At 40.8% G+C, this 57671-nt stretch carries 53 protein-coding genes and 1 pseudogene (2 of these 54 running past the window's edge); 17 read left to right on the plus strand and 37 right to left on the minus strand.

Annotated elements, in window-relative coordinates:
• From JNO66_RS17180 to JNO66_RS17245, 14 genes are all read right to left on the minus strand, one after another.
• A protein-coding gene (locus JNO66_RS17180; RefSeq protein ID WP_203090372.1) for a PTS fructose transporter subunit IIABC crosses the window boundary here: on the minus strand, positions 1–433 show its 5' portion. It extends 1490 nt beyond the left edge of the window; the window shows 433 of its 1923 coding nt (coding positions 1–433); its start codon is at positions 431–433; its stop codon lies beyond the left edge, outside the window.
• 42 nt (positions 434–475) lie between these two features.
• Positions 476–1387: a 1-phosphofructokinase gene (gene pfkB / locus JNO66_RS17185; RefSeq protein WP_203090374.1), complete on the minus strand. Its 912-nt coding sequence runs from the start codon at positions 1385–1387 to the stop codon at positions 476–478.
• Positions 1384–2139, minus strand: coding sequence for a DeoR/GlpR family DNA-binding transcription regulator (locus tag JNO66_RS17190; protein ID WP_203090375.1), 756 nt, complete (start codon positions 2137–2139; stop codon positions 1384–1386). Before JNO66_RS17190 ends, pfkB begins: the two co-directional genes overlap by 4 nt.
• 150 nt (positions 2140–2289) lie before the next feature.
• Positions 2290–4182, minus strand: a complete 1893-nt coding sequence (locus JNO66_RS17195) for an ABC-F family ATP-binding cassette domain-containing protein (RefSeq protein ID WP_203090376.1) — start codon at positions 4180–4182, stop codon at positions 2290–2292.
• Positions 4183–4200: 18 nt separating this feature from the next.
• A complete protein-coding gene (locus JNO66_RS17200; protein WP_203090377.1) occupies positions 4201–5292 on the minus strand; it encodes a nitric oxide synthase oxygenase in 1092 nt (363 codons plus the stop codon).
• Positions 5293–5377: 85 nt separating this feature from the next.
• Entirely contained in the window at positions 5378–5854 is a 477-nt protein-coding gene (locus tag JNO66_RS17205; RefSeq protein ID WP_203090378.1) for a glutathione peroxidase, read from the minus strand.
• A 71-nt stretch (positions 5855–5925) separates the two neighbouring features.
• Entirely contained in the window at positions 5926–6642 is a 717-nt protein-coding gene (treR, locus tag JNO66_RS17210) for a trehalose operon repressor (protein ID WP_203090379.1), read from the minus strand.
• Positions 6643–6667: 25 nt separating this feature from the next.
• Positions 6668–8350, minus strand: coding sequence for an alpha,alpha-phosphotrehalase (gene treC, locus JNO66_RS17215; RefSeq protein ID WP_203090380.1), 1683 nt, complete (start codon positions 8348–8350; stop codon positions 6668–6670).
• Positions 8351–8419: 69 nt separating this feature from the next.
• Positions 8420–9841 (minus strand): PTS system trehalose-specific EIIBC component, encoded by a 1422-nt coding sequence (gene treP / locus JNO66_RS17220; RefSeq protein WP_203090383.1) that lies wholly within the window; start codon positions 9839–9841, stop codon positions 8420–8422.
• Between the two features lie 236 nt (positions 9842–10077).
• A complete protein-coding gene (locus JNO66_RS17225; protein WP_203090385.1) occupies positions 10078–11187 on the minus strand; it encodes an ABC transporter permease in 1110 nt (369 codons plus the stop codon).
• A complete protein-coding gene (locus JNO66_RS17230) occupies positions 11184–12404 on the minus strand; it encodes an ABC transporter permease (protein WP_203090387.1) in 1221 nt (406 codons plus the stop codon). The genes JNO66_RS17225 and JNO66_RS17230 overlap by 4 nt, the downstream gene beginning before the upstream one ends.
• Before the next feature lie 11 nt (positions 12405–12415).
• The gene (locus JNO66_RS17235) at positions 12416–13345 is read right to left on the minus strand and encodes an ABC transporter ATP-binding protein (protein ID WP_203090389.1); all 930 of its coding nucleotides are present in this window, start codon (positions 13343–13345) and stop codon (positions 12416–12418) included.
• Positions 13346–13487: 142 nt separating this feature from the next.
• A complete protein-coding gene (locus tag JNO66_RS17240; RefSeq protein ID WP_203090391.1) occupies positions 13488–14120 on the minus strand; it encodes a response regulator transcription factor in 633 nt (210 codons plus the stop codon).
• A 5-nt stretch (positions 14121–14125) separates the two neighbouring features.
• The gene (locus tag JNO66_RS17245; RefSeq protein ID WP_203090392.1) at positions 14126–15244 is read right to left on the minus strand and encodes a sensor histidine kinase; all 1119 of its coding nucleotides are present in this window, start codon (positions 15242–15244) and stop codon (positions 14126–14128) included.
• A gap of 67 nt (positions 15245–15311) precedes the next feature.
• Here JNO66_RS17245 and JNO66_RS17250 point away from each other — a divergent pair, with 67 nt between their 5' ends.
• Both JNO66_RS17250 and JNO66_RS17255 read left to right on the plus strand, forming a co-directional pair.
• The gene (locus tag JNO66_RS17250) at positions 15312–15869 is read left to right on the plus strand and encodes an RNA polymerase sigma factor (RefSeq protein ID WP_203090393.1); all 558 of its coding nucleotides are present in this window, start codon (positions 15312–15314) and stop codon (positions 15867–15869) included.
• Positions 15850–17211, plus strand: coding sequence for a hypothetical protein (locus tag JNO66_RS17255; RefSeq protein ID WP_203090394.1), 1362 nt, complete (start codon positions 15850–15852; stop codon positions 17209–17211). The genes JNO66_RS17250 and JNO66_RS17255 overlap by 20 nt, the downstream gene beginning before the upstream one ends.
• 49 nt (positions 17212–17260) lie before the next feature.
• On the opposite strand, the gene JNO66_RS17260 is transcribed toward JNO66_RS17255, so the two are convergent.
• From JNO66_RS17260 to JNO66_RS17325, 14 genes are all read right to left on the minus strand, one after another.
• Positions 17261–17515 (minus strand): DUF6171 family protein, encoded by a 255-nt coding sequence (locus JNO66_RS17260; RefSeq protein ID WP_203090395.1) that lies wholly within the window; start codon positions 17513–17515, stop codon positions 17261–17263.
• Between the two features lie 13 nt (positions 17516–17528).
• Positions 17529–18992, minus strand: coding sequence for an alpha-N-arabinofuranosidase (locus tag JNO66_RS17265; RefSeq protein WP_203090396.1), 1464 nt, complete (start codon positions 18990–18992; stop codon positions 17529–17531).
• Between the two features lie 127 nt (positions 18993–19119).
• Positions 19120–20442, minus strand: a complete 1323-nt coding sequence (locus JNO66_RS17270; RefSeq protein WP_203090397.1) for an oligosaccharide flippase family protein — start codon at positions 20440–20442, stop codon at positions 19120–19122.
• Between the two features lie 115 nt (positions 20443–20557).
• Positions 20558–21106: a glycerol-3-phosphate responsive antiterminator gene (locus tag JNO66_RS17275; protein ID WP_203090398.1), complete on the minus strand. Its 549-nt coding sequence runs from the start codon at positions 21104–21106 to the stop codon at positions 20558–20560.
• A 33-nt stretch (positions 21107–21139) separates the two neighbouring features.
• Positions 21140–22783, minus strand: coding sequence for a glycerol-3-phosphate dehydrogenase/oxidase (locus JNO66_RS17280; protein ID WP_203090399.1), 1644 nt, complete (start codon positions 22781–22783; stop codon positions 21140–21142).
• A gap of 224 nt (positions 22784–23007) precedes the next feature.
• Complete coding sequence (gene glpK, locus JNO66_RS17285; protein WP_203090401.1) at positions 23008–24513, minus strand: glycerol kinase GlpK; 1506 nt, start codon at positions 24511–24513, stop codon at positions 23008–23010.
• 24 nt (positions 24514–24537) lie between these two features.
• Positions 24538–25374 carry an MIP/aquaporin family protein gene (locus tag JNO66_RS17290; protein ID WP_203090403.1) on the minus strand — a complete coding sequence of 279 codons (837 nt, stop codon included), beginning with the start codon at positions 25372–25374 and terminating at the stop codon, positions 24538–24540.
• 189 nt (positions 25375–25563) lie between these two features.
• Complete coding sequence (locus tag JNO66_RS17295) at positions 25564–26841, minus strand: ATP-binding protein (protein ID WP_203090405.1); 1278 nt, start codon at positions 26839–26841, stop codon at positions 25564–25566.
• A 152-nt stretch (positions 26842–26993) separates the two neighbouring features.
• Positions 26994–28823 (minus strand): ABC transporter ATP-binding protein, encoded by a 1830-nt coding sequence (locus JNO66_RS17300; protein WP_203090406.1) that lies wholly within the window; start codon positions 28821–28823, stop codon positions 26994–26996.
• A gap of 2 nt (positions 28824–28825) precedes the next feature.
• Positions 28826–30547: an ABC transporter ATP-binding protein gene (locus JNO66_RS17305; RefSeq protein ID WP_203090408.1), complete on the minus strand. Its 1722-nt coding sequence runs from the start codon at positions 30545–30547 to the stop codon at positions 28826–28828.
• A gap of 403 nt (positions 30548–30950) precedes the next feature.
• Positions 30951–31931 carry a sensor histidine kinase gene (locus JNO66_RS17310; protein WP_203090409.1) on the minus strand — a complete coding sequence of 327 codons (981 nt, stop codon included), beginning with the start codon at positions 31929–31931 and terminating at the stop codon, positions 30951–30953.
• Positions 31928–32632, minus strand: coding sequence for a response regulator transcription factor (locus JNO66_RS17315; RefSeq protein ID WP_203090410.1), 705 nt, complete (start codon positions 32630–32632; stop codon positions 31928–31930). The genes JNO66_RS17310 and JNO66_RS17315 overlap by 4 nt, the downstream gene beginning before the upstream one ends.
• A gap of 18 nt (positions 32633–32650) precedes the next feature.
• On the minus strand, positions 32651–34597 hold the full coding sequence (locus JNO66_RS17320) for an ABC transporter permease (RefSeq protein ID WP_203090411.1): 1947 nt from the start codon (positions 34595–34597) through the stop codon (positions 32651–32653).
• Positions 34569–35339 carry an ABC transporter ATP-binding protein gene (locus JNO66_RS17325; RefSeq protein ID WP_203090412.1) on the minus strand — a complete coding sequence of 257 codons (771 nt, stop codon included), beginning with the start codon at positions 35337–35339 and terminating at the stop codon, positions 34569–34571. The genes JNO66_RS17320 and JNO66_RS17325 overlap by 29 nt, the downstream gene beginning before the upstream one ends.
• A gap of 1141 nt (positions 35340–36480) precedes the next feature.
• Between JNO66_RS17325 and JNO66_RS17330 the strand changes: the two genes are divergently transcribed.
• The 7 genes from JNO66_RS17330 to JNO66_RS17360 all read left to right on the plus strand — a co-directional run bounded on the left by JNO66_RS17330 (position 36481) and on the right by JNO66_RS17360 (position 44093).
• Complete coding sequence (locus JNO66_RS17330) at positions 36481–37056, plus strand: TetR/AcrR family transcriptional regulator (protein ID WP_203090413.1); 576 nt, start codon at positions 36481–36483, stop codon at positions 37054–37056.
• A gap of 26 nt (positions 37057–37082) precedes the next feature.
• Positions 37083–38420 (plus strand): MATE family efflux transporter, encoded by a 1338-nt coding sequence (locus JNO66_RS17335; protein WP_203090414.1) that lies wholly within the window; start codon positions 37083–37085, stop codon positions 38418–38420.
• A gap of 69 nt (positions 38421–38489) precedes the next feature.
• Positions 38490–39455, plus strand: a complete 966-nt coding sequence (locus tag JNO66_RS17340; RefSeq protein ID WP_203090415.1) for a D-2-hydroxyacid dehydrogenase — start codon at positions 38490–38492, stop codon at positions 39453–39455.
• A gap of 93 nt (positions 39456–39548) precedes the next feature.
• Positions 39549–40253 (plus strand): response regulator transcription factor, encoded by a 705-nt coding sequence (locus tag JNO66_RS17345; protein ID WP_203090416.1) that lies wholly within the window; start codon positions 39549–39551, stop codon positions 40251–40253.
• On the plus strand, positions 40250–41323 hold the full coding sequence (locus JNO66_RS17350; protein ID WP_203090418.1) for a sensor histidine kinase: 1074 nt from the start codon (positions 40250–40252) through the stop codon (positions 41321–41323). Before JNO66_RS17345 ends, JNO66_RS17350 begins: the two co-directional genes overlap by 4 nt.
• Positions 41324–41407: 84 nt before the next feature.
• Positions 41408–42187 carry an ABC transporter ATP-binding protein gene (locus JNO66_RS17355; RefSeq protein WP_203090420.1) on the plus strand — a complete coding sequence of 260 codons (780 nt, stop codon included), beginning with the start codon at positions 41408–41410 and terminating at the stop codon, positions 42185–42187.
• Positions 42162–44093, plus strand: coding sequence for an FtsX-like permease family protein (locus JNO66_RS17360; protein WP_203090422.1), 1932 nt, complete (start codon positions 42162–42164; stop codon positions 44091–44093). Before JNO66_RS17355 ends, JNO66_RS17360 begins: the two co-directional genes overlap by 26 nt.
• Positions 44094–44140: 47 nt before the next feature.
• On the opposite strand, the gene glsA is transcribed toward JNO66_RS17360, so the two are convergent.
• Together glsA and trhO are read right to left on the minus strand one after the other, a co-directional pair.
• On the minus strand, positions 44141–45091 hold the full coding sequence (gene glsA / locus JNO66_RS17365) for a glutaminase A (RefSeq protein WP_203090424.1): 951 nt from the start codon (positions 45089–45091) through the stop codon (positions 44141–44143).
• A 114-nt stretch (positions 45092–45205) separates the two neighbouring features.
• On the minus strand, positions 45206–46186 hold the full coding sequence (gene trhO, locus JNO66_RS17370) for an oxygen-dependent tRNA uridine(34) hydroxylase TrhO (RefSeq protein WP_203090426.1): 981 nt from the start codon (positions 46184–46186) through the stop codon (positions 45206–45208).
• A gap of 261 nt (positions 46187–46447) precedes the next feature.
• Between trhO and JNO66_RS17375 the strand changes: the two genes are divergently transcribed.
• Positions 46448–47563: a glycerol dehydrogenase gene (locus tag JNO66_RS17375; protein ID WP_203090428.1), complete on the plus strand. Its 1116-nt coding sequence runs from the start codon at positions 46448–46450 to the stop codon at positions 47561–47563.
• Positions 47564–47696: 133 nt separating this feature from the next.
• Entirely contained in the window at positions 47697–48491 is a 795-nt protein-coding gene (locus tag JNO66_RS17380) for a CPBP family intramembrane glutamic endopeptidase (protein WP_203090430.1), read from the plus strand.
• Between the two features lie 42 nt (positions 48492–48533).
• Here the strand turns inward: JNO66_RS17380 and JNO66_RS17385 are convergent, their stop codons facing one another.
• From JNO66_RS17385 to JNO66_RS17395, 3 genes are all read right to left on the minus strand, one after another.
• Complete coding sequence (locus JNO66_RS17385) at positions 48534–48803, minus strand: hypothetical protein (protein ID WP_203090432.1); 270 nt, start codon at positions 48801–48803, stop codon at positions 48534–48536.
• An 84-nt stretch (positions 48804–48887) separates the two neighbouring features.
• Positions 48888–49256 carry a thiol-disulfide oxidoreductase DCC family protein gene (locus JNO66_RS17390; protein ID WP_203090434.1) on the minus strand — a complete coding sequence of 123 codons (369 nt, stop codon included), beginning with the start codon at positions 49254–49256 and terminating at the stop codon, positions 48888–48890.
• A 10-nt stretch (positions 49257–49266) separates the two neighbouring features.
• Complete coding sequence (locus tag JNO66_RS17395) at positions 49267–49815, minus strand: histidine phosphatase family protein (protein ID WP_203090435.1); 549 nt, start codon at positions 49813–49815, stop codon at positions 49267–49269.
• Positions 49816–49893: 78 nt separating this feature from the next.
• Here JNO66_RS17395 and JNO66_RS17400 point away from each other — a divergent pair, with 78 nt between their 5' ends.
• Entirely contained in the window at positions 49894–50310 is a 417-nt protein-coding gene (locus JNO66_RS17400; RefSeq protein ID WP_203090436.1) for a DUF1801 domain-containing protein, read from the plus strand.
• Positions 50311–50319: 9 nt separating this feature from the next.
• Here JNO66_RS17400 and JNO66_RS17405 read toward each other — a convergent pair whose 3' ends face one another.
• Both JNO66_RS17405 and JNO66_RS17410 read right to left on the minus strand, forming a co-directional pair.
• Complete coding sequence (locus JNO66_RS17405) at positions 50320–50550, minus strand: hypothetical protein (protein WP_203090437.1); 231 nt, start codon at positions 50548–50550, stop codon at positions 50320–50322.
• A 57-nt stretch (positions 50551–50607) separates the two neighbouring features.
• Positions 50608–51144, minus strand: coding sequence for a GNAT family N-acetyltransferase (locus JNO66_RS17410; RefSeq protein ID WP_203090438.1), 537 nt, complete (start codon positions 51142–51144; stop codon positions 50608–50610).
• An 82-nt stretch (positions 51145–51226) separates the two neighbouring features.
• On the opposite strand from JNO66_RS17410, the gene JNO66_RS17415 reads away from it, so the two are divergent.
• The 3 genes from JNO66_RS17415 to JNO66_RS17425 all read left to right on the plus strand — a co-directional run bounded on the left by JNO66_RS17415 (position 51227) and on the right by JNO66_RS17425 (position 53356).
• Positions 51227–51655, plus strand: coding sequence for an NUDIX domain-containing protein (locus JNO66_RS17415; RefSeq protein WP_203090439.1), 429 nt, complete (start codon positions 51227–51229; stop codon positions 51653–51655).
• 25 nt (positions 51656–51680) lie between these two features.
• Complete coding sequence (locus tag JNO66_RS17420; RefSeq protein WP_203090440.1) at positions 51681–52172, plus strand: tetratricopeptide repeat protein; 492 nt, start codon at positions 51681–51683, stop codon at positions 52170–52172.
• A gap of 89 nt (positions 52173–52261) precedes the next feature.
• Positions 52262–53356: a CAP domain-containing protein gene (locus tag JNO66_RS17425; protein WP_203090441.1), complete on the plus strand. Its 1095-nt coding sequence runs from the start codon at positions 52262–52264 to the stop codon at positions 53354–53356.
• A gap of 47 nt (positions 53357–53403) precedes the next feature.
• Here JNO66_RS17425 and JNO66_RS17430 read toward each other — a convergent pair whose 3' ends face one another.
• The gene (locus tag JNO66_RS17430) at positions 53404–54732 is read right to left on the minus strand and encodes a sodium-dependent transporter (protein ID WP_203090443.1); all 1329 of its coding nucleotides are present in this window, start codon (positions 54730–54732) and stop codon (positions 53404–53406) included.
• A gap of 211 nt (positions 54733–54943) precedes the next feature.
• Between JNO66_RS17430 and JNO66_RS21005 the strand changes: the two genes are divergently transcribed.
• The gene (locus JNO66_RS21005) at positions 54944–55027 is read left to right on the plus strand and encodes a putative holin-like toxin (RefSeq protein ID WP_373367185.1); all 84 of its coding nucleotides are present in this window, start codon (positions 54944–54946) and stop codon (positions 55025–55027) included.
• A gap of 222 nt (positions 55028–55249) precedes the next feature.
• Positions 55250–56419 (plus strand): DUF418 domain-containing protein, encoded by a 1170-nt coding sequence (locus tag JNO66_RS20945; protein WP_273753638.1) that lies wholly within the window; start codon positions 55250–55252, stop codon positions 56417–56419.
• Positions 56420–56775: 356 nt separating this feature from the next.
• Here JNO66_RS20945 and JNO66_RS17440 read toward each other — a convergent pair.
• Positions 56776–57671 (minus strand): annotated as a pseudogene (locus JNO66_RS17440) (IS256 family transposase) (it continues 289 nt past the right edge of the window).

Below are 57671 nucleotides of genomic sequence, written 5' to 3' on the forward strand. Positions count from 1 at the left end.
CAGCTAAGATTTCGTCTTCGCTAGTAGCATTTAGAATTGTTTGACGGAAGCTGTCATCCATTAAGAATGTCGTTAAACGAGAAAGAGTAGCCAAGTGCTCGTTATTTGCACCTTCACTTGCTGCGATCATGAAGAATAATTGACTTGGTTGACCATCAAGAGCCTCGTAGTCAATTCCTGCCGTTGAACGGCCAAATCCGATTGCCGGCGTGCGCACAGCCGCTGTTTTTGCGTGAGGAATCGCAATCCCTTCACCTAAACCAGTTGTACTTTGTGCTTCACGAGCTAGTATGGCTTCCTTATACGCTCGTTTATCTTTTAGGCGACCAGCTTGATCAAGCTTCGTAATCAGCTCATCAATAACTGTTTCCTTCGTAGTCGCTTTCAGATCTAAAATCATTGTATCTTTTTTTAGTAGTTCTGAGATCTTCATAAAGATCCACCTTTCCCCCAAATTATGCTCTCTTTTTTGTCATTAGAGTGTTGATACCTTTACTTGGTTCATTAATTCCTTCACATGTGATAACTCACAGAATCCTTTTGAGAAGGCTGTTGAACTACCTGATGATACGGCAAAACGGAATGCATCCTCTAGTGGAAGTTCATCCATACTCGCTGCTATAAATCCAGCAAGTGTAGAATCTCCTGCCCCTACGGAGTTGACAACCGTACCCTTTGGAGTATTTGCGAAGAGGATCTGATCCTTTGTTCCAAGAACAGCTCCGTCACCAGCAAATGTGACAAAGACATAGTCAATGCCTTTTTCAACAAGCTGTCTTACATAAGGAACGGCTTGCTCAGGTGTTTGAATGTCTGCTCCAACTAGCTCAGAAAGCTCATGATGATTTGGCTTAATGAAAGTAGGTCCTGCTTCAACTGCATCAGCAAATGGTTCGCCACTTGTATCAAGAAAGACGTTAACTCCATTTTCTTTTACTTGTTCAATCCACTCTGTGTAAATAGATGTCGGTAATGTTCCAGGAACACTACCAGCAAGCACTAGCGTGTCACCCTTTTTAAGCTGATCAAGCTGGCTAACGAGCTCTGCTACATTTTGCTCTGTCACTTCAGGCGACGTACCATTTAACTCTGTTTCATCTGTTGCCTTCATCTTAATGTTAATACGTGTATCTCCATTAACCTTAACAAAGCTTGTTTCAATGTTCTCTTCTTGAAGCGTGCTGATAATATAATCACCTGTAAATCCACCAATAAAACCAAGTGTTTGACTGTTGTGTCCTAGTCGTTTTAATACACGTGATACATTAATTCCTTTCCCTCCAGGTGCTTTATGCTCTTTCCTGGATCGGTTCACATGACCTGGCTTCAGGTCATCCAGCTCCACAAAGTAATCAACAGCCGGGTTTAGTGTGACCGTGTATATCATATTGCAACCACCTTTATATCTACTATTTCTTTGTACGTGTTCTGAACATGTTCCTCGAGATAGGAACTCGTCAGAAGCGTCACATCTTTTAATTCAGCAAATTTGGCGAAGGATACTTCTCCAAATTTAGAATGATCTGCTACCACGTAGCTTTGTCTAGATCGACTCTTTGCATACGTTTTTACAAAGGCTTCTTGAGGATCTGGTGTTGTGCATCCATCTTCGGGTGTAATTCCATTCGCTCCAAGAAATGCGCTGTCAAAACGGAACGTTTCAAGCGTTTCAATGGCACTGCGACCGATGAAGGCTCGCGTGCCTGGCTTTACTTGACCACCCACAACATGCGTTTCAATCCCAGCCTCTACAAGCTCAACCACATTTGACAATCCGTTCGTCACGACAACCACTTGCTTATCTTTTAAAAATGGAATCATTTCAAGCGTTGTTGTTCCAGCATCTAAGAAAATACAGTCACCTTTCTCAACAAATGATGATGCAAATTGAGCAATTTGACGTTTTTCTTGAATGTTTTTGGAAGATTTCTCAGCGATGGTTGGCTCGAGTCTCTTCTTTTGAAGAAGCGTTGCCCCTCCATGTATGCGCTTTAATTTCTTTCCACTTTCCAATTCTGTTAGATCTCGTCGAATAGTAGACTCTGAAGATCCAGTCAGATCAACAAGTTCATTTAACTTTACCGTATGTTTTTCTTTTAAGACTTTCATGATCATTGCTTGACGTTCCACAGTAAGCATGATGCACACTCCTATCTCTCGTCGAAATTAGTATACCCTTTTAAACAGTCATAATCAATCAAAATTATTCAAAAACATTCATTGTCATAATTTTCATCCAGCTCTACATAAAAACAAAGTGGTTCAGAGTGAAACCACTTTGTTTTTGATCTATTCTTTTAATCCTTCTACAAGTTCTGAAAGCTCTGTCCAGCGATCCATCGCCGCTTCTAATTCGCTTTCAAGCTCTTGTTTTTCGTTAAGTCGTTTTTCAATCTCAGTATAGTCGCTTCCAGCCGCTTCAATTGCTTGTTCGACCTCGGTGATTTTCTGTTCAAGGTCCTCCATTTTCCCTTCAATGCTCTCCCAATCTTGCTTTTCTTTATAAGTAAGCCTTCGAGATTGTTGGGATTTTACTTTTCCTTTTGAATTCACTTCAGAAGCTACTGTAGTCTGGATTGCCTCTTGTTCCTGCTTTTGCTTTAGAAACTCTGAATAATCTCCTTGAAATCTTTGTACGTTTCCATCACCGTTTAGATAAAGAAGATGATCCACAACTTTATCTAGGAAGTACCGATCATGGGATACCGTAATCACTACACCTGGAAACTGGTCTATATAATCCTCTAATACAGAAAGGGTTTGAATGTCTAAGTCATTGGTCGGCTCATCCAAAAAGAGTACATTTGGTTCGCCCATTAAGACCTTTAATAAGTAGAGTCGACGCTTTTCTCCACCTGAAAGTCGTCTAATATACGTCCATTGCATACTTCTTGGGAAAAGAAAACGTTCAAGCATTTGTTCAGCCGTGACGGTTTGGCCATCTGCTGTATAAACAACCTCAGCCACTTCCTTGATGTACTCAATCACTTTAAGCTCACCATCAATCTCTTGGTCACCTTGCGTATAATAACCAATTTTAACGGTTGACCCTCTGCTAACCTCTCCTGTGTCCGCTGCAATTCTTCCAGCCATAATATTGAGTAGAGTAGTCTTTCCAGTGCCATTAGATCCGATAATACCAAGTCTTTGATGGGGTACCACTAAATAATCGACATCTCGGAAAAGCACACGGTCCTTATACGACTTTCCAACCTGTTTAAGCTCTATCACATCGTTGCCAAGGCGATCAGAACCAATTGAGAAATCAAGATCTTGTTTCTTACTAAGACCAGCCTCGTCTCTTAGCCCTTCTGCCCGCTGCACTCGCGCTTTTTGTTTCGTTGTTCGGGCTTTAGCTCCCCGTCTTAACCATTCAAGTTCACGTCTAAGCAGGTTCTGACGCTTACTTTCTGCAACTTGCTCCATCTCTTCACGCTCAGCCCGTTTTTGCAGGTAGGTTTCAAAGTTTCCTTCATACTGAAAGAGTTTACCCTGATCGAGCTCATACATTTGATTGGTTACACGATTAAGAAAGTAGCGGTCATGTGTGATGATGATAAGCGCACCTTTATAGTTTGCCAGATACCCTTCTAACCATTCCACCGTTTCATGATCTAAATGGTTGGTAGGCTCATCAAGTAATAATAGATCGGCAGGACGTATTAACGCTTCTGCAATCGCCACACGTTTTTTCTGTCCCCCAGAGAGTGCGCCAATTTTATGACTCACATCGCGAATACCTAGCTTTGAAAGGATCGTTTTAGCGGTTGTATTTGCTTCCCAAGCAGATTCCTGATCCATTTTCTGCTGAGCGGTCATAAAGCGATTTTGAACCTGTTCACTTTCTGGTTGTCTTTCTAGATCAATTAGTGCTTGTTCATACGCTCGCATAGCACGCATAATAATGGATTCACCATAGTAGATTTGCTCTAAAATGGTCCGATCCTCTGTTAATTCTGGTTGCTGCGGCAAATAGGTAACGGAAAAGTCATTCGAGTGAAAAAGATTTACCTCTTCGGCTCCTTCCAGACCTGCAAGAACCTTTAATAAAGTTGATTTCCCTGTCCCATTGACACCTATTAAGCCAATACGCTCTTTTTCTTCTATGGTAAAGGAAAGGTGGTCAAATAATGTTTTCTCTCCAAATGTTTTATGCAGGTTTTCAACACGCAAGATACTCATCTATGCTCCTGCCTCCTTTTACTTATAAGGTGCGGGTTGATAGAAGTAATTAGGATATACTCTATCATCCTTATATCCTTTTCTAAAAATATGGGTAGTGGCAGGACTAATGGGCGGGATCAGCCAGGACCATTTCCCTGTAACATTCCTACCTGCATCCTGCTCTCTTTTTTCGAAACGCTCAAATTGTTTAGCAGCAGTATGATGATCAACGATACTCACCCCTGCTTGTTTAAACGAAAACAAAACGGCTTTATTTAATTCAATTAACGCCTCATCACGCCAAAGTGTATATTCTCTTGATGTATCCAATTGGAACAATTCAGCTACACGAGGCAGCATATTATAGCGGTCCGCATCTGCAAGATTCCGTGCACCAATCTCCGTTCCCATGTACCAGCCATTAAACGGCGCAGCTGTGTATTCAATTCCTCCAATGACTAGCTTCATATCTGAAATAATGGGAAGCGCGTACCATTTTAATTCAAGCGATTCAAACGAAGGGTTTGTTGGATGAGTTAAAGGTACTTCTAAAATGAGATCCTCAGGAATAGGAAAAAGTGCAGGCGGGTTTTCTCCGAGCTGAATCACTAAAGGTAATATATCAAATGAGGTGCCTTGCCCTTCCCAGCCAAGCTCCTGACATACTTTAGTGAAGTCTACGGATGCTGGGTCTCCGATCATTGTACCATCTTCAGTCACATAGCCTGCATAACGAATAAGTTGATGATTCCAGATTCGGATGTTTCCTTTTTCATGCGCAGGGTGAAAAGCAGTTAAATAAGGTACAATATTCCCCCCGTTTGTCGCTTTCTTAATATGATCAAAAATTGCAATCGCCATTGATTCCTCATCACTACACTCCCTGGCATCAACAACCTTTAACGTTTCCCAAAAGAAACGCCCAATACAGCGATTGCTATTGCGCCATGCCATTCGTGCTCCATGTACCAATTCTTCATATGTATGGGTGTAAAAACCAGACTGTTGAATATCATCTTTCACTTGGTTTAACCGAACGAGGAGTTCTTCTCTCTCTTTTCCTAATTCACTATAACATTGATTGAGAAATTCTTCTGCTTGTTCTAACCGTTTATGTTGATCGCTCATCGTCTACCTCCACGCTCTTGCTAACATGTCTAAAAAAAACTGTGCATTCACCTAGGGTGTCCGCACAGCCATTCGTCTATCAAGGTTATTTTAAAAGCTTTTTGATCTCAGGTTCAATCTTCTCTGGCTTTGTTGTAGGGGCGAAACGTTCAATGACTTCCCCTTCTTGGTTCACAAGGAACTTTGTAAAATTCCATTTCACATCTGAACCAATTGTGCCTTTTTTCTCTTTTTTAAGATGTTGATAAAGTGGGTGAGCGTTGCTTCCGTTCACATCAACCTTTGCAAATAAAGGAAAGCTCACACCAAAATTCACCTTACACACGTTTTCCATTTCATCATCTTCAACCGGCTCTTGATTCATGAATTGGTTGCATGGAAAGCCTAACACTTCAAATCCTTGGTCTGCATACTCTTGATGAAGCTTTTCCAGACCATCAAACTGAGGAGCAAACCCGCATTTTGTCGCCGTATTGACGATCAATAACGCTTTTCCTTCATACTTAGACAGTGGAATGTCCTCTCCCTTAGAAGACTTCACTGTGTAATCATAGACAGACATACGCTAACCTCCTGTAATCAAGTATCTGTCTGCATTATACCGCTTATTTACGTGATCGCCTACTTTTGTGCCTAGAGCTTCTCTCTTCTCGCAAAATTAACAAAGCGGAACTTATCAGGCCGATGCCTCGATTCAGTATACTGGAAAATCCGTGCGTCATCTAAATAGGTTCTACCTCGCACAACAACGATGTTTTGGAAGCCTTCCATGTCTAATAATTCAAGATCCTCTTCTGTGGGTTCTTCCACTACAATCTCTTTCTTTGCAAAGCTAATCACAAGTCCGAGTGTGCCTTCTATATATTCATAGATCGAATTCTCACTCATCTTCGCAGTAAGACCTGGTACAACGGAATGAACGAGATCATCCTTATCTAAGATGACCCGTTCACCATCAACCTTGCGTACTCGTGTGATGCGCAAGGCTTTTTGTTCACTTGTTAGCTGCAGCTTGTCCTGCAGATCAAGATCAGGAATGACTTCATCAAATGCGACAACCGTTGTTTCTACATCCATGCTCATGCGTTCGCTCAGCTCTTTGAAACTAGATACTCCTGAAAAAGGAAAGTCAATCTTGGCTCGATCGAGTACGACCGATCCCTTTCCTTGTATTTTTTGAATATACCCACGCTCTGATAATAGCTTTAACGCTTTTCTGATAGTTTCTCTAGACGCATCGTAGGTTTTAACTAGCTCTAACTCAGAAGGAAGAAGTTCTTCTGGCTTCCATTTTCCTGTTTGAATTTGGTTAGCCAGCTCTTCATATACCCATTGGAATTTGCTTTTCAACCCAAACACCGCCTGTTCTTATTCTTCATGATGAAGACGTCTGAACATGATATACCACTGCTTCGTAAGGTCGTAATGTTATTTCTTGACCTGGCTTACTTAATTGCTCGTAATTCGAAAGCAGAACTTTCGCATCCTCCTTGCTTACCCAATCCGGAAGATCAATGGTTACAGGTTGCTCATAAAAGTTAGCCAATACCACTGCTTTTTCATCCTGCCATTGTCGCACGTACGCAAATACCTGCTTGTGGTCAACGTGTATCAGCTGGTAGTCTCCAAATGTAATAATATCATGAGTCTTTCTTAGATCAACCAGTTTCTGATAGAAATAGAAGATGGAATTCGGATCACTAAGCGCTTCAACAGCGTTGATTTCTTTATAGTTACTCGCTGTGTTAATCCACGGAGTACCAGTGGTGAATCCACCATTTGGTTTCGCATTCCATTGAACCGGCGTTCGTGAGTTATCGCGAGATTTTTGCTTGATGATCTTCATAATGGTTGATTCATCGAGCTTGGCTTCTTTTAGCTCTTCATACATATTTAACGTTTCGACATCCCGATATTCATCGATGGTTTCGAATTTAGGATTTGTCATTCCGAATTCTTCTCCTTGATAAATATAAGGTGTCCCTTGCATCATGTGCATGACTAAAGCAAGCATTTTTGCAGATTCCTTATGATACTGTCCATCATTCCCATAACGACTTACCACTCTAGGCTGGTCATGATTACACCAGAACAATGCATTCCAGCCACCACCTTCATGCATACCAACCTGCCATTTAGACAAAATCTGTTTCAAAGCAAGAAAATCCATCTCACCCAGCGCCCATTTCTCACCATTTGGATAGTCGACTTTTAGATGGTGGAAATTAAACGTCATGCTTAGTTCATTACGGTCAGGGTGCGAGTATTTCACACAATGCTCTAAAGTAGTCGATGACATTTCCCCTACTGTCATTGCCTGATAAGGGGAAAGGACTTCACGATTCATCTCTTGAAGATATTCGTGAACGCGTGGGCCATCAGTATAGAATTTACGTCCATCTCCTAGCCCTACCGATCCGTCATCATTTGGAAAGTCCTGATCCTTTGAAATAAGATTGATCACATCTAACCGGAAGCCATCAATTCCTTTTTCAAACCAAAACTTCATTAGCTTGTAAACTTCCTTGCGCACCTCTTCATTTTCCCAGTTAAGATCGCCTTGCGTTTCATCAAATAAATGTAGATAGTACTGCTCAGTGGTCTCGTCCCACTTCCATGCCGAGCCTCCAAATTTGGAGATCCAGTTGTTTGGAGCTTGTCCATCCACCGCATCCTTCCAGATATAAAAATCACGATACTGATTCTCTTTTGAAGATGAAGCCTGCTTAAACCACTCATGCTCTGTAGACGAATGATTCACAACTAAGTCCATGATCAGTTTCATGTCTCTTTTATGAGTTTCTTCTAATAATTCCTCGAAATCTTCCATTGTTCCATATTCACCGTGAATCGAGTAGTAATCGCTAATATCATAACCATTATCTCGTTGGGGTGATGAATAAACAGGAGTTAACCAGATCACGTCTACTCCTAGCTTTTTTAAATAATCGAGCTTCTCTATTACTCCTTGTAGATCTCCAACTCCGTTTCCAGTTGTATCGTTAAAGCTCTTTGGATAAATTTGATACACTACGGACTTTCTCCACCATTCATTCATTGATATACACCCTTTCAAGTAAGAAAGCCGCCTTTGCAGGAATCTGCGAAGCGGCCTCTTTAATTTTCATTATTTTTCGTCTAAATTCTTCTGGAAGCGAGCTGTAATAATAGTAGCTAATAACGGAATAACAATCGCAATAGCCATTCCAATTGCGAAGCTAATATAGTTTCCTCTTGTTCCCTCAATTGCAAGAATTCCAGGCAGTCCTCCAACTCCAATGGCTGGAGCTAAGATTCCATTAAGCGCTACCCAAGCACCTGCAATCGCCGCCCCAATGATGGCGCAAATAAACGGGAAGCGATAGCGTAAATTTACACCAAACAACGCCGGCTCGGTCACTCCAAGGTAAGCAGAGATAGAAGAAACAAACGACAATCCTTTTGTTTTTTGGTTCTTCAGTACAAAATACATTCCAAGGGCTGCTGAACCTTGTGCGATATTAGACATAACCAGGATTGGCCATAAGAAGGTTCCACCCTGACTTGCAATTAATTGAAAGTCTACTGCAAGGAACGTGTGATGAACACCCGTTATAACAAGTGGTGCATAGAATAGACCATAAATAAGTCCGCCCACAATTGCAAATTTATCAAATAAGAATACAAACACATCTGTAATGCTGTTACCAATAGCAAAGGTTACAGGACCAATTAAGATGAATGCAAGGAAACCAGTAATCAGTAATGCTACTGGAGCAACAACAAGTAACTGAATGGAATCTGGAGTAACCCGTTTCATAAAGTTTTCAATCTTCGCGAGCACATACGATGCTAGAAGGATAGGAAGTACTTGTCCTTGGTACCCCATCGCAGCAATATCAAAGCCGAACAAATTCCAATAAGGAACGGTCCCATTTTTTACTGCATCCGCGTATCCGTTTGCATTCAGAAGATCAGGGTGACATAGAATGAGTCCTAACACAATACCAAGAAGTGGACTTCCGCCAAACTTCTTCACCGCTGACCAACCAATTAATGCTGGTAGGAATGCGAAGGCGGTACTTGCGATTGTATTAATGATTTCAGCTAGACCTGCCCATTGTGGATACATCTCAACGAGTGGTTGGTCTGTAAAAATCGCGTTCACTAGAATATTGTTAATCCCTAGCAATAAACCTGCTGTAATAATGGCTGGTAAAATCGGAATAAAAATATCAGCAAGTCCTTTGACTGCTCGTTGTAATGGATTCATCTTCTCTGCCGATGCTTGTTTCGTCTCTTCCTTCGTTGACTCTGAGATTCCCGCTTCAGAAATAAACTCAGTATAAACCTTATCAACTAGCCCTTGTCCAAGAATCACTTGATACTGATTATTCGCTGCAAATGATCCTTTTACTTTATCAATTCCTTCTAATGCTTGCTTGTCCACTTTACTTTCATCATGTAAAACAAGTCGAAGTCTTGTGACACAATGCGTAGCAGATGATACGTTTTCCTTGCCTCCAATTGCTTTAAGTATATCCTTAGCAATTTTACGGTTCTCACTCATCATTTATCCCCCCTGTATCGGCCTTTAAATAGTCTAAATCATATGATCAACATGTATATACAAATGATTACGGTTACATCTTAACTTGTATATACAAATTAGTCAACTAAAATCTTCTTTTTTCGACAAATACGTTAAAGTCGCCTTCCTATACCCTTAAAAAGGCCCGTTGAATCGCTATTTCTTTTAAATCTAAAAAAAGCGCTACTCGCTCTAAGGCAAGTAACGCGCTTTTTCTATTGAACGGATCGTCTTTCCATTAGATGTAATCCGATACCCATAAAGATTACACCCATAAAGCATAAGATTGACGCTGGTAATAAATATTCTTCGAGCTCCCAATTGTAAAGAGTCGCTCCTTTTAACATGTCCATTCCATACGTAATTGGACTAATGTAGGAAAGGGCTAAAATAACCTTAGATGAAACAATCTCAATCGGCCAAAATGCACCTCCAAGCATAGCCATGCTGACAGCGATGAATGGAATAATTGCATCAAGCTGCCTCATTGAGGTAATAAGACCACTGATAAAGACACCGAAAGAAACTAATGCGAATACATAAGGAATGACAACGATCATGCTCGTCACTAGCCCACCTTGAAAGTCAAATTGAAAGAGCGTAGCAAATAAAAGAAATACAAGAATAATTTGAAGGTAACCAATTAAAAAGCTATACGTTAAATTCCCCAGATAGATACTTGATTTTGAAGCAGGTGAAAGAATTAAGCGATCCCACACACCATTCTGCTTCTGTTCTATGATGGATGATATGGAAAACGTGATTGTATAGATAACAAAGAACAGTGAAAAGCCAAAGATTGATTGTAACGATTGGTCATATATCCAACTTTCTGAGTCCTCTCCTTCAAAGCTTTGTACTTGAAGAGGAAAGAGTGTCTGACTCTCATTCAGTTCATTTAGTACCTCTTCCTTTTCTCCACCCCCTATATCAACAGCTGCATCCACGAATTGTTTTTTTGTATAGTACGATTGAACAAGTGAATCAATAAAATTAATCACAAAGGACTCTCTTGCTACAAGGATGGAATAACTTTCTTCTTTTAATTCAATAGCAGCCTCAGCTGATTGGTTATCTAACAAACCTTGAATGTCATCTTTAGCAGTAGATATGAATGCGAGATTCAGCTCCTGATTCAAGGATTCTACCGCTTCTTCCACCTGCGTATCGCTTAACTCTTCTGAATAAACGGGCACTCGAATGGATGGAGCTAAGTCTGTATTCCCTAAGACAAACACGAAAGCAATGGTGAGAACATACATAGAGAGAAGTGCCCATGGATTGCGAATAGATTCTCTTATTAATCCCCAGATAATTCCCCTCATCGTTGTCCCCCCCTTTTTGGAAACAAACAAACTGCTAAAACAACTAGCACAACACTATATCCGACTAATAGTAGAATGCTCGGAAGAATGTTTTGAAAGTCTCCCCCTTGAAATGCGTGAAAGTACGCGGTCATCGTTGTTCCATTTGGTGTTAGTTCTCCAACTTTACCAATTATAGGATTCAATATATCTATTTGAATAAAGCTTCCCCCAATAAAGGCAAAAATCGTGACAATTAGATTAGTGAATAAGGTAGAGGCTTTATACGAATCAAATTTAAAATTCATTGCAGTGAGTAATACAGTGAGTCCTCCTACGGTCATACTGATGGCAAGCGTCGTCAGTCCAAACTGCAACAAGCTTCCCCACTTTACGCCAAATGCAAGATAAGATATAGAGAAAATGGCGCATAGCTGAAAGCCAGCTGTTAAGGTTCCCGTAACCCATTTACTAATTCCGTAGATATAAGTTGGGGCTTGGGATAGAATCATCCGATCAACGACCTTTGTTCGCTTCTCATCTGTTGCAAATCTTGAAACCAGCCCAGCCGTATACAAAACAAACATAGCCGCCATTGCGACAACAACATAATCAAACACTCTAATGGTTCGGTTCTGTGTTTGCTCTATGGTTCGTTGGATTTCTTGTTGCTGGAGTATCGTTTCATCCCCTATCTCATAAGCCAGCTGGTTCATACGTAAGGTTTCATAGAAGGATTGGACAACACTGTTTATTAACTGTGAGTTCGTCGATTGCTCACGATTCATATGAACAATGACTTCTTCTTGTTCACCTCTACTTAGTAGTTGAGTCCGCCAAATGCTTTCTTGATATCCTTCTGGAAATTCAATCACAGCTGCTAGCTCCTTGTCAGCCAGTGCTTCGTCAAGGGTCAGTGAGGTTTCTATCGTGATCTTCTCAAGATTCTCTCGAAACACATCTTCAACTAAGATGTCTTTCACGTTAAAGGAAGCCATGAGTTGTTGAATAGCAACTTCAGGAATGCCTTCAGCTTCCATCTCTTCTACAAACCTTTGTGTCTCTTCATCCGTGAGCTCTGTATCCACCACTGCAATTGAAAAGGGCTCAATTCCTCCACCAGATTGTGCATATCCAAGGATCGCAATTAACCCGAGAGGCATAACGAATAGTAAAATTAGAACCGATTTCTCTCTCAGTAAATGCTGGATATCCTTTTTAACTAGTGCCCATACCATACACTCATCTCCTAATCTCGCAGCTTTCGGCCTGTTAAGTGTAAGAACACATCTTCAAGCGTAGGTGGCTTAACCTGGATACTCAAGAGCTTTACCTTAGCCTCAGCAGCCATGGCAATAATCTCATTAAACAAATCAGATTGTACGGTTACTACTTTATAAGATGAATCTTCAATGACAACCGATGAAACACTTGGATGCTTCGATAAGGTTTCTTCAAGGTGGCGACTCATTCGGTCCACCTGGATGATGATTGTTTCTTCAGAACGTAAAATCCCTTTTAATTCAGGCTTTGTGCCTGATGCAATCATAGAGCCACGGTCCATAATATAGACCCTGTCACAAACCTGCTCCACTTCTTCCATGTAGTGACTTGTGTATAGGATGGTCATTTGTTTCTCTCTTTGAAGTCTTCTGACCATTTCTAATATAAAATGACGGGATTGCGGATCGATCCCCACCGTAGGTTCATCCATAATTAGAATGTCAGGCTGGTGGATTAAGGCAATAGCGATGTTCAACCTTCGCTTCATCCCGCCTGAGAATGTTTTCACCTTATCTTTTTTCCGTTCCTCAAGTCCTATGTCAACTAATAATTCCTGGACTCTCTGTTTAAGCTCTTTCGTAGTGATTCCGTACATTTTTCCAAAGAACATTAGATTGTCCTCAGCCGTAAGCTGCGGGAATAAAGCCAGATCCTGTGGAACAAGTCCAATCGCTCTTCTAAGCTTTTTTGGGTTCTTAATCATGCTATCTCCGTAATAAAGGACATTTCCCTCCGTTGGTTTAATCAGTGTAGAAATCATTGAGATAGCCGTTGATTTTCCAGCACCATTTGGACCGAGTAGCCCAACTGACTCTCCCTTTTCTAGATATAGGTTTACGCCTTTAACAGCCTCGAGCTGTTTATACGTTTTTGACAGGTTAACAACTTCAAGCATGTGACTCCCTCCCTCTCTTCATTTTCATTTTATGTTAGATTCCGTTTCCAGCCTATTCCTAAAAGTCATCATTATCGGGTTTAACGAGATGACTTAAGTCATAAAAAAAGCACACGGTCTGATGAAAGACTGTGCACTTCCGTTAAACTAAATGATGTTTAATGGCGAGTATTGCTAATTGAGTCCGATCTCTAGCCCCAACTTTTGTTAGAAGCTGACTTACATAATTCTTAACCGTTCCAAGTGATAAAAAGAGAGCCTCGGAGATTTCCTGATTATTCTTCCCTTCCCCAATAAGTCGCAGAATAGAGACTTCCCGTGCGTTTAAATCAATTGAAAGTGAACGTTCTTTTGTTTGCGTAAGTAGCTTTGGTACAACAGATGCGGCCACCTGATCATCCAAGCTCAATCCTCCACGCAGCGCACTATGAATCGACTGGATCAGCTTTTCACTATCCGCATCCTTAAGTACGTACCCGACAGCCCCAAGCTTTAGCGCTTCAAGCGCATACTCATCATCAGAAAAGGTGGTTAGGATCACTATTTTTGCTAAAGGATCTTCTTCTCTGATCTTTTTTGTAGCTTCAAGCCCTGTCATGACAGGCATTCGGATATCCATTAATACTAGGTCCACTTGATTCGTTCGATATGTATAAATGGCCTCTTCACCATTTGCTGCTTCTGCAACGACTTGTAACGCCTGGTCTGTTTCAATCATCATCTTTAATCCTTGGCGGACAAGAGCCTGATCTTCTACTAGCATGATGTTTGCCAACGGTATCACTCCTTCGTTTGTTGTGTTATTGGGAAGATCGCTTCTATGATAAACTGACCACGACGTACAATAGACTCAAACCGGCCATTTAACGCTGTAAACCGAGTTCTAAGATTACGCAAGCCAAACCCTTCTTCTACGCGACTCTCGTTATGAACTCGATTTGACATAGTTAAGGCATAGCTATGCTCTCCCACCACCTCAAGAGTCACATCCACCTCTCTGGAATACGCATGACGCATGGCATTAGTTAAACCCTCTTGTATAAAACGATAAACAGCCACACTTTGATCATCTGTTAGCTTAACCGACATCGCACCTGGTTTTGTTACAAGCTGAATGCGAACATGACTCTCTGCTTCAAGCTTTCGAATGAGTTGAATCACCGCATCAAGACCTTTAGCCGAATCCTGCTGGAGTGCTTGAACAGACTCACGCATTTCCTGTAGGCTATTTCTCGCTAAATCCTTTGTTTGTTTAACTAGCGCCTGTTGCTCCGGCATCGATTGAAGCTGTAACTCAACAACCTGAAGCTGCATCATTAAAGCTGTTAGCTGATGACCAACAGAATCGTGAAGATCACGAGCAATTCGATTCCGTTCCTTTGCCGCTGTGTTTAATTCTTGTTCTCTAAGCTGCCGACTTAATGCACGGTATTCCATCACATGTGTTTGCTTATCATGCTTAGCCTCTTCATTGGCTACCGATAATTTTTTAATAGATAGTAGAATAAATGCTAAGAGACTATACTGTGTAAGGATGAAAAGAAAAAAAGAAATAGACGACGCTTGAGAGAGAACTGCCTGAATACATCCAAGAAAACCAATTACATAGAGTAAACGATCGCTTTTTACGTTTACTTCAAAGCTTGCAGCAATCGCTAGAATACTATACACACAATACGGTGTAATCATTCCATCTACTAAAACAAAGAAATGGAGCAGGCAGTATAGACCTACAAGCGTTCCGTAAAAAACCGGCACCGAACGCCACAGGGGTCGACTTAAAACAAGCCCAGAAAGTAAAGCCATCCCAAACCAAAAAGAATATGATTGAATCAGCAATGGGTGTTCAATGAGATTCAATACTAGTACCACTGCCAGCCCACTTACACTATATTTCATTTATTTTCCCCTTTTCGAGACTCCTTTTAGAATTGGTTTCGTCTATAGATATAGAGAGGAGGTCAATATGAGTGACCAGGAACTTGTAGAACGTATCTTAAACGGTGATCATATAGCCATTCAAAGCTTACATGATCGTTATACAAAAAAGCTATTTTCATACATTTATTCACAAACGAATCATTATCATGATGCCGAAGAATTACTTCAAGATGTTTTCTTTAAGGCAGCAAGCCACTTATCTACTTTTAAGAAACAGGCTTCCTTTAAAACGTGGATCTTTAAGATTGCACGCAATTCAATTATTGATTACTACAAACGTTCGTATATTCGAAACCATTTTGTAGAGTTCAAACCTGAAAATGAATATCAACAAGAAAGTGCGCAAGCAACCGTTATGAGGAACGAAGAGATAAAACAGCTTCATCACGCTATCAATCAACTTCCTTTATCTTATCGTACAGTCTTATATCTTCGCTACATCGAAGATTTTTCATTAAAGGAAACCGCCGCAGTCATGGGAAAAACCATATACTCAATCAAAGCCTTACAAAAACGTGGACTTTTGATGCTTAAGAAAGATATAGGAATGGAGGTACATACCCTTGAAGAAACAATCATCTGATCAAGATTATGTGGAGATGTCCGATCAAACGTATCAGAAAAGCTTTCACGCCTTTAAGCAAGGTTTAGCAGAAGCTCCTTCCAGAAAAAACAAACCGTATCTATTAGCTGGTCTTTCACTAACTGGTGCCGCGATCGCTGCAACACTTCTGTTTGTTTCAACTATGGATGCGCCGAGTCCGAATGGGCAAGGAGATGCACCGTATATTTTAGAGGATAAGAAGCAGGATGAGAATTCGGTACCTGAAATCCTTGAAAAGGTAGAGTTTCAAGAAGAGTTTGCAAAGGAGGCTATAGAAAGAGGTCCTTATTTCTTGTCACCACTACAGCCAGAGACGATTCATCATGATGAGTTTTCAATTTCAACAAATGATGATTGGGAGATAAAGGAGCAAGAAATTCCCAAAGGAACTAAAACAACTTTAATTGGACCAAATTCACAAGAACTAACCATCCTGTTACTTGATGATCCTCAAACAGATCAAGCTTCAGTAGAGATTGAGACGTTCTTGAATGAACATCCCTATACAAGTTCGACCGAGCTGCCAATTGAGCAAGTACGTGAATATGTAATTGATGCGCGTGTCCTCCTCTCATTTGACGATACACAGTTTAGATTTGATGATCAAGCATACATGTACTCATTTAAGAATGATGAAACAAACAGATTGTTTGACGTTTTTTCATCCGAAATGTACGGGAAGCGACTAATTCTGTTTACTGATTTTCCATTAGATGAACCTGACATTTGGGCACAGGCTTACTTTTTTATGACTAGAGTGTATCCAGCAGAATCAACCTATGTGTTATCAACAAGTGAAGAAAAAGGAGAAGACGGTCGTGCATTAACAAAAGATGTGTTTACAGCCTCTTTTGGAGTTAGTAGCAGTTACTATCGCAGGACGACTGTTGAATGGTACGAAAACAAGGAGTTAGGCTTCTCCACCTACATTCCACAGAATGCCCAAGTAGAGAAGGTCGTTCATAACGGAATGATGGAATGGATTGTAGACGTTCCCGAAGAGGGTCCTAGCTTCTATTCGTTCGGAAAAATAGACCAAACCATAGCATTTAATGATATTAAGGATCTGTTCATTAGTGAATACAAAATAGATGAAAAATCAGTTAGTAAGGAAAATGAAAATCCCTTCACTTTTGATTACTATACGGATGAACAAGGGTCCGGTTATGTAAATCTTGTTGAATTTAAAGGATCTTGGTATTTTATTCACCGCCATAATTCTTCAAAAGAAGTACCTGAAGACAGTGAAATTAGAGAGTTCATGGGAATGCCATCATATTTCCTAGATGAACTTGTCTGGAATGAAGAACAAGAGAATTAATGAAGAAAGACGAGCATCTTAGTCAGACGCTCGTCTTTCTTACGTTCTATCATTTGCTCCAACGATCTTCCCCCGGATATGGACAGCTTTTAAAAGCAAGCTTTGCCCTGTACCCTACAAAGCAACCACAGTGTTTGCATGTGGTGTTTGCTAAAAGGGACGGGCATTGCTCACAGATGGAGAGGCGTGTTTGGTAGCCTACTTCATCTATTACATCTGTTTCATATGCCAGCTGTTCATCCACGAGTTGTTGAATGGACAGCTTTCTCATTTCTTCTTTCAATAAGCACCCCACGCATGCCACCTGAGCTCACTCCCTACGATAACTTAATGACAGATACAGACATCGGCGGAATGGAAACAGATAGCTTTCCATCAGATAACTTGATTCCTTCAAGGTCTGCAGGTTTAAGTGTATCTGGTTGTTCAAAGGTATTGTGCTCGTTCATTGAGCTTGCTTGTAGAATCGTCCCAGTTGCTTGACTCGGCTGGCGCTCCCACCCTCTAAGTTCAAGCTCAAAATCAGCACCGTCCTTTAACCCATAGTGACATAGGGAGAGATGGACTTCGCCTTCTTTGTTTTTAGAGGCACTAATGTGTAGAGGCTCATCTCCACTATCCATCTGTAATTGAATGGCTGTTGCTCCCTTATGAACTTTATACATGTTAAACACGTGATAGGTCGGAGTCAGAAGCATCTGGTCTCCTTCCGTCAGAACCATCGCCTGCAGAACATTTACCGTTTGTGCAATATTCGCCATTTGCACTCGGTCCGCATGGTTCTGAAAAATGTTAAGTGTAAGACCCGCTACAAGGGCATCACGAATCGTGTTTTGCTGGTACAAAAACCCTGGGTTTGTTCCCGGCTCCACATCAAACCACGTGCCCCACTCATCAACAATTAAAGCGACCTTGTTCTCCGGATCATATTTATCCATAATTGTGCTATGTTTTGTAATCAGTTCATCCATGTGTAGTGCACTTTTAAATGTACGTCCCCATTCATCTTCAGTAAATTTAGTCGCAGAACCTTTTTCATTCCAGCTCGGTCCTGTGATTGTGTAGTGATGCAGGGTTAATGCATCCATATACGGCTTTGCTTCACGCATTAAAACCTCTGTCCAATAATAGTTATCGCCGTTTGGACCACATGCAATTTTATAGATCTTGTTTTTTCCATAGTTTCTGACATAGGTTTGGAATTGTCTGTACAAATCAGCATAGTACTCAGGACGCATGTTCCCTCCACAGCCCCAATTCTCGTTCCCTACGCCGAAGTAAGTAAGTGACCAAGCATTTTCTTGTCCATTCTCACGTCTGAGATTCGCCATGGGAGATTCACCGTCGAAGGTCATGTACTCTACCCACTCTTGCATCTCTTGCACCGTTCCACTTCCAACATTTCCATTGATATAAGGCTCGGCACCAATTAATTCACATAATAAGAAAAATTCATGTGTACCAAAATGATTATTCTCAACCACTCCACCCCAATGCGTGTTGACCATACGTTTTCTTCCTTCTCTAGGTCCAATTCCGTCCTTCCAATGATATTCATCGGCAAAGCAGCCACCTGGCCAGCGCAAGACGGGAATTTCTAAGCTCTTTAATGCCTGCAATACATCATTTCTGATCCCTTTTGTATTTGAGATATCTGATTCTTCACCAACCCAAATTCCTTCATAAATACAACGTCCTAAGTGCTCTGCAAAATGACCGTACACATTTGGATTAATCGTTGAGCGTTCTCCGTCAAAGTGAACCACAGCTTTTTTCTTCATCTGTTTCATCTCCTTATAATAGCGCTTACATTCTTACTTACATGTTATACGTACAAGTCATATCCGTCCAGCTTTTTTCTATGTAAAAAGTGATGTGAAGAGACACTTCACACCACTCCATCCTTACTTAAGCAGCTTTTTTCTGGGTTAAATATAACGTTAAATTTAGCTTTTCAGTAATCGTTAAGTAATGCATAAGCGTTAGTAAAACAGCGCCGACATTCATTCCGATGATAATGCCATCCATTTGAAGAGACGGAAGAGACCCTAACGTAAACATTAACAGAAAGGATACACCAGTTGACCAGACGGAATGCATAAATGCCTCTCGAACGAGTCCAATTCCGATTAAATAAGCCTGCATTGGAATGGCAAAATAATGAAAGAGAAAGTAAGGAACAAGAAGTGTGAGATACCCTGATGCAGGTGAATGCTCAAAGAACAAATCGGTCATTGGTTCAGCCCAGAAATAAAAAACCATAACCACAGGTAACCCATAAGCAAGAGTTACACCCATCGCCTGTCTAAGCATTTTGGCGAGCGAATGAAAATCTCCTCTTGAATAGCCTGACGAAACGAGTGGCACCATGACAGTCAGCAACGAATGAGCGATAAAGGCTGGAAAAAAACCAATTGTAAATGCTACTCCAGCGAGCTTCCCGTATTGGATTAGTGCCATACTTTCCATTAATCCAGCCTTAGACAAGGCGGTGGTGATTAAAAATGGTTTCACTGCAAAGGTTATCGCATGAAACACACGGAGCCCCGTGGTCGGCAGGGAGACAGCCAATAGCGATTGATAGATTTCTTTGTTTTCGACTTCTTTTTGTGGCTGTTTCCTCAGTTTGTTCATATGCAAAGTAAAAGCGGTTCCCATGTAAAATAATACAAGGATTTCACTTAAAACAACCGTGCCCAATGCCACAAAAATCGCTGTTTGACTTTGGAACTGAAATAATTGAAAAACGCCGTACAAAAAGGTTAACTGTGCTCCACGCTTCATTAAATTAATGACTGCGATTTTTTTAGTATGCTGGGCGCCTACAAAGTACCCACGTGCAACCGATGAAAACGTAACAATCGGAATCAGAAGAACGAGCATCCACCTAACCAAAGGATGATAATTATTTAACACGGAAAGATTCGGTAAGACGAAAAAAGCAGCGATTAAACAAGTGACAGCAACAATGATGGCAAGCTTTAAGGCAATGCTCACTAAGCTAATGTGTTCTGATTGCTCTCGTTCTGCTACCATCTTTGACACAGAAACTTGAAGTTCTAAGCTTGAAAGAACAACAACAAAGACTAAGGTTGGCAGAATGGCCATGTATAAGCCGAAGTTATGCTCACCTAATTCTCTCGCTAAAACGATATTTATTAGAAATTCCAATGATTCTCCAGCTAGAGCTGCTGTACTTAACAGCAATGCCCCACGAAAAAAAGGGTTCATGCTACCGTCCACTCCTTTATCCATCTCTCATATTAGATATATGAAGGATGTCCTTTAAATATGGTACAACCCATAAATAAAGCAGGAATCGGTATTCATGAACCCTTATTCATCTTTAATGCGTTCCCCACAAATCCTGACGTGAGGTTGTGATCGCGTGGGCACCTGCATCAAGTGCTCTTTTTAAATCAGACTCATTTTCAATTAATCCACCAGCTATAACGGATATCCCAGTCTCTTTTTGAACCTTTGAGATAAGATCAGGGACAACCCCCGGAAGAACCTCGATTAAATCTGGTTCCACCTTTTCGGCTAGCTTATAGCTTGTCTCGAGTGCGATGGTATCAAGTAAGAATAGGCGTTGAACCGCAAGCAACCCATTTTTCTTTGCTGTTCTTAACACTTCTCCTCGCGTGGAAATGAGGCCTGCTGGACGAAGAGTTTGACACAGGAACTCAGCCGCGTACTTATCGCTTTTCATTCCCTGGATCATATCTGCATGAAGAAGGAGCTTCTTATTGTGAGCCTTCGCATATTTAGCCACTCCAACAAGCTGTGAGATATGGAGGTCAAGCATTACAATATACGTATACTCACTTTCAAGTACCTTCTCAAAGTCCTTCATCCGCTTGATCGCGGGAAGAATTCGTTGCCCATCAAACATGACGTACTCTCCTCATTGACTTCTTGAGACGGATCAGTTCACAGTGTGCTTAAAGGATACCGCATCAATCTGTTGATCTAAATCTCGAGTAAGTCGTTCTTTTTGTTCTGTATCCCAGTTTAAACGATCTGCCATTTCATTTACAACTAAGTCCTTGTATTTTAAGACTCGATCGATATGGAAGTACAGATATCCGGTTCTACGAACAAAAAAGTCAAGAGGCGTAACGGCCATTTCGTGCTCAAGTGCGTAATCTAAGGTAGCTTGGAGATAAGCCGGTAATCCAGTCTCTCTACCTTGACCGACATAATCGAAAACAGTATTCACGTTTGAACCATAGCGATGAACAAGCTCTGTTGCTTCATCTTTAGATAATCCAAGCTCTTGACCTTTCGCTACATGCTTTTTAACAAATGTCTCGAACTGGTCAGATCCTCCAACATCACCACCTGATAAAAGCATTTTCTCTGTTTTACAGGAAGGGTAATTACCAGGAAGCTCATCAATGACCATGTTAACCACACTGTCAGCCATTTTTCTATAGCCGGTCAGCTTTCCTCCAGCGATTGTAAATAATCCACTATCTGAACGGAAGATTTCATCCTTACGAGAGATATCTGAAGGATCCTTTCCTTCCTCGTGAATTAACGGGCGCAGGCCTGACCAGCTTGACTCCACATCCTCTGCGTGGAGATCGAGTTCTGGGAACATGCCATTGGCAGCATTTAAGATATAATCAACATCTTCCTTCGTTACACCTGGATCCGCTTGATCGCCTTTATAATTCGTATCCGTTGTACCAATGTACGTTTTTCCCTCACGTGGGATCGCGAACATCATACGCCCGTCTTTGAACGGTGTATCAAAGTACAGAGCACTACGTAATGGGAATCGTTTTCCACTTACTACAAGGTGAACTCCTTTTGTTAAATGAATGGTTTTCCCTTTTTTTGAGTTGTCCTCTTCGCGAAGCTTGTCTACCCAAGGACCTGTTGCGTTCACAATTTTTTTGGCATAGATTTCTCGTTTCTCGCCAGTAATTAAGTCTGTTGCTTGAACTCCAACAACTTTCTCATCTTTATAAATGAACGTATCTGCTTTGACATAGTTCGAAGCGAGTAGTCCGTGATCAATCGCTTTTTTCATCACTTCAATTGTCAGTCTTGCATCATCCGTACGATACTCAACATACACCCCTGCACCTTTTAATCCTTCTTTGTTGAGTAACGGTTCTTTTGAAAGAGCTGTTTCTGACTTCAGCATGTTTCGACGTTCATCTTTTTTTACACCAGCTAGGAAGTCATAGACCTTAAGACCAAATGAAGTCGTTAAGTAGTTAAACGTTCCACCTTTATAAAACGGAAGCATCATCCAAAGAGGTGTTGTTACATGTGGTGCATTTTCATAAACAATCGCACGCTCTTTCCCTACATCTGCAACGAGCTTTATTTCAAACTGCTTCAGATATCTAAGTCCACCATGAATAAGCTTTGTTGAGCGGCTTGACGTACCTGCTGCGAAGTCCTGCATTTCAATTAGTCCGGTACGCAATCCTCTTGATGCAGCGTCAAGACCAATTCCTGATCCAGTAATTCCTCCACCGATAATTAACAAATCTAATTCCGTTTCATTCATCTTGCGCATATTCTCTTCTCTTTGCTTATATGAAAAACTCATTTTTGCCCCACCCCTGATGTAAGTGTGCCAAAGACGAAAAAAAGGAGACCACAGCAAATTCCGAGTCCTATCGCTAGGAACATTGGAATGCTGTGGCCTCCTCATCATCTCAGACCGTTATTAACTTATCTAAATTATAGTCCACTTTCTGATTCACGTAAAGGAATTTGCTCAAAGTAGACTTATTTAAATAATTGATGAGGTTTCCACATTTTGCTGTAACGTTATTTTACGTTTGGCTTAAACCCCATAGTTGCTTTGACAGCCTGCTTCCAGCCATCATATAAAGCTTCGCGTTCTTCTTCATCCATGTTCGCATCATAAGACTTTTCAACCTTCCAGTTTTGTGCAATTTCATCTTTGCTCTCCCAGAAGCCTGTTGCAAGTCCTGCAAGGTACGCTGCACCAAGTGCCGTTGTTTCGTTGATTACTGGTCTTTCCACTGGTTGGTTTAAGATATCGCTTTGGAATTGCATAAGGAAGTCGTTTTTAACCGCTCCACCATCTGCTCGAAGCTTTTTCACTTCAATTCCAGAGTCAGCAACCATTGCTCTCATTACATCACGTGTTTGATACGCAAGTGATTCAAGTGTTGCACGAACAAAGTGCTCCTTCGTTGTTCCTCTTGTTAATCCGAAAATAGCACCTCTTGCCTCACTATCCCAGTAAGGAGCACCTAGGCCTACAAATGCAGGAACCATATATACGCCATCTGTACTTGAGACTCTCTCTGCATACTTTTCACATAATTTCGCATCATTAAACATTCTTAGTCCATCACGTAGCCACTGAATAGCTGATCCTGCTACAAAAATACTTCCTTCGAGTGCATATTCAACCTTGCCATCAATACCCCAAGCAATTGTTGTTAATAGACCATTATCGGATTTAACGGCTTTCTCACCGGTTTGCATAAGCATAAAACAACCAGTTCCATATGTGTTTTTTACCATTCCTGGCTCAAAGCACGCTTGACCAAACAAGGCTGCATGCTGGTCTCCAGCAACACCTGCAATCGGTACATTTTCACCAAAGAAGTGATAACCAACTGTTTCCCCATATACTTCTGAAGAAGAACGAACCTCGGGAAGCATACTATGCGGCACGTCTAAAATCTCTAGTAACTCATCATCCCATTTCAGATCATAAATGTTATACATTAATGTACGAGATGCATTCGTATAATCGGTTACATGTGCCTTTCCACCTGTTAGCTTCCAAATTAACCATGTATCAATGGTTCCAAAAAGGAGTTCTCCTTTTTCTGCACGCTCTCTAGCGCCATCAACGTTATCCAAAATCCATTTCACTTTTGTTCCTGAGAAGTACGCATCAATTAGTAGTCCTGTTTTTTCTCTGAACAGGTCATTGTGGCCAGCCTCGCGAAGCTCCTGGCAAATACCCGCTGTTTGTCGAGATTGCCATACGAGCGCATGGTAGATCGGTTTACTTGTTTCTTTATCCCATACAACGGTTGTTTCACGTTGATTGGTAATACCGATTGATGCGATTTCTTTTGCTGTAGCTCCTGATTCTGAAAGAACACCTGCAATAACGGATAGAACAGATCCCCAAATCTCATTGGCATCGTGTTCTACCCAACCTGGCTTAGGGAAATGCTGAGTGAACTCACGCTGTGCGGAATGAACAATTTCCCCTTTTTTGTTAAATAGAATGGCTCTTGTGCTTGTTGTCCCTTGATCTAGTGATAAGATGTACTTTTTCTCCATTACTGTTTCCCCCTTTAGCTTTGATTAAACGCGTTTCATGGCTGCTTTGTTAGATTTTTCTTGGTTCGATTTCACAATTGAGAAGGTTGTAGATAGAGCAACTAAAGCCAAGAGTGCGATGACTCCGATAATAATCCCTACAACTGAGCTTTCTAAAAATACATATTGATAAACAACTGCGCCGATGACACCACCAAGTAATGGTCCGACAATCGGTACCCATGCATAGCTCCAATTAGATGGTCCTTTACCATGAATAGGTAATAGGAAATGAGCAATACGCGGTCCTAAGTCACGGGCAGGGTTAATCGCATATCCCGTTGGTCCTCCAAGTGAGAAACCAATGGCTGTGATCAACAACCCTACTATAAATGGATTAAGTCCTTCTGAAAACTGATTTGCACCAATTGCAAGTAAACCAAAGATTAAAACAGCGGTTCCAATTGCTTCACTAATAATGTTTGATGGGTAATGCGGGATAGCTGGGTCCGTAGCAAATACTCCAAGCTTTGCTCCCTGGTCCTTTGTTTCTCTCCAATGCGGTAAATAGTTCAAATACACTATACAAGCCCCAAGGAAAGCACCGAGTAGTTGACCTCCAATATAGGCCGGTACTAGATCCCAAGAAAATTCACCAATGGCCGCAAATGAGAGCGTTACAGCTGGATTTAAATGGGCGTCACTTACTGTACCTGACACATAAACACCCATTGTAACAGCTAAACCCCAGGCAACGGAAATAGCGATCCATCCTGAACCCTCTGCTTTTGACTTTTTTAATAAGTGACCAGCGACAACACCGCCACCAAATATAATTAACACCATCGTTCCTATCATCTCAGCTAAAAATTCTGCAAACATGTTGTTTCCCCCTCTTGTATAACCTACCCTGATTCCATCTTTTTCTAACACAAAAAAGAGCAGCCTTCTATCCCCGTAGTGCTTACACACTATGGAATAAAAAGCTACTCTCATTGGCTCATCAGCTTGGCATTATAAACTTAGGTTCACTATAACGCATACATTTTATTTTGTAAACCCTTTCTCACTTTACTCATGATCCTTTTTTAAAGGGAGTAAAATTTGAACCGTCGTTCCTTTATTCACTTCACTTGCATAGGAGATGCTTCCTCCCATTTCTTCAATCAAACGAATAGAAACCATTGTTCCGAGTCCGGTACCTTTTTCTTTCGTTGAATAATAAACGGTCCCAATCTTAGCTAGTTCATCTTTACTCATTCCTTTTCCGGTATCGCAGATCTCTACTTCAACGAACTGCTTTCTAATGTTCATTGTTACTTCAACCTCACCACTTGGAGCGGATGCTTCAATTGCATTCTTTAAGAAATTAATGATAGCCTGTTTTAACTTTGATCGGTCTGTATAAACAAATGCTTCTTCCTCATTTGTCTGAAGTTCTTTTAAAAGTACACCTTCTTTAAAAGCGTACGGTGTAAGTAAAGTTATCGTATGAACCAAGCACTCTTTCATAGGGACCGTCCGACTCTCTCCTAACTGTGGCTTTGAGAGGGTAAGATATTCATGAATAATATTCTCAGCTCGATTTAATTCACTTAAAATCAGCTGATAATATTCGTGTTTTGCTTGTGTATCGTCCTCCTTCATTAGCTGAAGAAATCCTTTCACAACCGTTAGTGGGTTGCGTACTTCATGAGCAATCGAGGCTGAAAGCTCACTTATTGATTGCTGTCTTACAGCATATAATAATTCGTCCTGCATTCTCTCTCTCTTTAAAAACATCTCATATAATGACGCAGCTATAAACATTGTAAATAAGATAAGTGAGGTAAACACAGCTGAGAATGTTAATAATTCGTCCACATCAGCTTGAAGCGTTCCTTCATTAAAAAGTTTAACCATTGCTAATATAAGTTGTAGCCCAATTGGGAGAAGAATTCCAAGCATCGATAGTTTTAAGCGGCTGCTTTGAAACTTCTGATCTTTTATAATGTAAGTTAACAATAAAAAGAAAACGGAATTTATAACAAGTCCAATCACTCCGTAGACGACCATATCACCTCCATGATATATTCGTGCAAATAGAACAATTAGACTGACCATTAAACCAGAAGTGCGATTTCCATACATAAACGCGATAACGATTGGTACATATCGTAAATCCCATAGTAAGCCGTTGTCATGAAAGGGATAGGATAGACAAAGCAATGAAGATATAGACATAAAACCTATTAGAACTAGTTGATTTCTTTTTTTAGGTTGTCCCTCGTAAATCATCAAGTACAGAATAATTGGAACTAGAACAATAAGAACATGCAAGATTAGTTTCTCAAATATTCCTAATATCATGTTGTCTGCGCTCCCCACGTATTGTACAATTTCCTTCTTGTTGTATATTTCGACATGTTTTAACAGAATCCTTTTGAGTCAGGAGAAATATTACTTTGTTTAAGCACAAAAAAAGTCCAAGAAGAACGAGTCTTCTAAGACTTTAATCTATTTTAACCCGTTTGCTGTTGCTCAAGTTTTTGGTGTAATCCAAAGTAAAATCCTTTTTGGCTTATTAGATCTTCATGCGAGCCATGCTCTGTAATCTCACCATCCTGTAAAACGTAGATACGATCAGCCTGCTCAATTGTATTTAATCGGTGAGCAATCATAAAGCTAGTTCGTCCCCTCATCAACCGTTGAAGCGCTTCTTGAATACGCATTTCAGTAATTGTATCAATGCTTGATGTGGCTTCGTCCAAAATTAAAATAGAAGGATCAGCGAGGATCGCTCTTGCTATGGAAAGAAGTTGCTTTTGCCCTTGGCTTATTCCCCCACCATCTTGCTTCAATTCTGTATCATATCCATTTTGTAGCCTTACGATAAAATCATGAGCATTTGCTTTTTTAGCTGCTTCTTCCACTTCATCATCCGTCGCATTTAATCGCCCATAGCGAATGTTTTCACGAATACTCCCCTGGAACAGGAAGGAATCCTGTAAAACGAAGCCCATCTTTTGCCGTAGGCTTTCTTTTTGAATCTTCTTCATGTCAATTCCGTCTATGAAAATGTGGCCATGATCGGTTTCGTAAAAATACGAGAGCAAGTTAATAATCGTTGTTTTTCCAGCACCTGTAGGTCCTACAAACGCAACCGTTTCACCTGATCGCACAGAGAAGGAAACGTCCTTTAAGATGGGTTCATTGTCGTAGGAGAAAGACACACGATCAAACCTGACATCACCCTTGATGGACTCAATAGGCTTAGCTCCTTCATGATCTAGATCAGACGGTTCATCAATGACCTCAAACACGCGCTCTGCCCCAGCGATGGCCGATAGTAATGTGTTAAACTGATTGGCTAAATCGTTCAGTGGCCGTGTGAATTGCCGAGAATACTCCGCGAAAATGACAATCGTCCCGACCGTAACACCAGAGGCCGGATTCAATGCGAGCAAACCACCAACACCTGCTATAATCGCAAAGCTAGCATTGTTTAAAACGTTCATGACTTTTGGGATAAAACCTGAGTATGTTTGCGCCCAAAATCCTGATGTCCGCAGCCTTTGGTTTTTTTCTTCAAACTCTTGTATGATTGGCTCTTCTCTTGAGAACGTCTTGACCATCGCCTGACCCGCAATGGTTTCTTCAATATAGCCGTTTAGGTTCCCAAGATTTTTTTGCTGTTCCTTAAAAAAGACAGAAGTTCGTTTGGTGATCCATCTCAAGCCAATGAACATTAATGGGACCACCATCAGTGTGACAACGGTCAGTAATGGACTTAACCAAAGCATAACAGCTAATATTCCAATGAACGTAATCACACTGGAAAGTAGCTGTATAATTGAGCTATTCAAGGTATTACTAACATTCTCCATATCATTTGTCATACGACTCATTAATTCACCATGTTGTCGTTTATCAAAATAAGACAAAGGTAACCGTTGTATCTGCAGAAATAATAATGTTCTCATTTCTTGAACGGTTTGCTGTGATACACCAATCATCCAATAATTTTGAAACCATGTGGCAAGTGATAGTCCCAAATAAATGGCTGCTAGAGCAAGTAGAAGCGAAGGCAATCCACCCAAATTCCCAGCAATAAAATAATCATCAATCGCTTTTCCTACAAGAAACGGTCCAAGTAAGCTTAAAATAGAGCTAACAACAACCATCACTACAACAAGCACTAATTTCAAGCGATAAACAGAAAGAAATGTCCAAATTCGCAGGAGTGTTCCTTTCCAGTCCTTCGCCTTTTTATTGTTTTTCTTCTTGTTATTCTTTGAATGATCAATCTTAATCTTCTCATATTGGAATGGTTCTTTTAGAGGAGATCCCATACCTACGCCTCCTTTCGATACTGCGAATAGTACAACTCTTGGTAGAAGGATGATGTCGCAAGAAGCTGCTCATGTCTACCTTCATCAACTAGTTCCCCGTGCTCAAGAAGTAGAATCGAATCTGCAGCCATGGCAGTTGAAAGCTTTTGTGTAATGAGAATAGTCGTGCATGGATATTGCTTTAAGGCTTTAAAAAATGCAGCCTCGGTTTTATTATCAAGCGCACTCGTACTATCATCTAGTAATAGAATTGCTGGCTTCCTAAGAAGTGCTCGTGCAATCGCAATCCGTTGCTTTTGTCCACCAGAAAGATTTACACCCCTTTGACCAATTCTCGTATCGTATCCATCTGGCAATCTGGAAATGGTCTGGTGTATTTGTGCCGCCTCTGTTGCCTGAATAATTTCCTCTAATGTCGCATCTGGCTTTCCCCATGAGATATTTTCGCGAATCGTCCCCGAGAAAAGCATCGTTTGCTGAGAAACGTAGCCGATAGTGTTTCTTAATGTACGTAAATCTAGCTCATTGATGTTTGTTCCATCAATAGATATACGCCCATCAGTCGGTTCATATAAGCGAGGGATTAATTGGAAAAGAGAAGACTTCCCAGAGCCTGTAGCTCCAATAACAGCAACCGTTTGATAAGCTGGTACATGAAAAGATAGGTCATGAATGGCATTACGATTAGACTCAGGATAAGCGAATGATACATGTTCAAACGTGAGATCACCTTTTTGAACGTAGGATTTTTCACCCTTCTGAATGGCTAGTTCCTCATCACCGCTACATTCCGTGAGCACTTCCTCAATTCGTTCGGCAGAAGCCTTCGCTCTAGATACAACCATAATAATCATGGAAAGAACAGTGAGGGCCCCTGTAATTCTCGTAGCGTAGTTCACAATCGCTACAATCTCTCCTACTTGAGCTCCGCCAGTACCCAATTGAACACTACCAAACCATAAGACGGCAATAATTGATGCGTTCATAAGAAGTAATAGGATAGGTTGGGTGACCTCCATTAGCCGCAATGCGCGCATCGTCTGATCCTTAAGTTGTTCATTCTTCGTAACAAATTGTTTCGCTTCGTGACCACGTCGTACAAAAGCTTTGATCAACTTAATGGCTAATAAGTTTTCTCTCATACTATGATTCACTTGATCAAGCTTTCGTTGAACCCACCCGAACGACACAGCCCCTTTTCTCATTAAAATGGTAATTGTTAAAACAAGTAAAGGAATAACAACGGCGAAGACGAGTGCCAATTGGACATTCACAAAAAATGATAAAGCAATCCCCCCAATAATCAAAAGTGGAGCTCTCATCATAATGCGCAAGCCCATAAACACAGTATTCTGAATTTGAGTGACATCATTTGTTAGTCTCATAATTAATGAAGAAGTTGAGAATTTCTCTAGCTTTTCAAACGAAGATAACTGAATACGCCGATACATCGATGATCTTAGATCAAGTCCCGTACTCTGACCCGCATGAGCAGCAAAAAAAGAATTGACGACCCCTGCAAAGAACGCAATCAAAGAGCTTCCCATGAGTATGGCTCCCCAAAATAAAATAACGTTTAAGTCTCCAGCCACAACACCATCATCAATGATCCGTGCCAGAATTAATGGTGATGCTAACTCAACCGTAAGCTCAAGCAGCATTAAAAATAGGGCAATAAACACAGCTATTCGATAAGGCTTCAAATATGAAAATACATGTTTCATTTAATCTACTCCTTAACCCCCAACCCCGGCATCTATTTCGATAATCTAATTATATCTTATTTCGTGCATGAAGACGATTATGACAACTGATGAGTTTTGCTAGATGATCTTTCCGGTTAAATAGCAGGCCAAAATCTGGAATATAACGTTAATGTTGTTAGCAAAACATAAACATAGCACCAAATCCGCTACAGGAGAATCCCTCGCACCTGCGGGAACGGCCTCAGCCCCTTTCGCGGGAAAAGCACCGCTACAGTGTCTTCACCGCGTTCTGTTCAGTAGGAGTCTCGGGTTCTCCCTCCGCTCGATTTACTTATTAAAACATGAATGGCGAATGATTTGGTGGTAGAATCATTCGCCATTTTCTCATTGATTTTTATTTTTGGCCCAACCTCTATTGGTTCTAGAAGCTTGCAAAGGTGAGGTAAACCGTTGTGCCTACTCCAACTTTTGATTCGACTTCAATTTGAATATTGAGCTTCTCGCACAGTTCATAGACAAGGTGTAATCCCATACCCGTTGATTCACCATATTTTCGCCCATTCTCTCCTGTATAAAAGGGTCGGCTGATCATCGGTAAGTCCGATGCTTGAATACCAACTCCTTGATCCTGAATGAGGAGGGTCGGCACTTGTTGATCTGTTTGACTTGTGATTTGCAGCTGTTTTCCGGAATCCTTTGTATACTTAATGGCATTCACAACTAGTTGATCTAGCATAAATACAAGCCATTTAGGATCGGATGATACGGTAATGTCCTCATCCACATCAATTTTCGGATACATCTCCTTTAAGATAAATAAACGCTTATTTTCTTGAACAACTTGTTGAACAAGCGTTTTTAAATGAACCGATTTTACACGAAAGTCTTGTTCAAACTGTTCAAACCTGGCTGTATGTAAGGCAAGGTCAAGGCCCTTCTCTAATCGTTTTAATTCGGTTCTTAGGTTAGGATACTCATGATAATCCCCTTCATTTTGTGTAATTAAATTCATGACAGAAACTGGTGTCTTCATTTGATGCACCCATTGAGTCATAAACTGAACCTGTTTATTTTTTCGAATCTCAAGCTGGTGCTGTTCTGCTTGATGCTGATTATAATAACGCGCTAATAATTGATTATGAGCACGAATAAGCGGATGATTGCCTTCAATCTTAAAGTCGTGATGGCCCGCGGTTTCGTTCGTTAACTTCTTGTAGTATGGAGCTAACACTATATATCTGTAAGCTAAATAAACAGCCATCAATAACAAAGACAAAAACATGGCGTAAAGAAGGCTTGATCCTTGAGCGCCAGGATCAAGATAAAGAATGGAACCAATGATTAAAGCTTGGATGACTTGTATCATTAACAAAAGTCGATGGTCTCGCCAAAATAACCTCATGCTTGACGCTCCCAGGTCACGTGCATCCGGTAGCCTGCTCCACGTATGGTTTCAACTGCATCATGGATACCTAGTGACTGTAGTTGCTTACGGACTCTTGTCATGTTCACATTCACCGTATTTTCATCAATAAAATGTGTATCATCCCAAAGCTTATCGAGAATCGCTTGTCGTGTAACTACATTAGGATAGGTTTTCATCAGCAACTCAATCAGTTGGCATTCTTTCTTAGATAGCATAACGGTCTCATCTTCAAAAGAAAGCTCCATACGTTCTGAATGATACACAAGACCATTCAGTTCAATTGTTTTCTCTTCCGGCGCCGTCGAATATTCACCATACGCGCGCCTAATATGGCTTCTTACTTTTGCCACCAGAACATCTGTATGAAAAGGTTTTGGGAGGTAGTCATCCCCACCATGCTCCAAAGCCATGACCTGATCAATCTCACTGCTTCGTGCGGAGATAAAAATAACTGGGCAAGTTGATCGTTGCCTAATCTGTCGACACCAATAAAATCCATCAAAAGTCGGAAGGTTAATATCTAGTAAGATAATACTAGGGTTCGCTTTTTCAAAAAAAGAAATCAAATCCGCTTCTCCACTATGGGTGAAAACGGTGAATCCATAACGAACGAGTTTCTCTTTTAAGACCGAAGCCAGTTTCTCATCATCCTCTATGATTAATACCGTTTCTGCCATATTTGCTTTCCTCCTGACCTATGCTTTTTCTATGAGATGGCGTAGGTTTTGAATGTATTGTTTACGCATTAATAGAAAATAAACCATCTGCGCAGCTGCGAAACCAGCAATAACTAGAAGCACCGAATGAGAAATATTCACCCTTTGCGCATACATTGATTGAAGTGATACAAACGCTACACTTGAATGAATGAGTGAAAGTGCAAAAGGAATGAAAAACAACAAACTCATCTCGGTTGTCACGACTCGATTGATCTGTTTAAATGTAAAGCCCAGCTTCCTTAAAATAATAAACCGCTCAGCGTCTCTTGGTAAATAAGTGTAAAGACGATAATAAAGAAAACTACCAGTCGCTATAAAGAAGACAATTCCGATAATCGAACCAATGAGTAATGTGGTTTGAAAAAGACTACTTGCTTGTATATAATTCAGTCCACTCGAATGAAAGCTAAACGTCGGAATGGGATTACTCCTATCCTGAATGTATGCACGTTCTAGTTGAACTTCTTTTTCATATAGATCTCGCCCTATTAACTCTGTTCTTTCCCAATCCCTAATTTTGTAGCCTACAAAGAATTGTTCATTAACGTTTTGAACCTCTTCATATATAGAATCCGATACTACTACCGGATTTACACTGATAAAGTAAGAAGTAGAAAATACCTGATAAGGGTACATATCTTCTACGACCAAGGGAGCTTGCCCTTTGAAAGTTAATGTTTCCTCTTCTCTTTCATTTTCCCATTCACGGTCATAATTAGCTAAAGGTTTGACTTGATGGTCTGTTAGATTAAGTTGGGGTAGATTTAGCTGCTTTGCTAGCTGATTAAACTCTGTCAACGAAACAAGGGTGTAATCATACGTATAATCCTCTTCCCATTCAGAGCTTTGAATGCTACCAGTCGTTTCTTTTAGAGTGAGCATGGTTTCTTGATATTCAATCTGTTTATCTCTTAGTTCTTCAGACAACTGTTGACCAACTTGAATCGCATCTTCCCGGTCCAGACTGAGATATGTCATCGCTAATGGCTGGTCAAACTCCTGATCCATTGTTGTTCCAAAGGTTGCAATGGTTCCTGTTGCACAAATGGCAATCGTTGAAATGATGGAGACCAGAAAAAAAACACGTGAATGATCCTTCAAGCGATAAATTAAATTGGACCGACTAATTAGCTTATAGCTTTTCCAATGCTTTCTAGGATTCTGTTGAAGTCTTCTCACAACGAAAACACTTAATTGAGTAAAGAAAAAATAGGTTCCTACAACCACCATCAATGTTACTGGAAAAAAACGAACAACCACTTGGTCATTTTCCGCTGTGAGAGCGAGAAGGTATCCCCCACCTATTAGGACTAGAGCAAGGACACTAAAGATAGGAGAAGCGATTGGGAACGATTCAGGCTTTTCCGTCCCCAAAAGTAACTCTCGAACCTTCGTTGTACGTACAATAAAGGACGTAAAATAAGAAATGCTTGCAAATAATAAAATAAAGACACCAACTGTTAATCCAAGTGCCTCCCAAGGCATATAAAATGGCATATGGTCCAACAAAATGACATTGCTAATAGCCATTAAAAACAGCTTTTCAAATGCTAGCCCTACACATACCCCAATTAGGATAGCCCCAAACCCGATTAAACAGCTCTCAAAAAATAGCAGCTGTCTGAGCTTTTTTTTCGTTAAACCATGCAGGACTAAAATGCCAAATTCCTGTTTTCTTGAGGTTAAAAAAGTTCCCATTGAATACAACACAAATAAAAAAGAAAACCCAAAGATTACATAAAGTGACACAGTCATGCCAATAACAGCCACATCCGTAATCAACCCTGCATCAATGCTTGGATGAAACACAAATACAGCATATACAAAAAAGACAAACACAGAAAACGCACAGCTAAGTAAAAAAGCAGAGTACGTTCGTTTGTTACGAATAATGTTACGGTAAGCGAACTGACGAAAGGTCACGATTATCTCCCCCCATCAGTGAAAGCACCTGAACGATGTTTTGGTAAAAGGATTCTCGGTGCTCTCCTTTGTACAACTCGTTAAACAGCTGACCATCCTTAATAAATAAGATCCGATCACAATAACTCGAAACCACAGGATCATGTGTCACCATGAGGATCGTTGTCTGCTCTTCCTTGTTCATTTTATGTAAAAGCTCCATCACATCAGTCGTTGCTCTGGAGTCTAAGTTACCTGTAGGTTCATCTGCCAATAAAAGCTTCGGTTTATGAATTAACGCTCGTCCAATAGCCGTGCGTTGAATTTGTCCTCCTGATAACTCGTATATTCGATTATTTAAAATCTCACGAATGCCAAGTTTATCAGCTAGTTGCCAAACTCGGTCTTGCATATCTGAAATCGAATAGCTTCCGTCAAGCGTAAGTGGCAGGACCATATTTTCTTCAACTGTTAATGTATCGAGCAGCTGAAAGTTTTGAAACACAAATCCAAGCTTTTTCGCCCGAAAGGATGCCAGCTGCTTTTCATTTAATGTATGAGGAATTTCCCCGTCCAATTGAACAGTCCCTGAAGTTGGGGAGTCAATTGTAGACATGATATTGAGAAGAGTCGTTTTCCCACTACCAGAAGGTCCCATAATCCCAACATATTCTCCATCCTTCACATCAAACGAAACGTCTTCAAGTGCACGATAAGCAACCTTTCCACTATACGTTTTGGAAACGTGGTTCACTGTTAGCATCCTACTTCCCCCTCTTAAGCCTGAACATTTGCCGCAATAAATAAAATACTGATAACCCCAATAATAAATGTAGCTGATATCACTTTAATCCCTAGACTTCCTCTCATTCCGTCCAACTCCTGTTCACTTAGTATACCCCTAGTATAAAAAGCAAACAATTCTGCGCCTATCGATTATACTTTCAAGAACCTTACATGGATGTAAGCATGGGGAGGTGAAGGTTAGAAAGTGCGCCCTGAGTTTGATGCGCGGAAGTTCCTTGGGGTGCGCGACCTCCATTCTTTCTGCGCGACTTTGGTCTCATCATGCGCGACATCCATCCTTTCTGCGCGACTCTGGTCTCGTCTCGCGCGACCTCCATTCTTTCTGCGCAACTTTCGCCTCATCATGCGCGACCTCCATCCTTCCTGCGCGACTCTGGCCTCGTCTCGCGCGACTCCCAACCTTTTTGCTCGACTCTGACCTCGTTATGCGTGACCTCCATCCTTTTTGCGCGACTCTGGCCTCGTCTCGCGCGACCCTCATCATTTCTGCGCGACTTTACCTCCATCATGCACGACATCCATCCTTCCTGCGCGACTCTGGCCTCATCATGCGCGACCTCCATCCTTTCTGCGCGACTCTGGCCTCGTCTCGCGCGACACCCATCCTTTCTGCGCGACTCTGGCCTCGTCTCGCGCGACCCCCATCCTTTTTGCGCGACTTTGCCACCATCATACATCCATCCTTCCTGCGCGACTCTTGCTCCGTACCAACCAACTCACAACAAACAAGAGCCCCAAACGCGATCGCGCTTGGAGCTCTTTATATGATCGATCTTCTTATGAAGATACTTGTACGCTAGCCATGATTACCATTCCGACGACACCAACTAGAAATACTGCTGAAATAATTTTGATTCCGAGACCGCCCTTCACGTCTTTCATTCCTCCTACTCTTATTTTCTCTCTATCTTCTCGTATGTTATGAAACTCGATTTTTGTCTAGTACTAGTATAATCAAAAATTAGTAGAAATAGTCCTACTTTTTCCATATTACTTTGTGACAATTCTGTGTCAAATAGACCTTTTTTTCTTATGATAGACATGCATGAAGATCTTTGCTAGGATAAACTGACGAACGTTCGGAAGGTGGATGATTTATGACAGCTAATGAGATAAAAAAAGCTGCTTTGTTTTCGTTTGGGCAGAATGGATTTGAAGGTGCATCACTAGCTCAAATCGCTGATGAAGTAGGTATTAAGAAACAATCGATCTATACACATTTTAAAAATAAGGATGATCTCTTTTTAACAGTTCTTGAAGACTCTTTAGAAACTGATTGGTCTTTTCTCGTAGACTGGATCGCTCAAAATCAAGAACAATCAATACATGATCTCTTAGAAGAAAATCTCTACTTATTGATTCGTCGTTTTCACGAAGAGGATAGCTATCGTTTTGGACTACGAATGTCCTTCTTCCCTCCTACTCATTTAAATGAAAAAGTCATGCAACAAGTTGCGCAGTATGAGTCTAAATTTGAGGAGGCTTTTATGCCTAGATTTCAAGCTGCTCTCTCAGAAGACTTAATAGAAATTGAAGATGCTCGATCAGGTGTCCTGGCGTACTTATCGATCGTCGATGCGATTTTTATAGAACTTGTATATGGAAACAAAGAACGCGCGCAGATGAAATTAAAGGCATCCTGGTCCATTTTTTGGCGTGGTGTTGTTAAATAATTTGAACTTATGATGGAGATGCTTACATGACTACTCAAGAAACATTCACGAATCCATTAGATACTCAACCCGTTGGAAAGATCTTTGTTAAATATCTCGTTCCTTCTCTTGTTGGGATGTTACTCATGGCATTAAACTTCGTTGCCGATGGGATTATGGTCGGAAACCGCCTTGGCCCTGTGGCGCTTGCTGGTGTTGGAATTGCCGGTCCTGTCTATACAGTATTTGTGGCGATGTCCTTATGGATCGGAATTGGCGGCGCAACCTTGTTTTCGCAAGCGATGGGAGCCAAAGATCCTAAGAAGGCACAATTTATTTTCACCCAATCATTGATTGTCATTTTTTCGGCTACACTTGTGATTGGAATTATTGCATTTATTTTTAGAGAGCCACTTGTGTATGCCCTTGGTGCAAATGAAGAGACGTACCCTTACGCTTCAGCATACCTAAATGTCATGCTCCTCTTTGGTTTTGTGTTTACTGTTGAAAATGCGACTAGCGTCTTTGTTCGAAATGATCGTAATCCGACGCTTGCAATGAGCGCATTAATCGTGACAGCTGTGACAAACGTTATTTTAAACTATATTATTTTATACGTTTTAAACTTAGGTGTAGCCGGTGCAGCGTATGGAACCATTATTTCAGCTGCTCTTGGCATTTGCGTTTTAGGCCTTCACTTTTTTAGAAAAGACAATCAATTGAAGCTAGTTAAGTTTCGCTTAAAACGACCGCTACTCGTTCAAGCCATTATGCTAGGATTTCCTAGCTTTCTTGCTGAAGTAGGCATTTCTGTTTTCACCGTTTCGCACAACGTGACATTAGAGAGGCTAGCTGGAACAGATGGGGTAGCTGCCTTTTCTGTTTTAAATTATGTACATGGTGTCATGCTTCTTATGTTCCTTGGCATGGGGTCGGCGATTCAGCCTTTAATTAGTTATTATCACGGAGGGCGCAGGCAGGATCGCAAACGTCAGACGATTAAGATCGCTTTACGTACAGCAGCCATTGCAGGTCTAGTCTTCTTCCTCATTGGTCAGCTAGGCGCCCGTCCGATCGTAAGTATCTTTGGTGATTTTGATGAAACGGTCACAAACCTAGCAACAACGGGTATTCGTTTATTCTTTTTTGCGTATTTGTTTATGGGAGCTAACTTCGTCATGATGACCTATTATCAGTCAATTGGAAATGTTAAAATGGCCACCTGGATTACGTTCGCGCGCGAAATTTTATTTATGCTCATTATTTTGTCTACACTCCCTTATGTTCTTGGAGTTCAAGGAGTTTGGCTTGCAATTCCTATCGCGGAGCTACTTGTTCTGGCGAGCATCATTTTCTATGTTCGACGTTATCCACTTGTGAGGTAAGTTGAAAAGAACGAAATTCTCTGTTTATTCTGGTACACTAAGTAAAAAAGAAGATACGGAGGACTGATTATGTCACAAGCCAAACAATTAGTCATTACACACAATTTATCAGAGGAATCTCTTCAACAAATTAAAGAAGTCGCTCCCGATTGGTCGATTCACTATGGAAAAGATCCTGAATCGTGGGAATCTAAAATGGAAGATGCAAGTGTCATCGTAGGATGGAAAAAAGAATTGAAGAAATTAAACTTCAGTCAACCAACCTCGCTAGAATGGCTTCAAACGTGGAGTGCCGGAGTAGATTATTTACCGCTCGAAGAAATGGATCAAGGTGGGATTACTGTAACAAGCGCAAATGGTGTTCATGCCTACCCAATCTCTGAAACCATCTTCGCCTTAATGCTTGGACTCACGCGCAAAATTCATTCCTATGTCCGTAACCAACAAACAAAAACATGGGAAAATGAAGGCCTAAAGCTTGAGATCCATGGCAAAACCATTGGAGTGATTGGTGTTGGTGCAATTGGTGAAGAAACAGCTAAGATTGCGAAAGCTTTCGGCATGAATGTACTTGGCCTGCGCCATTCCGGGAAAGAAAATGAGTATGTTGATACGATGTATAAAACAGATCAACTTCAGGAGATGCTTCCAGCCTGCGACTATGTTGTGGTCACACTTCCTTTAACACGTGAGACACATCAACTATTCAATAAAGACGCATTCCAAGCAATGAAGGATACAGCCTTTTTTATTAATATCGGTCGAGGCGAGATTGTGAAGGAATCGGACCTGATCGACGCCTTAACATCCGGTCAAATCGCCGGAGCCGGACTCGATGTATTTGAGAAAGAGCCCTTAGATGACGACAGTCCCCTTTGGGAAATGGACGAAGTCATCATTACGCCACATACGGCTGGAGCGACAGAGCATTATCAAGAGCGAGTCATTCAGGACATCTTTATTCCTAATCTGAAGAAATACATTGAAGGCCAAAAGCCAACGATTAATGTCGTTGATTATGCAAAGGGATATTAACATTTAAGCAAATTCGTGTAGTTCACACGGATTTGTTTTTTTTTATTGGACTAATTGCTAAGGTTTGCTATGTTTAATAATGAGGTGATTTTGTTGTATCGGATTTTAATGATCGAGGATGATCCAAAGATTTCGTCCATTTTATCAGAATATCTAACGAGATATGAATACCAAGTTGAGCTTATCAAGCAGTTTGATCAAATTAAAGATGAATTTATTAGACTCTCTCCCGATCTTGTATTGCTTGATATTAACCTGCCTTATTATGATGGCTTCTACTGGTGTAGACAAATTCGTTCAATTTCGAATGTGCCAGTTATCTTCATTTCTGCTCGCACCGATGAAATGAATCAAGTCATGGCCGTTGAAAACGGTGGGGATGATTACATAACTAAACCATTTCATTTAGATGTTGTTATAGCAAAAATGAAAAGCGTACTTCGACGAACGTATGGTGAGTATGCCCTAAACTCCTTTCAACAGCCTACGTTTGATATTTCAGGACTGTTTCTTTATCAAGAGAAACATGAAATGGCTTGGAAAGATCAAAAAGTTTCTCTGACAAATAAAGAGTATCGCTTAATACACAAACTCGCTGAAAAGGTTGAGCGAATTGTCACTAGAGATGATCTGCTAGAGGCCCTTTGGGATGACCTAGATTTCGTTGATGATAACACTCTGACTGTTAATGTAACGAGACTGCGAAAACGTTTAGCTGATATTGGCATTTATGACGCGATTCAAACGGTACGCGGTCAAGGCTACAGACTTTTAGTAAATTGGAAATCATCTTCATGAAAGCATATTTAAAAGACAATTCTAGTTTCTTACTACTCTTTTTAATTCAAACAACCGTAATCATGTTAACGACATTTCTGATCATTCATGAAGCTGGTTTAACCATTTCATTCTCAGATTTATTTTATCTGTTTATACTCTCCGTGTTCTTTATGTTGACCTGGTTAGCTATTGATTGGTTTAGAAGGCGCTATATGTTAAAACGTTTAACAAAAGCAGGACAAACTCCCTCTATCGAACGAACAACGGTTGAAGAATTAATTGAAATGAGAACTCACTCCACTGAGGCAAGGCTTTGGCAAAACATAATAAAAAAGCAGCATCTTACTTATCAACTCGCAATCAGCCAACAGGAATTAGACAGAGAACAGCACACTGAATTCGTCAACCAATGGGTTCATCATATGAAAACTCCTGTTTCTGTCATTTCCTTAATGATTCAGCAAGAAAAAGAAACAGGTCAAAACCATGCAACTGACTCTTTTTTAGACGAGCTTAATGAGGAAAATGAAAGATTTCGCCGTGGACTTGATTTAATGCTTCAACTGGCGCGTCTTGATCATTTTTCTGTTGATTTAAAATCAGAATCTATAAACCTTGGAGATCTCATACATAAAGTTATTAATGAAGAGAAGAAACAATTTATCCGTAGAAAGATCTATCCCAAGGTAGTCCTTAAAAGTGAAACGCCAATAATAGTAACGAGTGACTCAAAGTGGTTGCATGTACTAATTAATCAGCTTCTACTTAATGCATTAAAGTACTCTAAGCAACAAAAAGGCGCTTTTCTTTATTTTGACCTCTGTACACAACCAGGACAAACCACACTTAAGGTGATTGATGAGGGAATTGGAATACAACCTTACGATATTCCTCGGATTTTTCATCCGTTCTTTACTGGTGATCACGGGCGTACTCATGCTGAATCTACAGGGATGGGACTATATCTAGTAAAGCAAATTTGCGAGAAGCTTGGCCATCGAATTGAAGTAGAATCAAAGGTTGGATTGGGATCTACATTCACCCTTACCTTTAAAACGACAACCTTACATGACAATTTTGTAAGGTAATTACCTACAAATGAAAGCTAGTTCTATGGGAGCAGGATAAAGCCTTCCTTATACTACAAATAGAGAATATGAGGAGGCGCAATTATGTCGATCTTAAACGTAACAAATCTATCAAAAACATATTACCCGCAGAAAGAAGGGGTCTCTTATCAGGCGTTAAAGCACGTGAATCTTACTGTGGAAAAAGGTGAGTTCACAGCAATCATGGGACCCTCTGGAAGTGGAAAAACGACACTACTTAATCTATTAGCAACAATTGATGAACCATCATCAGGTGAGATTTTAATTAATGGAACCAATCCAGCCAACTTAAAGAATGCCAAACTTTCATTGTTTAGAAGAAGAGAGCTTGGATTTGTGTTCCAAGACTTTAATTTAATCGATACGTTAACCGTAAGAGAAAATATCTTACTTCCTCTTGCATTAGAAAAAATATCAATAAAGGAAATGGAAAGAAGGCTTGAAAATCTCGCTGACATATTAGGTATTTCAGATATTTTATCTAAACGGACATTCGAGCTTTCAGGTGGACAACAGCAACGTACATCGTGTGCAAGAGCCATAATTCATAATCCTTCGATCATTTTAGCTGATGAACCGACGGGGAACCTCGATTCAAAGTCTGCAAGACAAGTAATGAACACCCTTGCTTCTCTTAATCAAGATAAAGAGGCAACCATCCTCATGGTCACTCATGACCCAACAGCAGCAAGCTTCTGTAAGCGAGTGATCTTCATCAAAGATGGGCAACCCTTCTCTGAGATTTATAAAGGGGCAAACCAAGAAGACTTCTTCCAACGCATCCTAGATACACTTAGACTTTTGGGAGGAGATTTTCATGAAAATCAGCACTCTCGCCCGTAGAAATGTAATAGGACATCTTCAGCGTTATCTTGCATACTTCTTAAGTTGTTCCTTTGCAGTGACCATTTATTTTGCTTATGCCACTTTTACACTCCACCCGGAAGTTGTAAATGGTTCGATCCCTGCTGCAGACATTGTTCGGATAGGAATGATTGCTGCTCAATTAATAATTGTTGTCTTTTCTATCTTTTTTATAGCGTATTCCAATTCAGCTTTTCTTCAAGTAAGAGAAAAAGAATTTGGTTTATTGTCTTTATTCGGTATGACAAACAACCAACTACGAAAACTCATTTATTTGGAACAAACAATTCTTTCTCTTGCTGCGATTGGTGCAGGAATCGGATTTGGACTGTTATTTTCAAAGCTATTTTTAATGCTGATGAATTTTCTTCTAGCTGTGGAAACACCGATGCAATTTCAGATTATCCCCCGCGCTTTTATTGAAACAGGGCTATTGTTTTTAATTTTATTTCAGGCACTAACCCTCTTTGGTCTGTTTCGCTTAAAAAATCGACGCATTATTGATCTAATTCGTGCAAAGAAGAAACCAAAGCCGATGCCACTCGCTTCAAAGTGGTTAACAGTTCTGTCTATTACGACCTTAGCTCTAGGCTACACCCTTGCGGCAACGGCTAACTTGTTTAGTGCATTCTTCTTAGTCATACCTATTGTTATCCTTGTAATGATAGGAACCTATTTCTTGTTCACGCAAGGGATGCTGTCTTTATTCAAACGCCTATATGCAAATAAAAACAACTTATTTCGAGGCACTACTTTACTTACACGGACAAACATTCTGTTCCGCTTAAAAGATCATGCCAGGATGCTGTTTCTCACATCGATCATTAGTGCAGTTCTTTTAACAGCAGGCGGGACTGTATTCATGTTCTTTCAAACCTTTATCGACCAAGGGACAAAAATCGTGCCGCAAGCGATTGCTTGGGTTGAAGAGGATGCTACTCAGTATCAAGTGATTCACCCTTCAGCGGTTGAAGAGACAATCGCTTCATCTAATCAAGAAGTTGAATACACGGTTAATACATTAGCATTACCTGGCCAAATGTCACTACCTGTCCCATATTCAAACTTAATTCAAGATACAGACGTTATGATTGTTTCACAAAGTGAATTTAACAGGGTAGCTCAGCAGAAAGGGTTAGATACCATTTCACTTAACACAGATGAGATTCTCTTAAATACGCCATTCTCAACTATGGCTACAGTTCATGATGATGACCGAACAGAAACTATTCATGTAAAAGATCAAGAACTGTCTGTCCACATCGTTTCGGAGATTTTTGGAGAAGCTCTTTTCTCTTCAGCAGGACCAGCTAGCTCTATCATTGTTGTACGAGACTCTGTTTATGAAACACTTGCAGCTTCATTTAATGAATCTGAGATGCTGCGGTTAATGGGCTATGAGCTAGAGAACTGGAAGGATGCAGTAGACGTATCGAATGAAATTAAAGAACAAGTTAACCCAGCGTTTGCTTATTCATTACAAACAAGGGCTCCTGAGTATCAAATGCTTATTCAAGCATCTGCTCTGACCATTTTTATTGGGGTATTCATTAGCTTACTCTTCTTTATCGTTCAAGGGAGTATGATCTACCTTAAATTATTCACGGAAATTGAGGACACAAAGCAACAGCTTCGTTCCCTGCACCGGATTGGTATTACGAAAGAAGAATCAGCGCGCATCATTAATCGCCAGGTTCAGTTTTTGTTTTTTGTTCCATTTGTTGTTGGATCGATCCATGCAGCTTTTGCTTATGCCATGCTTGGGAGCATTCTTTCCATCCAGCTTTGGGGAAGTGGAGTGCTTGTGATAAGTATCTACTTTGTCTTCCAAGTATTTTATTACCTACTAACGAAATACGTTTACCAACGGGCTGTTTTAGCTTAGTAAATAAAAAAAGGAGAATCCTCGGCCAACCTCGGATTCTCCTTTTTTTATTTAGTTTCATCTTTACTAAAGATGCTCAGCTTCCATTTATCTGAGATCTTCTTCAACATACGAATACCTGCGATGCTATTACTGTATTTATTTAAGTCTGGTCCCATGACGCCTATTCCGAGTTTACCCGGTATAGCGGCTACGATGCTCCCTGATACGCCGCTTTTGGCTGGGATTCCAACCTCTAATGCAAATGAGCCTGACTGATCATACATGCCACATGTGGTCATAAATGCCTTTAATGTTGTTACTACATCAGGTGGTATTAATTCTTTTCCCGAATGCACACAGATTCCATGATTAGCAATAACAGCAGCCATGTTTGATAGCTCTTCGATGGTCACTTCAATCGCAGTCATCTTCCAATAAACAGGGAGCGTATCTTCAAACTCGCCCTCAATAAATCCATTATGTCGATTATAGTAAAAGAGCGCGCGATTTAAGTCCTGATCCTCTGCCTTGTACACTTCTTCGTTGTAAGATAAGTCAGGGTTACCAGTCATTTTTCTGGCTAGAGATAAGATACGCTCTATCTTTTCATCTGCATCCTTGCCTTTCATTAAGCCACACATGACGATCGCGCCTGAATTCACTAACGGATTCAGCGGCTTCTCCTTCTCCTGCATCTCCATTTGGATTAGGGAGTGATAGACGTTACCCGTTGGTGCTTTCCCTGTATACTTAAACACTTCCTCACTCCCATGATCCATTAAAGCAATTGCTAATGGAAAAAGCTTGGCAATACTTTGCAAGGAAAAACGACCTTCATAATCTCCAGCACGCACCGTTGTTCCATTAGTTGAGGTTAATGACACCGTGACTGCTCCGTGATCATTATTATCTACTGCTTCAATATAATCAGGAATCTCACCACGTCTAGCCAGCTGTTTTTCTTCTTCAATAATCTTCTCTAAGTATTCTAGGATTTCTTCTTGCATATTTTCCATGTCCGACCCTCCTCCCCTCCCTATTCCCACTTTAGAGAAGGTTATGTATAAAATTCTTCATGAATAAAAAAACGTGGAACTCACCACTTAAGGAAAGTCCCACGTTTTCACGCGTTATGCGTTTACTTCTCTTTTCTCACCAATCGCTGCAAGTCTTGCATCGATCTCTGCTTCAGAAAGATTGTGTTCTTTATTAATATATAAGTTACGCGGGTGCACGCGACATTCTGGTGTGCATCCACGCATGTACTTATGTTCGTTTTCTTCAGAGGCGATAATTTGTTTATTACACTCTGGGTTTGCACAATTTACATAACGCTCACATGGCTCACCGTCAAAATGATCACGCCCTACGACAACATGCTCTTTTTGATTAATTGGAACGGTTAAACGCTCATCAAACACGTAGCATTGTCCATCCCAAAGCTCCCCTTGAACCTCAGGGTCTTTCCCGTAGCTGACAATTCCTCCATGAAGCTGAGAAACATCCTCAAACCCTTCACGCTTTAACCAGCCAGAGAACTTTTCACAACGAATGCCTCCTGTGCAATACGTTAATAGCTTCTTACCTTCAAGCATCTCTTTATTGTTACGAACCCATTCTGGAAGTTCGCGGAATGTGCGAATGTCTGGCTTAATCGCACCACGGAAATGACCAATTTCATATTCGTAGTCATTTCGTGCATCTATGATCACTGTATTTTCATCCTGCATTTGTTCAAAAAACTCTTTTGGAGCCAGGTAGTTACCTGTTTGCTCTTTAGGATTAATGTCGTCTTCTAGTGATAAGTTCACTAGCTCAGAACGAGGGCGTACGTGCATTTTTTTAAATGCATGCTTGTCTGCTTCATCAATTTTAAATACCGTATCCTTAAATCGCTCATCTGCATGCATCGCTTCCATGTACGCTTCTGTTTGTTCAATACTTCCAGATACTGTTCCATTAATACCCTCTGTTGCTACAAGAATTCTCCCTTTTAAGCCAAGCTCTTTACAGAAAGCAAGATGCTCAGCAGAGAATGCCTCTGGGTCTTCAATTGTTACATATTGATAATAAAGTAATACTCGATACGACGTTTCGTTTGTTTCACTCATGTTCAATAAACCACCTATTCATTTATATTTGCAGGATACAAATCTTAGGCTTGCCTATATGTGTAGGCTCTCTAATCTTAATTCCTTGACCGGCATTATTTTAACAGAAATGAAGCCTAGAATCCAGAAGACTTTTAATGGAAGTCTACATTTTCACATAATAATCCTTCATTTTGGAGACGTTAGTAGGGGTGTTTATACGTTTTAAGTCCTTATCTGTGAGGAATAGATATAGGAACGATCATTTAGGGGGTAACAAAAGTGGAAAAAGTATTTATTAGTCCAAGCCGTTATGTACAAGGGAAAAATATTTTAAAAGGTGGCGCAAGTAGCTACATACAGAAGTTAGGAAAACATGCTCTTCTCATTGCAGATGAATTTGTATGGGATATGGCAGGAAACCAATTAGTCGATACGCTTAAACAAGATGGAATTGAAGCCGAAAAAGTTACGTTTGGTGGAGAATCTTCACTTAATGAGATCGACCGCATCATCAAACTTGGTAAAGAAAGCTCAGTTGATGTGGTCATTGGATTAGGTGGAGGAAAAACACTTGATACCGCAAAAGGTGTAGCAGACAAGCTAGGGTATTCAGTGGTAATCATTCCAACCACTGCTTCAACCGATGCACCGACATCTGGACTATCTGTGATCTACTCTGATGAAGGTGTATTTGAAACATACTCCTTCTACGATAAAAACCCAGATCTAGTCATTGTAGACTCAGCCGTTATCGCAGGTGCTCCACCACGTTTCTTAATATCTGGTATCGCTGATGCATTAGCTACTTGGGTTGAAGCTCGTGCCGTTAAGCAATCAAATGGACAAATTATGTCTGGTGGACAACCAACCATTGCTGGTCAAGCGATCGCAGAAAAAGCAGAAGAAGTTCTATTTGAATACAGTATTCAAGCTGTAGAAGCGAATAAGAATAAACTCGTTACGCCAGCGCTTGAAGCAGTTATTGAAGCAAACACACTTTTAAGTGGTCTTGGCTTTGAAACAGCTGGACTTGCTGCGGCACATGCGATTCATAATGGATTTACAGCCATCCACGGTGATATTCACAACCTGACTCATGGTGAAAAAGTTGCTTATGGAACAATCGCTCAGCTTGTCCTTGAAAACAAACCATTAGACGAGCTAGATCGTTATCTAGAACTTTATGTTCAGTTAGGCTTGCCTGTAACACTTGAGGAAATTCATCTACATGATGCATCAGATGAAGACTTACTGAAAATTGCCGAACTGGCGACACAAGAAGGAGAAACCATTCACAACCTTCCACAAAAGGTTACTGCAGATGACGTGGTTCAAGCCATTAAGGCAGTAGATGTGTATGCGAAGAGCTTTAAAGAGCGTTACGGATTTGATTGATTAGTCCTTTTATAGACAGGCAGTTCCAAATTGGAGCTGCTTGTTTTTTTATATTATTTTCCTGAAAAAGGTAGACTCAAGGTTATATCTGTTATACGATAAGTATAACAGATATAACAAAGGGGCTGAAAACATGCAAAACAAAAGAAGGGCTTGGCGCTCATTCTTATTTTTCTTGCTAATCGGAATAGCAGCGGTCTTATTCTTATTTCCAATAATCCTTGAACAAGTAGATGCTCAAATAGACGAACTTGGAATCACTGTTGGTCTTCCAATTGAGTTTTTAGCGGCATTGTCATTGGTTAATCCCCTACTTTTTATTATAATCGGACTAACAATTGGTCATTTCCTAGCTGAAAAGACAGGTTTTACGTCGTTGGTTTATGAAAGAGATCGATACGGAAAGCCCTTTTTTAGTCGTTTTAAAGCAATTCTTCCATCATCAATTGGGTATGGTGTTTTAACAGGGGTGATTATTCTCATTGCTGATTATTTGTTCCTGCCTTACATTTCAAAGCAATTAGACGGTTTAGCGGAGGAAGCCACTTTTTCAGTACTCGATCTTGGCACAAGGCTTTTATATGGTGGTGTCGCAGAAGAACTTATGCTTCGCTTTGGAGTCATGACTCTTCTTGTATTCCTCATGTGGAAGATCTTTCAACGGCGTGCTCCAAATCCAGGCCCAGCCATTGTTTGGACAGGAATTATTCTTTCCGCTCTGCTCTTTGGACTAGGTCACTACGGTGCAACGGCTGCAATAACTGAGATGACTCCGGTTGTCTTTCTTCGAATGATCTTTTTAAATGGGTTTGGAGGTCTTATCTTTGGGTGGCTTTATTGGCGTAAAGGTCTTGAAGCAGCAATGATCGCTCATATGTTTACTCACATCGTGTTTATTCTCGTATCGCTGCTACGTTCATTTATCTAACTACACAAAAAAAGCAGCTCAATGAGAAGCTGCTTTTTCTTATTATAATTCACGAGCCATATCAATTAACGGTGCTTTATTTTCATAATAGTTAGTCAATAAATCCTGCACGTCGATTCCATTGATTGTTAGTCCTTGAATATCACAATTTTCGATCGCCACATTATTTAATCGACAATTTTCAAATACAACGTCATGAATGTCTCTTTCTTTCACCTTCGTTTGTGACCATTCTGCTGTTTGCAGTTTCTGATCACATATAAACCCTGAAAACGATACTAGGTCTCTCTGTCCTTTTGGATGGTTCATCATCAAAAGTCCTCCCCTGTTTATTTTCTGATTTTTCTAATAGTATACGCTTTTTAGGGTTGGACTGCAAAGAAAAAAATCCACCAGCTAGGATGGATTTTCTTCCAATCGACCGAACCACTCATATCGATTCTCCGAGACAAACTGATATAACGGTACTCCAAGCTTATCTGCTAAAGGGAGAAACAAGATCCAGGCTAAAGGCATGGCTAACGGTAGATTCAGAAGGATCTTTCTAACCGTATAGAAGCCAGCCTTGATCTCATTAGTAGACGTGATCATGTGAATTTCATCATAAAGGTTTCGATTACGTAAGAACCGGTAATTCGTTTGATGGATCTTCTGTACGGGAAGCCATTCTAATCGGTGAAACCAATCTAACTTCACGATAATGGACTTGATGGATTGACATAATGGACATGATGCATCGTAGAAAATAAGATGTTTTTTGCTCATTGCTTCCTCCTCACGAGTTCCATAGCCTTGTCATGGATAATGATTCATCAGATCCAGCTGTAATTAAATACACATCTGGATTACTTAATTGCTTCCATTCTCTAAACCCAAATCTTGAATCAACATAATGAAGGAGCAATGAGAGTAGATTTCCATGTGAGACAAGGGCAATTCCTTGCGAAGAATCATCGTCTAATAACTCTTTTAACACCGTAACAATCCGGTCCTGAGCCACCTGACTGGACTCTCCCTCTCCGACCACTTGCTTCATATCAGTGAAAGATGCTTCTAATTTATCTAACCAATCATCTAACGGCTGCTTACTCAGCACCCGCTCCGTTAGTCGTTCATCAAGCGTTAATTCTAAACGTTCTTGATCACAAAAAGGCTTAATCGACTCCACTGCACGTGTATAAGGGCTTGTTATCACTCGATCAATCTCTTCCTGTGTAAGAAATTCCGCTAGCTCCAGTGCCTGTTGCTTCCCTTTTTCCGTTAAAGGTGCAGTTGGCTCCTGTCCGCTCGCTTCACAGTGACGAATTAAATAAATAGATTTCATGCGCTCACTCCCTCATAATGAACATATACTTTACTTTACCATCTCTATTCGTTCTCAAACATAAAAAGGAGAGATTGCATGTACAAGCTAAAAACAAAGGAAACCGATCAAAGTGTCATTGAATTTATAGAGCAGATTGAACATCCCAAAAAGCGCGAAGATGCGTACAAGCTCTTAGATCTATTTTCAGAAACGAGCGGGTACACAGCCAAAATGTGGGGTCCCTCCATCATAGGGTTTGGTCGCTATCACTACCGCTATGAATCTGGACACGAAGGTGACGCCCCACTCGTTGGTTTCTCACCTCGCAAAGCAAAGATTGGTCTCTACTTTGCAACAGGTGATACAGAACGCGACAAGCTGCTTGAAGTATTCGGGAAGCACACGACAGGAAAAGCGTGCGTGTACATTAACAAGCTTGCTGATGTGGATGAAGACGTATTACGTAAACTGATTACGCAGTCCATTGAGTTTTTGCAGGAGCAGTATGGTTAATAAATGCTCTTAACCCGGCCTATATACTAAGTCAGTATCTACATCCATGACAACGTCAGAATCCAAGTCTCCTTCGTCCAACCGATCAAATCGATACAACCGACAAAACAAATCGGGAAAATGCTCCATTTCATAGGTCATCGTCATGGCGTGTCTGTACATTTCTCTTACTTTTTTAACAGGATATGATCTTCCCGAGATAAAAATATCCTCCGCATATCCATCAATCCGTATAATCAACTCATCACAGCTGAGCGCTAGTCAGCTACATATAGCTTTAATTTTTGTTCCTCTTGATCATACCGTGTATTGAATGAGCCAGCAATCACGGTATTCTCCTTCATGCCATTCCTTTGATGGCAGAAGCTTTTGTTTAGTGAACCCACATTTTTCATAACAGGCCAAGGCACGGTGATTTTGTATCTGTGGATCCATAACGATGGAATGCACGTGTTCTTTTTTCTTGAGATATTCAACCATTGTTTGGATAAGTAATGTCCCAATCCCCTTATCACGATATCTCTCTTCGCCGATAAATTGATCTAAGCCGAATACGATACCCTCCACCTCTTGAAGCTCATATTCAATCCTCTCTTCATCATCAATCACATAATATTGGATATAACCAATCGCTTGATCTTCCCATTCTATTAAGCACCTGTTTGTGGTGTCTTCTTGTTTATAGAACGTTTCTAGGACTTTATTTAGATCAAACGGATTATCTCTTCCTTCATAAAATTCTAAGACTGCTGGATCTGATAACCATTTTGCAAGAAAGGGTGCGTCCTCTTTTATAAGCGGACGTATACGAAGCTGGTGATTTCCAATAATCATGACCATCATCCTTTTGCTGTAGATTTGTTTATATAGAACTAGTAAACTTTGTATATATTCGATAGAAACGAGCTGATCGATTTTGAAACGTGTTGATGTTGCCTCTGCTATTATCTATGACAGAGATGGACGAATTTTACTAGTGGAAAATAAAAAAGAAGCAAAGACATATTGGAGTACACCTGGTGGAGCGGTTGAACCAGGTGAAACGATCAAAGAAGCTGTTATTCGCGAGGTATTTGAAGAAACAGGCTACCACGTGCAAGTGGGTGAACTCCACTCTGTTCGTGAGAGAACCTTCCAGGAAAGAGGACAGCATGCCATCATCTTTACATTTTTCGCTGAGATTATAGGAGGAAGCTTGCAAAATAAAGATCCAGATCAAGATATTATAGACATTCAATGGATGGACGATGTATCAGCTAGCCAATGCATGTCAAAGCTGTATAAAGCATTACGGTTAGATAGAAAACATGGTGTCTTTACCCCATTTTATCAACTAGATTCGTAACCTCAATAAAGGCTGGTGTGTATGATTGTTTAGAGAAGCGATAACCCACTTGGATCATGGCGAATACAAAAAAGCGCAGACTTTGTTACTCACTTTAGTAAAAGAGAAACCAAACGAAGCCGAACTACAGTTTTACTTGGCCTCTACTTACGACGGACTCGGTCAGGAAACAGAGGCTATCCCACATTACCAGCAAGCGATAGAGCTCGGCTTAACTGGAAACAATTATGAAAAAGCATATGTTCAGCTAGGAAGTAGCTTACGTTGCATTGGAAAATACGCGGAAGCTGAGAAGATTTTTCACAGTGGTCTAAAGGAGTTTCCCAAAAATGCAGCGTTGTCTGTCTTTCTAGCGATTACAGAGTATAACCTTGGATACACTCGTCAATCGACCCAACGTCTTTTGACAGTGCTAATGGAAGAGCCAACTAATGACTGGTTACAAACCTACAAGAAGGCTTTAACCTTTTATGCAGCACACTTAGATGAGACCTGGACTGATACATCAGACACATAAGCTTCACTATTTCCCACATTAAAAGATTTGACTGTGCCCCTTGACCAAGTATAATTTACAGACACACCGAACAAAAAGGGATGTGACAGATGAGACGCTTTATTTTGTTAATTGCCGTGGTGGTCATTGTATTCACCACTCGACATATATGGATGGAACCCGCAAAGGAACTTCTTCCTGCTTCTATTATTGACCCAATTCAACGTGACATGGATAGTTCGGTTGACCATTTATCAGATCTTGTTCAATCGATTCTTCCAAATCAAAACTCCCTCTCACAAACAGAGGACAAAGAAATAGAAAGACCTGCACCTGAGCTCGGCACACCTGACCAACTGTTCTCTGTTCATAACACCGAGCTTGGAGACTCCCGGACAGATGTTGAGAATGAGCTCGGCGAACCAATGAGGACTTCAAGAAATGAGTATGGCCTAGATTGGGTGGCTTATCATGATGACTATCATGAATTTGTCATGGTAGCGTATGACGCACAAGATTCTGTAAAAGGTCTTTACACAAATCAGGACTTAATTAGCTCAACTACTCCTATTGAGTATGGTACGTCTAAGGATGTTGTACGGGAACAACTAGGGGAACCTGAAGCCTATATGAGAAAAGGTCTGTATCGCTATGAGGTGAATCAAGATCAGGAATATGACTTATTCCAATTAGATGATAGCTATGTGACTGTCTTTTATGACAAGCATCAGGATAACATGGTTACAGCGATTCAGTTGATTGATTCCAACCTAGAGCAATCAAAAAAAGAACTCTACACACAGGCGAGCAACGAGCTAAAAGAAGGCTTTGAGTATCAATTGTTTGATTTAACAAATGCATCGCGCGTGAATCATGGGTTGGGAGTCTTAACCTGGGATGAGCAAGTACGAGAGACTGCGCGTAATCACAGTTTGGATATGGCTGAAAACCAATATTTTAGTCACACTAACCTTCAGGGTCAATCTCCATTTGATCGAATGGAACAGGATGATATTTCATTTAAAACAGCTGGCGAGAATCTAGCTTACGGTCAGATGAGTAGTATTTTTGCGCATGAAGGGTTAATGAATTCACAAGGACACAGGGAAAACATTCTTCAGGATCGATTTTTACGATTAGGTGTAGGGGTTGCCTTTAATGAACAATCGCAGCCCTATTACACAGAGAACTTCTTTACAAGCTAACGAATGAAGTAAGAGGCCTTGCACAGCGTGTGCAAGGCCTCTCCGTTTTAAAACAATCCAAATATAAATACGATCACAATGACCAATGGAACAATGGTCTGCATAAGAAGGTACCATAGATTTGCTGTCCCACTTAGGTTGCCACTTTCCATTCGGTATTGCTCAATCAATAGGCTTTTCTTTACTTTAAAGCCTACAAATAAAGCAATAAATAAACATCCCAGTGGAAGCATGATATTTGAGACGAAGAAATCTGTCAGATCAAAAACGGTCCGATCAAGAATGAGTACATCAGCAAGAACATTGTTGGACAAGGCAGCTGGAATTCCTGCAATCACAACCAGTATTCCACTAATTAATGCGACACGATTTCGCTTATGCTTTTTGTTCTGCGTAAATGCCGATATCATAATTTCCATCAAACTAAATGATGACGTAATTGTCGCAAAAAAGAAAAGCAATAAGAACAAGCTTAAGAACAATCCACCAAAAGGCAGCTGTTCAAATACAGTAGGCAAAACAACAAATAAGAGATTTGGTCCTGAATCCGGACTAAGGTTAAAGGCAAATACCGCAGGGAAAACGGCAAGTCCTGCCATGAGAGAAACAAGAAGGTTTAAAATTACAATGGATCCTGCCGACCTCGGAAGACTTTGTTCATTCCCAAGATAAGAGCTATAGGTCACCATACACGAAAATCCGACGGCCAAAGAAAAGAATGACTGCCCCAGCGCCTCGAGCGTCCCTGCGGTTGTAATGCTAAAGAAGTCTGGACTTAAGAAGAACTTTACTCCCTCCATCGCGCCATCTAACGTTAATCCTCTAACAATAATAATAAGTAAAAAGAGAAATAAAAGCGGCATTAAATACTTGTTTACACGTTCGATCCCGTTTTTAATTCCAAACGAGAGCACAATAACATTTAAACCAATAAACACAATAAGACCGACCGCACTAATCAGTGGACTCCCAACAATGGAGCCAAATAACAGTTCATAGTCCCTTCCTGGTTCCAAAATTGATCCTGTTAAAGAAAGGAATGTATAGGTGAGAACCCATCCTCCGATCTCGGCATAAAAGGTAAGGAGTAAAAAGCATCCGACTACACCAAAGTGACCAATCCATTTCCATAAGCCAGTGGCGGATAGCTTTCTATATGCCGATACTGCCTCCCTTTTTGACCCACGACCAATTACAAATTCAGCAATTAAAAGTGGCATTCCTATAAGTACAGTAAAAAAGATAAAGAGCAAGAAAAAGGCGCCACCACCGTTGGTTCCCGTTAAATACGGAAATCTCCATAAGGCACCAAGCCCTATTGCTGCCCCGGCTGACGCAAGAATAAATCCTAGTTTAGAAGACCATTGTTCTTTCATAGTTAAACCTGCTGAGTTGCAGAATGACACCTGCCTTTTTTTAAATCGAATAGACTAACATTGAAGGCTTTTTAATCAAAAGTCAAGTTCCCCCTCAGAAAACGGGACAAAAGTTATCTATTTCTCCACCCCACATCTATGTATACTTACCCTAGCAGATCTTTTCATACGGGGCTGGCAGCACCTCTTTATAAAGGGGGTGAGGCCATACATGACAGTTTATGAGGCACTATCGACCATGATCGGTTTTTCCATGCTCGTTCTTGCCATTCTGTCTTTCAGAAATGAAAAATAAGCCCCGTATATGAGTTGACCGCTCACGGGGCTTATTTGTGCTCTATTGCGCCAGTCTCAAAAAAGATCAGCTGCCTGCTCCCATGTTGATGGGGGCAGTTTTTTCGAATATTTATAGCTTTATTATATCTAAGGAGCGCATAACAATTCAATGGGTAGATGTTGAAACTTTTTTGAGTATCAACCGAATATATGGAAGAAGTCATAACACTTGGGGGAACTCGTGGAAACCATAAGTACCAGCTCAAAAGGAAATCGAATTCGCTTATTAGACATACTCCGAGGCTTTGCCATCATCGGCACACTTGGCACAAACATTTGGTTATTCGCCGATCCTGGTGCAGCGCTCTCTTTACTCTCTTTGCAAGAAGGAATAGGCACAGTGGATGCATTGGTAAATGGTTTTCTCGCCATTTTCACAAATGGTAAATTCCTCGGTCTCCTGACAATAATGTTTGGGATTGGGCTTGAACTGAAGTATCAGAAGGCCATGCGTAATGACCGACCCTGGCTGCGTATGTATATCTGGACGATGACCTTACTTGGGCTAGACGGTCTGCTACATTTTATCTTTGTATTCGAATATGACGTATTAATGAGTTATGCATTTACCGGTATTATCGTCGCATTTCTCGTAGGGCTTCGCCATCAAACATTAAACTGGATTATGGCAGGTGCCGCTACCATCCACATCCTTGGTCTCATGTTAATCACCGTTGCCTGGGTTTGGATTATGAATGATGAAACTATACTTGAAGAAGTCATAGGGGTTTTCCAAGAAACAGAAGTAGTCTATACAACAGGTACATATCTCGAACAAGTTCAATTCAGACTCTCCGGTTTTATCGGATTACGCTTTGAAGCAATCGCCATTATCTGTATGAATTTGTTTCTTTATCTTTTAGGGATTCGCTTATATCGCGCCGGCGCATTTAGCCAGGACGAAAAGGGACGTGCGATCCGTAAACGATTGATGGTATGGGGACTCGGACTAGGCATTCCATTAAATGCACTTGTCTTTGTACCCGGTAACATCTTTGACCTAGCTAGTCGCTATCTCTTCGCCCCCGTGCTATCACTTGGATACATCGGACTCCTTGCCTTTTTATTAGAAAAAAATGTGTTAAAGTGGATCCTTGCACGCTTTGAAATGATCGGCAAAACAGCCTTAAGCTGTTATGTCCTGCAAAATATCTTAGGCTCTATCCTTTTTTACAGCTGGGGATTTGGCCTCGCACCCGTCGTAAATGTATATCAAGTACTAGGGGCCTGGGTACTAATCACAGCCATCATGATGATTGTCGCTCAGTTGTTCGTAAACTATTTTGGCGTAGGACCGCTAGAATGGATCTGGAGAAAATGTTCGAACGCGCCTTTTAAGAAAGTGGGCTGAGGTGGGAATTAAGAGGCTCCTTCATGATGTCATGAAGGAGCTTTTTGTGTGGTTATTGTTGATTCCGTGCTCTCTTTGTTGATTCTCTGTTCTCTCCGTCGATTTCGTGCTCTCTTCGTCGATTCCCTGTTCTCTCCGTCGATTCCGCGCTCTCTTCGTTGATTCCCTGCTCTCTTCGTCGATTCCCTGTTCTCTCCGTCGATTCCGCGCTCTCTTCGTTGATTCCCTGCTCTCTTAGTCAAGTCCATATGTATGTGTAAATTCCGACCACAGAGTACTGTTTTCGTTTGTTTTTATCTTTTGTTTTTTGGAGGAGGGGGAAGGGCCCTTCCCCCTCCTCCAAAAAACGGCCGTTCTCATGACGATGGATTGACACTGTCTTTAAAGATTAACTGACGTTTTTTCATGGAGTCGGCTTCATCCATCAAGACCGCTCCGATGAGTCGGAAAGCCGACTGGGTATTTGGAAAAATACGAATAACCCTTTCTCTTCTTCGAATTTCTTGATTCAATCTCTCGATTGAATTCGTTGTTCTTAAGAACACATGATAATGATGAGGTTCATTCATGTATTGAATCGAATCATCAAATCCTTCTTCCAGCTTCACGATGGCCTTCTCTAATTTGGGATGGTCTGCATATTTGGATAGAAATTGATCTTTGAATAGGCGTGCATCTTTTGGGTTGATGGCTTGAAAGATTCGCTTAAGATCCAGCTTAACCTCATCCATATGATTCTTTGGAAGGGACTGAATGATATTTTTTTTGAAATGAACCGTGCAGCGTTGTCAAGCTGTACCGATAAATTCTTTTTGAATGGCTTTTCTTAATCCAGCGTGCGCATCTGAAATCACTAATTTTGGAGACTGTAGACCTCTACCTTTTAATTGATCAAAGAACGCTTTCCACGCCTCAAAACTCTCTTCATGACTTACGTTCAAACCTAGAATCTCGCGGCTGTGATTTTCATTAATCGCCGTGGCAATATAGACAGCTTTAGATACGACTTTATGGTGTTCACGCACCTTAATGTACATCGCATCTACAAACACATACGGATAATATTCGGTGTTAAGAGGACGTTCAGCCCACTCACGAACGATGGGATCTAGCTTCTTGGTTAGAGAAGAAACAAAAGATTTAGAGACGGTTTCTCCACAAAGCTCTTGAACGATATGATTCACTCTGCGAGTAGAAACTCCGTTGACGAACATCTCAAGCATCGACATGATGAATGATTGATCGCAACGCA

Source organism: Alkalicoccobacillus gibsonii (assembly GCF_016798245.1).
Taxonomy (GTDB): domain Bacteria; phylum Bacillota; class Bacilli; order Bacillales; family Bacillaceae_D; genus Alkalicoccobacillus; species Alkalicoccobacillus gibsonii.

Coding starts and splice junctions, on each gene's coding strand:
- JNO66_RS17350 (WP_203090418.1), top strand. CDS start 40,250: ATGAAAGCATATTTAAAAGACAATTCTAGTTTCTTACTACTCTTTTTA.
- JNO66_RS17395 (WP_203090435.1), bottom strand. CDS start 49,815: ATGAAATCTATTTATTTAATTCGTCACTGTGAAGCGAGCGGACAGGAG.
- treP (WP_203090383.1), bottom strand. CDS start 9,841: ATGAGTGAGAACCGTAAAATTGCTAAGGATATACTTAAAGCAATTGGA.
- glpK (WP_203090401.1), bottom strand. CDS start 24,513: ATGGAGAAAAAGTACATCTTATCACTAGATCAAGGGACAACAAGCACA.
- JNO66_RS17340 (WP_203090415.1), top strand. CDS start 38,490: ATGTCACAAGCCAAACAATTAGTCATTACACACAATTTATCAGAGGAA.
- JNO66_RS17205 (WP_203090378.1), bottom strand. CDS start 5,854: ATGTCTGTCTATGATTACACAGTGAAGTCTTCTAAGGGAGAGGACATT.
- JNO66_RS17355 (WP_203090420.1), top strand. CDS start 41,408: ATGTCGATCTTAAACGTAACAAATCTATCAAAAACATATTACCCGCAG.
- JNO66_RS17325 (WP_203090412.1), bottom strand. CDS start 35,339: ATGCTAACAGTGAACCACGTTTCCAAAACGTATAGTGGAAAGGTTGCT.
- JNO66_RS17270 (WP_203090397.1), bottom strand. CDS start 20,442: ATGAACCCTTTTTTTCGTGGGGCATTGCTGTTAAGTACAGCAGCTCTA.
- JNO66_RS17385 (WP_203090432.1), bottom strand. CDS start 48,803: ATGATGAACCATCCAAAAGGACAGAGAGACCTAGTATCGTTTTCAGGG.
- JNO66_RS17245 (WP_203090392.1), bottom strand. CDS start 15,244: ATGAAATATAGTGTAAGTGGGCTGGCAGTGGTACTAGTATTGAATCTC.
- JNO66_RS17410 (WP_203090438.1), bottom strand. CDS start 51,144: ATGATTATTGGAAATCACCAGCTTCGTATACGTCCGCTTATAAAAGAG.
- trhO (WP_203090426.1), bottom strand. CDS start 46,186: ATGAGTGAAACAAACGAAACGTCGTATCGAGTATTACTTTATTATCAA.
- JNO66_RS17295 (WP_203090405.1), bottom strand. CDS start 26,841: ATGATATTAGGAATATTTGAGAAACTAATCTTGCATGTTCTTATTGTT.
- JNO66_RS17425 (WP_203090441.1), top strand. CDS start 52,262: ATGAGACGCTTTATTTTGTTAATTGCCGTGGTGGTCATTGTATTCACC.
- JNO66_RS17265 (WP_203090396.1), bottom strand. CDS start 18,992: ATGAAGAAAAAAGCTGTGGTTCACTTTGACGGAGAACGCTCAACGATT.
- JNO66_RS17400 (WP_203090436.1), top strand. CDS start 49,894: ATGTACAAGCTAAAAACAAAGGAAACCGATCAAAGTGTCATTGAATTT.
- JNO66_RS17430 (WP_203090443.1), bottom strand. CDS start 54,732: ATGAAAGAACAATGGTCTTCTAAACTAGGATTTATTCTTGCGTCAGCC.
- JNO66_RS17235 (WP_203090389.1), bottom strand. CDS start 13,345: ATGCTTGAAGTTGTTAACCTGTCAAAAACGTATAAACAGCTCGAGGCT.
- JNO66_RS17380 (WP_203090430.1), top strand. CDS start 47,697: ATGCAAAACAAAAGAAGGGCTTGGCGCTCATTCTTATTTTTCTTGCTA.
- JNO66_RS17250 (WP_203090393.1), top strand. CDS start 15,312: ATGAGTGACCAGGAACTTGTAGAACGTATCTTAAACGGTGATCATATA.
- JNO66_RS17300 (WP_203090406.1), bottom strand. CDS start 28,823: ATGGGATCTCCTCTAAAAGAACCATTCCAATATGAGAAGATTAAGATT.
- JNO66_RS17225 (WP_203090385.1), bottom strand. CDS start 11,187: ATGAGGGGAATTATCTGGGGATTAATAAGAGAATCTATTCGCAATCCA.
- treC (WP_203090380.1), bottom strand. CDS start 8,350: ATGAATGAATGGTGGAGAAAGTCCGTAGTGTATCAAATTTATCCAAAG.
- glsA (WP_203090424.1), bottom strand. CDS start 45,091: ATGGAAAATATGCAAGAAGAAATCCTAGAATACTTAGAGAAGATTATT.
- JNO66_RS17190 (WP_203090375.1), bottom strand. CDS start 2,139: ATGCTTACTGTGGAACGTCAAGCAATGATCATGAAAGTCTTAAAAGAA.
- JNO66_RS17360 (WP_203090422.1), top strand. CDS start 42,162: ATGAAAATCAGCACTCTCGCCCGTAGAAATGTAATAGGACATCTTCAG.
- JNO66_RS21005 (WP_373367185.1), top strand. CDS start 54,944: ATGACAGTTTATGAGGCACTATCGACCATGATCGGTTTTTCCATGCTC.
- JNO66_RS17335 (WP_203090414.1), top strand. CDS start 37,083: ATGACTACTCAAGAAACATTCACGAATCCATTAGATACTCAACCCGTT.
- pfkB (WP_203090374.1), bottom strand. CDS start 1,387: ATGATATACACGGTCACACTAAACCCGGCTGTTGATTACTTTGTGGAG.
- JNO66_RS17280 (WP_203090399.1), bottom strand. CDS start 22,783: ATGAGTTTTTCATATAAGCAAAGAGAAGAGAATATGCGCAAGATGAAT.
- JNO66_RS17195 (WP_203090376.1), bottom strand. CDS start 4,182: ATGAGTATCTTGCGTGTTGAAAACCTGCATAAAACATTTGGAGAGAAA.
- JNO66_RS17310 (WP_203090409.1), bottom strand. CDS start 31,931: ATGAGGTTATTTTGGCGAGACCATCGACTTTTGTTAATGATACAAGTC.
- JNO66_RS17290 (WP_203090403.1), bottom strand. CDS start 25,374: ATGTTTGCAGAATTTTTAGCTGAGATGATAGGAACGATGGTGTTAATT.
- JNO66_RS17275 (WP_203090398.1), bottom strand. CDS start 21,106: ATGTTTGATGGGCAACGAATTCTTCCCGCGATCAAGCGGATGAAGGAC.
- JNO66_RS17305 (WP_203090408.1), bottom strand. CDS start 30,547: ATGAAACATGTATTTTCATATTTGAAGCCTTATCGAATAGCTGTGTTT.
- JNO66_RS17330 (WP_203090413.1), top strand. CDS start 36,481: ATGACAGCTAATGAGATAAAAAAAGCTGCTTTGTTTTCGTTTGGGCAG.
- JNO66_RS17315 (WP_203090410.1), bottom strand. CDS start 32,632: ATGGCAGAAACGGTATTAATCATAGAGGATGATGAGAAACTGGCTTCG.
- JNO66_RS17200 (WP_203090377.1), bottom strand. CDS start 5,292: ATGAGCGATCAACATAAACGGTTAGAACAAGCAGAAGAATTTCTCAAT.
- JNO66_RS17230 (WP_203090387.1), bottom strand. CDS start 12,404: ATGGTATGGGCACTAGTTAAAAAGGATATCCAGCATTTACTGAGAGAG.
- JNO66_RS17390 (WP_203090434.1), bottom strand. CDS start 49,256: ATGAGCAAAAAACATCTTATTTTCTACGATGCATCATGTCCATTATGT.